The sequence below is a fragment of the Bacillus sp. ISL-7 genome, from assembly GCF_018613065.1.
Genome location: NZ_JAGGQW010000087.1, coordinates 1 through 49,371 on the forward strand (window position 1 = coordinate 1; position 49,371 = coordinate 49,371).

Genomic DNA, 49,371 nt, shown 5'->3' on the forward strand with positions numbered 1-49,371 from the left:
GGGAAGTTGGTAAAACCGCACCGAATATTTTGGATCGTAATTTCGAAGCAGAAAATCCAAATGAGAAGTGGGTTACCGATATTACAGAGTTTAAATTATTTGGTGAGAAACTCTATCTATCTCCTATATTAGATTTATTTAACGGTGAAATCATTACCTTTACGATTGATTCAAGACCAAGATATTCACTTGTTAAAAACATGCTGGACCAGGCAGTTGAACGACTAACTGATAAGGGCAAGTTGCTTATTCACTCGGATCAAGGGTGGCATTACAGAATGCCCCAGTACCAACATGCACTAAAACAACTTAACATCACGCAGAGTATGTCGCGTAAAGGAAACTGTTACGATAACGCAGTAATGGAGAACTTTTTTGGTATCTTAAAATCAGAATTTTTATATACACAAGAGTTTGAAGATGTTGAACAATTTAAACAAGAATTAGCAATTTATATCGATTATTACAATAAAAAACGAATTAAGACAAAATTAAAAGGTTTGAGTCCGGTGCAATACCGTACTCAAACCCTAGTAGCTGCTTAATTAAATTACCTGTCTAACTTTTCGGGGTCACTTCATGTCCGGTCAGTTTAATTTTAGGGATTTATTTTTTGTGAAATATTTCACAAAATGTTCAATAATAGGGCGGATAGGATAATGATTTACGAAGGATATTCCAATATTGTTAACCGCCATTACTGATCCACTCGGGGCCGAACTTGTCAAAAGTCTGGAAAAGCCAGGCGGGAATGCGACAGGCACATCTGATACGCACCCAGATGCGATAAAGAATACGATTGCTGCAATTAAAACATTTTTCCCCGATGCCAAGAAGGTAGGCATCATACATAACAATGGTGAACCCAACTCTGTTGTAAATGTTAAACACGCGAAAACCGCATTAGAGGCAGCAGGGCTGGAGGCGGTTGAAACAACCATAACTGCTAGTTCCGAAGTAAAACAAGCAGCCGAGTCAATGGTAGGGCGTGCGGACGTATTATACATTCCAAAGGACAACACCGTTGTTTCCGCCCTAGAATCGGTTATAACTGTAGCCAACGCCCAAAATATCCCAACCTTTGTCGGTGAAGGCGATTCTGTAAAACGTGGAACCTTCTCATCTTATGGATTTGACTATCACGATCTAGGATACTCTACCGGAAAAATGGCTGTGGAAATTCTTAAAGGAAAGAAACCTAACGAAATTCCAGTTGGCTTCCCGGAAAACCTTGAGCTGTTTATCAACAAAAAAGGAGCTAAGGAGGAAGGAATCAAATTAACAGAGGAGATGCTGAAGAACGCGAAGATAGTAGGAGAATGAAATCTATATTTCTTTATAACTGAGAGGTTCCTTGGAAAGGAAATATATTTCTCAAAAAGCACTTGCTCGTGTTAGTTAAAGGTTACCGTTTTGAGGTTCACGAATACAAATTGACTCACGAAATGGCATGCGAATTGACGCATGCCATTTTTTTGTTATATAGCTTTAACTTATTACAGACATTAAACCCCAAATAATTCAGCGAATTTAGCTTGATCAAATCCTAGGATGAACTCTTCATTATCTTGGTCTTTGATAACAGTTACTGGTGTAGCAGAAGCACCTAGTTCAATAAGTTCTTGCAGATATTGCTCGTTTTTACGAATATCTTTTTCTTCAAACTCAATCCCATTTTCTTTTAACCATAGCTTTTCCGCATGACAAGGTGGGCACGTCTCTTGGGAATAAATAATCACTTTTTTCATTTTACGACCTCCACTTCATAATAGTCATTCTACACTGAATTCTCTTTTCGTGTGTAATTTATAATCTTTAGTTCAATATTCAACGGAATATATATTTAATAAAACTCGAACGTTATTTAACGTTTTTTTATTAACGTTCGTGTTTTACCTTAAAAAATTACTTGATTCATAGAAATTAATAAGTTAATATAGTCAAATAACAAACAATGTGAATGAGGTGAAAAAATCTTAATCTCAAGAAAAGAAGTGTGGCAGGATATTTAGTGAAAAATCACAGCTTTGAATTATTACTATTACTCTTTTTATTTACGCTGGATCATCAGAGGCACTCATATTTTAGAGCAGTGGCTTATTTGTATTATTTACTACATTTAACAAAAAATAATACTATTGTAATATGTCTAAATATTCTTTATAATACTATTTGTTGGATAATAATTCAGTTGAGTAAGTGGAGAGTGAACATGCACATCTAAATAGACAATGAATGTTGCAATATTATCTTAAACAAGTGGGGGAATATATCTTGAAAAAACTATTGAATAAGTGGAATCATATGAGTCTGGTAAAACAAATAATTGTAGGTTTGATTATTGGTATTATCCTGGCGGTTACGATCCCAGAAGTAGCAAAACCCGTTGTAATTTTAGGTTCTTTATTTGTAGGTGCATTAAAAGCAATAGCACCAGTGCTGGTACTTTTCTTGGTTATGGCAGCCATAGCTCAACATAAGAGTGGTCATAAAACAAATATGAAAACTGTTATTGTTCTTTATCTTTTAGGGACGTTTTTAGCAGGATTTACTGCGGTTATTGTAAGCTTTATTTTTCCTGTAAGCTTAACACTTGCAAAGGGTGCTGAGGAGTTGGCGGCTCCTGGTGGTGTGGTAGAGGTACTCAAAGCATTACTGATGAACGTTGTGGATAACCCAGTGAAGGCTATTTTTAATGCGAACTATATCGGTATTCTAGCTTGGGCTATAGTCCTTGGTGTGGCTTTAAAGAATGCCCCGGATACGACAAAAACAATGATTTCTAATTTTTCAGATGCCGTATCCAAAGTAGTTACATGGGTCATTAAGCTTGCACCATTTGGAATCATGGGTCTAGTTATTGAGTCTATTACTACAAATGGAATTGAATCTTTACTAAGTTATGGAAAATTACTTTTAGTTTTGATTGGCTGCATGATCTTTGTGGCACTAGTTGTTAATCCAATCATTGTGTTTGTTGCCATTCGTCAGAACCCATACCCGCTTGTTTTTAAGTGCATAAGGGAAAGTGGTATTACAGCATTCTTTACACGCAGCTCGGCTGCGAACATTCCAGTCAATATGAGATTATGTGAAAAACTAGGATTAGATAAGGATACCTATTCTGTATCAATTCCACTAGGCGCCACCGTCAATATGGCTGGTGCAGCAGTTACGATTTCTGTTTTGACACTTGCAGCGGTTCATACATTAGGAATTCAAGTGGATATACCTACAGCAATCATCCTCAGCGTACTCTCAGCTGTATGTGCTTGCGGTGCTTCAGGGGTTGCTGGTGGTTCCTTATTGCTTATTCCTCTGGCATGCAGCTTATTTGGAATTCCAGCTGATGTGGCTATGCAAGTAGTTGGGGTGGGCTTTATCATCGGAGTTTTACAAGACTCTTTTGAAACGGCACTGAACTCATCCACAGACGTACTATTCACAGCGACTGCTGAATTTAATAAGATGCGTAAAGAAGGAAAAAACATAGATATCCAAAAGGCATCATAATAAAGTAAAAACCCTCTTTCAGCGGATAGAGGGTTTTTGCTTTATTATATGACATATTTCTTATCCAAGGAAAATGGTCAACCTATTACATACTCTAATAGCTCGTGTTAGACACCTTTTTTGAAATGCTTATTATACATATTTTTGTATATTTATAAATCAGAAGACCCATGCAGATGGAAAAAACTATCTTCTAATGCCTAAAATATGAAAACGCTTACTAAAAAAACAGCATAAATATTCAAAAAATTTACTAAAAAAGATTGTCAAACTACGTTTTTTAAAATATAATCTATTTATTGATGTAACAAAATATAACATGAAATTGCGAGGTAATATAACATGACAAAAACATTCATTTCAAACGCACCTGCAGTTGCAACAACTTTTGAACAAATTAAAGAAACGATTAACGAAAAAAGTGTTGAACTATTACACTTGCAATTTGTCGATATAGAAGGGATCTTAAAGCACGTTACGGTAACAGTTGAACAACTAGAAGATGTCGTAGAGGGTAAAATGATGTTTGATGGTTCTTCGATTAAAGGTTTTTCACCAATTAATAAATCGGACCTTTATCTGCAACCAGATTTAACTACTTTTGCGGTTCTTCCTTGGACAGTTGAAGAGGGGTATGCGGAAGCACGTTTCTTATGTTCTGTTAAGAACCCAGACGGTACACTGTTTGAAGGAGATACAAGAAATGTGCTGAAGAAAACTGTGGATCGTGCTGCCGATCATGGTTACACCATTTCAGTTGGTCCTGAGTTAGAGTTTTTCCTTTTTAAAACGGATGAAAATGGGTATGCAACGCAAGAACTTAGTGATAAAGCAGGCTATTTCGAGCCATCTCCACATGATCTTGGCGAGCGCGTTCGTTTAGAAATTTACCGTGCCTTAAAAGCAATGGGCTTTACGATTGAAGCATCTCACCACGAAGTTGCAGAAGGACAACATGAAATTAACTTTAAGTATGCTGATGTATTAACGGCAGCTGACCTATCAACTACGTATAAATGGGTCGTCAAGACGGTTGCGAAGAAATTCGGTTTGCACGCTACATTTATGCCGAAACCAGTATTTGGAATCAACGGTTCTGGAATGCATGTCAACATGTCTTTCTTTGAAGGAAGCGAAAATGCCTTCTTCGATCCTTCAGATGAGTTACAATTGTCGGAAAAAGCCTACCAATTTATTGCTGGTGTGCTAGAAAACGTGAAGAGCTTTACGGCTGTAACAAACCCGCTAGTAAACTCTTACAAGCGTTTAGTGCCAGGCTATGAAGCACCTTGTTATATCGCTTGGTCTGCTTCTAACCGTTCAGCACTAATTCGTATTCCAGCCAAGAAAGGTTTGGCGACACGTGTGGAATTACGCTGTCCAGATCCATCCGCAAACCCTTACTTAACGTTTGCTGTTATTGCTGCAGCAGGTTTAGATGGAATTGAACAAGGATTAGAAGCGCCAGCTCCAATTAATGAGGATATCTTCCATATGACGGAAGAGGAAAGAGCCTTCCGGGGTATTGATAACCTGCCTGGTAGCTTAGCAGAGTCAATCAAAGCATTAGAATCAGGTGAGATTGCTGCTAAAACACTAGGAGAGCATGTATACAGCGAGTATGTCTCATTGAAGAAATCAGAATGGGATAGCTACCGTACAGCAGTTCACTCATGGGAAATCGATAACTATCATACAAAATTCTAATTTAAGAAGCGGGACAACAGGACTGATAAAAGCCCTAGTTGCCCGCTTTTTTTATTTTATAAAAATAATGAAAAGAACAGCCTCTAATAAGAGACTGTCATCCAGTATTGGTTTCTTGCACAAAATTTATTATTCCAAGCTAGATTAATCCTGAATGCTATTTCACTTACAGTGATGCCATGCCTTCTTAAATAGGCATAATCCGAAGATAAGGAATGCAAGGAAGCCAATTAAAGCGATAAGGAAGTTTAGAACGGTAACAAATAATCCGGTTAGGCCGATTACTCCAAGCAAGATAGTCACCCAGCCCAATTCTACAAACAATAACCAAATAACACCTGTTAAAAATCCAAGAAAAATCCCAAAAATGCCACAGGAACAATGGTTATGACCCATCTGATTTCACCTCCTGTCTATTTATGGTTGTTCGATATTAATGTATGCAGTTGCTTGACAACTTGTTTATGCAAACACGAAAAGCGGGCTCAAAGAAGGCGCTAATAAAAAGTTTCTGACACTTTTGCACTAATTGTGTTTATATAGTAGTAGAGGAAAACGTTATTGGGATTGGGCCGAAAGAATACTATCCCTTCATACATAACGAACAATAAAATGGATTGTTAGGAGAAAGGAAGATTTCTATGCATTTAAACACAAAACTATGTGACCTACTGGATATTGCCTATCCAATTATCCAAGCTGGAATGGCTGGAGGTCCTACAACCGTGGATCTTGTTGCTAGTGTATCTAACGCTGGTGGGTTAGGGACTTTGGGTGCGGCCTATATGAAACCGGAGGAAATAAGAAAAGCTATCAGGGAAATTAAGGATCGGACAACAAAGCCATTTGCCGTGAACTTGTTTTGTACAAATTTGAAAGATCAATATGAAGGAGTCGAAGAGTCACAGAAGGTACTTAATGACATTAGAGGGAAATTAGGGATCGAATTCACTGAACAACAAGTCGTAACGAACAACTTTTTTGAGGAACAGTTTGAAGTATTAATCGATGAAAACGTACCTGTCATTTCAACTGCATTCGGTGTCCTTCCCAAAGATAAAATGACAGTCGCAAAGCAACATAACATCATCATTACTACCATGGTAACAACCGTTCGTGAAGCGAAACTTGCTGAGGATAGTGGGGTAGATATCATTATTGCCCAAGGGAGTGACGCTGGTGGTCATCGAGGAACTTTTGAAATTGAAAAAAACACCCATGGTGCAGCAATCGGAACCTTTTCACTTGTTCCTCAGATCGTGGATGCTGTTACGGTGCCGGTTGTTGCTGCAGGGGGAATTATGGATAGTCGCGGCCTAGTTGCCTCCTTAGCTTTAGGTGCGCAGGGGGTGCAAATGGAGACCGCTTTCTTAACGACCCTTGAGTCGGGAGCACATCCTGTATATAAACAATCACTAATCAACAGTACAGAAGAAAGTACGGTTATCACGAAAGTATTTTCCGGCCGTCCAGCGAGGGGAATCAACAATGCTTTTATTCAAACGTACCATGACGCCAATATCTCTCCAGCTGATTTCCCAACCCAAAATACCCTGACAAATGATATTCGTAGAGAAGCAGCTTTGCAAAATAATCCCGAATATATGTCATTATGGGCAGGTCAGGCAACAAGACTATTACAAAACGAAGTATTCGCTAGTAAAATTATCCATGATTTAGTTACAGGTGCCACACGTTTACTATCTTTCAAATAGTTTGGGACAAACCATGCTTCTAAAACTCGTTGAAAAAAGAGTATGGATATTTAGAATTCCTACCATTGTAGCGTTGAATATAGTAAAATAAGTGAGGATTAAAAAATTAACTACAGAAATTGAAATAGTGTGGAGGATCTAAGGTGACATACCAACAAAACAAAAGATTTAAACTTTTTTCATTGAATTCAAATCAAAAGCTAGCAGCAGAGATGGCAGAGCTATTGGGCTGTGAGTTAGGCAAAAGTTCAGTATCTCATTTTAGTGATGGAGAGATTCAAATCCATATAGAAGAAAGTGTTCGAGGCAGTGAAGTATATATCGTTCAATCTACTTCCTACCCTGTTAATGATAATATTTTGGAACTCCTCATTATGATTGATGCCTTAAAAAGAGCATCAGTTGGAGTAATCAATGTTGTCATTCCATACTATGGGTATGGACGGCAGGACAGAAAGGCACGTTCGCGCGAGCCAATTACGGCAAAACTAGTCGCTAACCTTTTAGAAACTACTGGAGCAACTAGAATTCTTACAATGGACCTCCACACATCACAAATTCAAGGTTTCTTTGATATCCCTGTTGAACATCTATATGGTGTTCCAATCCTTGGACAGTATTTTCAGGAAAAGGGATTGGAAGATATTGTTATTGTGGCGCCTCATAACGGCAGTATCGGCAGAGCGAGGAAAGTGGCCAACCTATTACATGCTCCAATTGCTCTGATCGATAAAAGAAGATTTGAAGAAAATAGTGTCGAAACCACTAATGTAGTTGGTAATGTAGAAGGAAAAAATGTGATTATTATTGACGATTTAATTGATACAGGAGAAACTATTGCGTTAGCAGCTAAGGCACTAGCAGAAAATGGGGCTAAAGCGATCTATGCAGGATGTACTCATCCTGTTTTTACAGACAAGGCGATTGAAAAAATTGAAGCATCACCAATTAAGGAATTAGTGGTGACGAATACAATTCAGTTACCTGAAGATAAAGTCATTAGCAAAATCAAAACGATATCTGTTGCTCCATTGCTTGTAGAGGCAATCGATCGGATTCATAATGAAAAAGCAGTAAGTCCGTTATTTGAATAAGTTTATTGTTTGAAGCCAACTATATATTTTGTTGGCTTTTTTATTTGTTAGAGAATCTAGAAAAAGTTTATGACCAGATAATAAACCCTGGTATTGGGCAGGAGTTATAAATCTAAATAATTTACAATGATTTTTAAAATGATATTATTGTAAGAGTGAATATTATTTTAATAGCTTGTTTTAATACCAGATACTAATATCTTTGGGTATTTCTTACAGGCAGAGTTCCATAGGGAACCCACTAATACTATCAAGATTGGAGTTTGATTAAAGTGGAATTGAAATCATTTATCGCACCAGAACACTTTAATTTAGCAAGTGAAATCTCAAAGCATGCCTCAGATAAAATTGCCTTGAGATGGGAAAATGAACTTGGGGAAACAAAAACGATCTCTTATGCTCAGTTAATCACGAAAGCAAATAAACTTGCCAATGGGTTAACTAAATTAGGATTAGAGAAAGGTGATCGGGTTGTCGTAATGACCACTCGTCTCATTGAATCTTATGTCATCTACTTAGCATGTTTAAAGGCAGGGCTTGTCATTAGTCCTACTTCAGAATTGCTTCGGGCAAAGGATTTAGTTTATCGCTTAAATCATTCTGAAGCTAAAGCCGTCATTTCATATTTTGATTTGGTAAAAGAATTTGAAAATATTAACGAGGAAACACCGTTTTTACGATTTAAAATCGCGTTCGGTCAAGAAGTACCCAATTGGCTCTCGTTAGAAGCGTTAATCGAAGAGGAATCAGAAACCTTTATCGATGTAGAAACACTGAGTGAGGATTATGCTTTTTTAGCTTATACATCTGGGACAACCGGGCAGCCAAAAGGGGTTGTCCATAGCCATGGCTGGGGATATGCTCATTTAAGAATTGCCGCTTCAAAATGGCTGAATATTAGTGAAGAGGATCTTGTTTGGGCTACAGCTTCCCCAGGGTGGCAAAAATGGGTCTGGAGTCCATTTTTATCGATATTGGGTTCAGGGGCAACAGGTTTTATCTATCATGGCAGGTTCAAGCCTCATAAATATTTACGGCTTCTTCAAAATAACAAAGTAAATGTTTTATGCTGCACACCTACTGAATATCGGATGATGGCTAAATTAGATGACCTTTCAAACTTCGATCTATCGCCTTTACATACTGCTGTTTCCGCAGGAGAGGCACTTAATCGTGAAGTCATCGATGTGTTTAAAAATCAATTTAACATCCTGATTCGGGATGGGTACGGTCAGACGGAAAGTACGTTACTGATTGCCAATTTAAATGTAGACGAGAAAAAATTAGGCTCAATGGGGCAGCCGCTGTTATCAGAATTTATTGAAGTGGTTGATGAAAATGGCCAACCTGCTCCTGTAAAGGAAGTTGGGACGATTGCGATTAGAAGCGATTTCCCAGCATTATTTAAACAGTATTATAAAAATCCCGAGACAACGGCGGCTTCCTATAATAATCAATACTTTTTAACGGGTGACCGGGCATTTAAAGACGAGGATAACTATTATTGGTTCCAAGGAAGAAAAGATGATGTAATCATCAGCTCTGGCTATACGATTGGTCCTTTTGAAGTGGAAGATGCTTTAATGAAACATAAATCGGTGAAAGAGTGCGCGGTAGTCGCTTTACCGGACCCGATCAGAGGAAACATTGTCAAAGCATTTGTTGTTGTAAAAGAAGGGATTTCCGGTACAGTGGAGCTAACCAAGGAACTGCAGGGATTTGTAAAAAAATTAACGGCGCCATATAAATATCCACGAGTGATTGAATATATCGAGGCACTCCCTAAAACAGATTCAGGAAAAATTCGCCGGATCGAACTTCGAATGCAGCGATAATAGAAAAAAGGCTAATTTGCGATTCTGACAGCACTTGGCGAAAGTCACATTAAAACACTATACTCTCTTCCAATTCGTGGTATAATAATCTAAGTTCATTTTACAAATATTGTCGTTGAATTTCCAAAAATCCATTAAAGAAGTGTCGTGTAATGAATAAATTAGAACTGAATATTAGGCATAGAACGGTATCTATATTAGATAAGTATTTTACTGGCGAATCGATAGATTACAAGAAAATATTTGCAATCATCTTGCCCCTTTTTGTAGACCAGGCCTTTTTAATCTTAATGAGTTTATTAAATACAGCGATGATCAGTTCTGCAGGAGTAGCTGCAGTCAGCGCGGTGAGTATGGTAGATTCATTGAATATTTTCTTGGCCAATGTATTTATTGCTGTGGCAACAGGTGGTACCGTTATTGTGGCCCAATATAAAGGCAGCGGTAACTCAGCGATGGTGTCTAAAACAGCGACCCAAGCGATATCTGCCTGTACCATATTTTCAGTCCTAATCAGCGCTCTTGTAATTATTTTTCATACACCGATCCTAAACATGTTATTTGGTAAAGCGGATGCAGACGTGTTTCAAAACGCAAGAATTTATCTCATCGGCAGCTGTCTTTCATATCCGTTAATCGCGATCTTTCAAGCGGTGACGGGGGCCTTAAGAGGTGTCGGAGAGACAAAACCTTGCTTAAATTTATCATTAACCATGAATTTAATGAATACGATTCTAAATGTTATGCTTATTACGATTTTTAAAATGGGTGTGGAAGGACTCGTGATTTCAACTATTCTAGCACGAGTTTTGGGAATGGTTGCTTCATTAATTTATGTCTTAAAATATAATGAGACGATCCGTTTTCGGATAAAAAGCGCTTTCCGAATAGATATGTCTATTCTCAAGAAAGTGATGTTTATTGGTCTTCCGTTTGCTGCAGAACAGATATTTTTCAATGGTGGAAAACTGTTAACGCAAACGTTTATTGTTCAATTAGGCACCCTTTCAATGACGGTATATGCTATCGGTAATGCCATTGCTTTGTTATATCAAATCGGACCAAATGCACTCGGCATTGCAATTGTTACGATTGTTGGGCAGTGTGTTGGACGAAGGAATATAGAGGACGCTAGGAAATTCATTTATTCTTTGATTGGACTTTCCTCCATCTTCTTTGTTGTTGCAGATCTTATATTATTGCCATTGTTTCCGTTATTGATAAAATTGTTCAACCCACCTGATGAAATTGTTCCAATCATATTTACACTTATCCTGATATCTGCCATTGCCCAGCCAATCTTGTGGTCACCAAGTTTTATTATGCCATCAGCCCTACGAGCAGCTGGCGATTCGAACTTTACTTCGATTGCTTCTTTGCTGTCGATGTGGTTATTACGGGTAGTCCTCGGTTATATTTTAGGTATTACCTTAGGTTTTGGGATTATCGGTGTATGGGTAGCGATGATTGTAGAATGGGGTGCACGTGGAATCATCTTTGGATGGCGATTCAAAGGGAAAAAGTGGTACGCGCATAAACTTGTATAATAAATTCAGATAGAACCTCCTCAACATGCATTTGAGGAGGTTTTTTCATATAATCATCATAGATAATGTTTGAAGGAGGATCATCTTGGATCAACAAGGAGTCATTTCAATAGGAGAAGCATTTGTAGATTTTATTTCAATTGACCGAACCAATACCGAATATAAACAACTATTAGGCGGCGCTACTGTTAACGTGGCCGTCGGTACAAGGCGACTCGGTATCCAAGCATATTATTTATGTAAACTTGGAACCGATGAAATTAGTCAATTTGTAGAACAAGAATTTAGGAAAGAAAATATCAATACGTCATTTTCTGTCCACTCACCGAGTAAAAAGATTTGCGGTGTCTATGTTCATATTAATGCAAGCGGTGAGCGGTATTTCCACATTTACGTCAACGACACTCCAGATGAAGTATTAACTGAAGACGAATTAAGAAGTGGAGTTTTTGAACAGGCGAAGATCTTTTATTTTGGATCAGGAACTCTCTTTCATGAAAAAGCAAAAAAGACAACAGAAGCTGCGCTAAAATATGCCAAAGATTTCAGCAATATGATTGCTTTTGACGCTAATCTTCGTCTAAAGCGCTGGGTAAATGAGCAGCATTGTCGTCAAACAGTTTCTTCTTTCCTTAAATATGCACATCTAGTGAAGCTGGCGGAAGATGAGTTGAACTTTTTAACAGAAACAAATTCAATAGAGGATGGATTAGAAAAAATATCTAAATGGAAGATTCCCTATCTGTTTATAACGATGGGGAGCAAAGGCGCCTGTGCTGTGATAAATGGGAACAAAGTTTTCGTTCCTGCTCCAGCGGTAAATGCCATTGATACAACCGGTGCAGGTGATGCATTTATGTCAGCGCTATTGTATTGTTTTCACGAAAAAGGTATGCCGGTTAAACTATCTCAAATAAAAGAGTACCTTCAATTTGCAAATAGAATAGGAGCTGCAGCGACAACAGAAGTCGGCTCCCTATCTGCTAACTTTAACAATAAAATCTGAAGTGTACGATCAAGTTGAAGGTAACAAAACGCCATTAGTTGCTGAGTCCGATATTGATATGGACTCAGGTTTTTATTATATATTAAATGTTATTGTTGATTTTTTTATGGAGATAAAATGGTAATAATTGGTTCGTTGGCTACGAAAATCTGATAAAAAGTGGAGAAAATGAATCCAACGAGGCCTATTGGCTGCAAAAATCTGATAAAAAGTGGAAAAGATGAATCCAATGAGGCTTATTGGCTACAAAATCTAATAAAAAGTGGAGAAAATGAATCCAACGAGGCCTATTGGCTGCAAAAATCTGATAAAAAGTGGAAAAGATGAATCCAATGAGGCTTATTGGCTACAAAAATCTAATAAAAAGTGAAGAAAATGAATCCAATGAGGCCTATTGGATACAATAATTTGATAAAAACTCCAAAAATGATTCCAAGAACATTTATTGTCAACTTCTAATCTGAAAAAATACCATAAGGAGAGGAGCTAGCCTAGTGGGGGAATTATTTTTATGAAAAAATATGAATTTGGGAGGTAGTTTATATAGGACTTGGTGGGATTTAAACCCACAAAACACATTGCAACCTTTGTGTAAGGGCTGCAAGTTGCTCTATTCATTGAGCTACAAGTCCTATCTATAATATGTACCAAAAAGAAGTTATTATTCCTTAGTTATAACAAAATTTTTTAGTAAACTATGCTAGTGTTGCGCAGTTAGCAATTTTCAAAATAATGATTAACTATTAACTCCATCTAATGTATAATATTTTCAACAATGATAGAGAGGAATTACCATGAACTCATATATAAAAGAACAAATTGAAGTGTTTCAAGAAAAAAATCAGAATCGTGGATGCCTTTTAGTTAGCTGCCCAGATCAACCTGGCATAGTTGCGGCGATATCAAAGTTTTTGTTTTCCTATAATGCAAATATTATTGAATCCAGTCAGTATTCCACCAATCCAGAGGGTGGCACCTTTTTCATTCGGATTGAATTTGAATGCCCGGGACTAAAGAATAAAGCAAAGGACATGGAGACTCAGTTTGCTGAAATCGTTAAGGAGTTTTCGATGGAATGGAGTTTTACGCATGTTTATCATGTGAAAAAAGCGGCAATCTTTGTATCAAAAGAACTTCATTGTTTGCTCGAGCTTTTGTGGGAATGGCAAAGTGGAGACCTAATGGCTGACATAGCCCTTGTTATCAGTAATCATGAAACAGCAAGAGAGGTTGTCGAAGGACTAAACATCCCGTTTTATTACGTTCCAGCCAATAAAGATATTCGTGGACAAGCCGAAGCAACGCAACTTAAGCTACTAAAAGAGTATGACATTGATTTTGTGGTATTGGCCCGATATATGCAAATCTTGTCACCGAAATTTGTCGAAGAAAATCCCAACAAAATTATTAATATTCACCACTCCTTTTTACCAGCCTTTGTGGGTGCAAGACCCTATGAACGAGCTTTTGACCGCGGTGTAAAATTAATCGGTGCTACTTCTCATTATGTGACCAATGACCTGGATGAGGGACCTATTATCGAACAGGATATCAGTCGGGTCGATCATCATGACAATGTGGACAGTCTTAAGAAAATTGGCCGTAGAATTGAAAGAAGCGTATTGGCTCGAGCGGTAAAATGGCATATTGAAGACCGTATTATCGTTCATCAAAATAAAACCATTGTTTTCTAGTAAATCCCTTTAATAGGGATTTTTTTCTGTCCAATCATTAGATTGGGCTATTTATGTGAGATTTTTAAAAATGGTTAAATCCATTTTTTTCAATCAAAAACTAGGACTATTGGAAAGCATCGTGAATATATATTTATAAACCTAGGGGGATGTGGAATATGGATAATCAAATTAAGATTAACGATAATGGTCCACTAGCTGTAAGTGGGGATTTTCAAATCATGGATGCAGAAGGAAATGAATATCCGAAGAAGGCAAAAGTTTATCTTTGCCGTTGTGGACTTTCCAACAAAAAGCCGTTTTGTGATGGATCACATAAGAAAGGCGGATTTGAAAGCAGTCCAAGAGTGACTGGCGGAAATTAATGTTGTCAGGCACTACTCTTTCCCGGGCTTTGTAGCACTATTGGATTTTGTAGGGTGCAGCCAGGATGGGCGAACACATCTTGGCTGTTTTTATTTTATCAAAAAGCAGCGTAAAACCCCTAGCTTTAGATATGGAGAATATAAGCTGTATTTATATTCCAAAACTGTTTATTGCGGACATGGTGAATAGCTGATAATATATTATCAGGTATGTGTCACCATGAAGTATGTACGCCAAAGGAATTCAACTTAATAACTAAGTGTATTATGAGAGGCGGTAAATAAAATGACAACAGGTAATAATGAGAAAATAACGGTAAAAGCAACAGTTCATGCACCCGTAGAAAAAGTGTGGGAATATTGGACAGAGCCGAATCATATAACGAAATGGAACAATGCTTCAGATGACTGGCACACGCCAATTGCTGAAAATGATTTAACGGTTGGCGGTAAATTTCTCACAAGAATGGAAGCAAAAGATGGCAGTTTTGGCTTTGATTTTGGTGGGATTTATGATGAAGTGAAATTAAATGAGGCTATTTCTTATACCATGGGGGATGGAAGAAAAGTTGATATTACTTTTAAAGGTCATGGAAATGAAACCCAGGTAATCGAAACTTTTGATGCAGAAACCACCAATTCAATTGAGATGCAACAAGCAGGATGGCAGGCCATTTTAGATAATTTTAAAAAATATAGCGAGCAATAATCAAATCGAAAAGATTGTTTTCAAGTGAATCGGATAGGGGTTCTAAAAGATCACAGCATTCATACGTCGAATAAAGGGAGAGAATCAGTTTAAGGCTGATTTTCTCCTTTTTTATTTTAGGCTTGTTGTTCTTATGGACATACGATATCCTTATGGAGTTTTATCTAAGGAAAAGCTATTTTTTTGCGAATAAATCTAAAACTTGGTTAAAACGAATGGTAAACCGTGTCCATGACCTTCTTCTAGTTGAGTTCAGACGCTTAAAAGCTTCATTAGTAATCTTATGAAGGACAAATCTCTGGTTCCTGTGGCGCCTTTTGTCCATCATACGGCTTATGAAAGACAAATCTCTTGCTCCTGAGGAGAGTTTTGTCCTTCATACCACTAATAAAGGACATTTCCCTTGCTCTTTCTCTGTTCTCTATGGTACCAGCTTTTTCAACAATGTCGGGCACCACTTTCAATAAGTCGATAACTCCTAAATTCTAGTTTCTTTGTGGTTTCCAGTTGGATTAATTCTCCATGTTCCAATTGAATCCTCTTTGAAAATAATGGTCCATCATATACAAAGGTATGATATTCACCGGATTCTCCCATCGGACAAATAGTAGTCTGTTGAACATCCTGTAGGAACGATTCATCTATGATTCTACCAAGCCACGTGTCATCTAATACATCTTCCCGTACGCGGATCACGATTGCTTCATAACCAGAATGGACAAACCTATCCAATGATTGTAAAGAAGCTTCCTTTTTCATCCATAGTGGATACAGGGCATCGACATCTGCAGCGATAGCGACTTTTTCTCCCCATTCCCTGTGTTCATCTAAATATAGATCCCCGTAAGCTATTCCCGTTACATTATATTGATTTTTTAAGGAAAGCACTTCTTCGACAAATTGACTTGTATAGTTTTCGTATGTACATTCGATAAAATGAACAGTTAGGTTTAAAGCTTCACCTTGTAGTTTTATCATTTCTGTTCGCTCTCCATGGCCAAATGTTCGCCCAAGTTCTTTGGGAACAGTTGTAACTAAGCAAACAACCTCAAATCCCTGCGAAATTAGAGTATCCAAGGCCATGCAACAATCCTTTCCGCCACTCCAAGATAAAGCGATTTGTTTTTTCAAAATTCCCCATCTCCCCATTAATCACATTTTCATTGTTTGTAATAATGATATTTTATCATAAAGATAAACATACTGTTTTCGGTAATGGACATCCAAGGTAAAAGATTGTGTGATACTTGTTTGCATTATACAATTTTAAATAATTTATTCAAAAAAGTATAAAAATTGTCAATCATCTGATATAACTGAACTATCAAGAAATTTTACTGGTTTATTATTCATAAATGAATAATTTTTAATTGATTGGAATTCGAGAAGGGAGGGTTATTTGTGAATGATGAAATAAAAGTTTGGAATGAAAATGAAGCCATTCTTCATTCATTGCAAGACGATATTTTAGTGACTGATACAGATGGCATTATTTTGAAGGTGAGTGAAGCAACCGAAGGTATTTATAATATGAAGACAAATGAAATGATCGGCCGATCCGTTTATGAACTTGAAAAAGAAGGGGTTTTTACACCGATTTTGACGCCGTTGGTCATTAAAGAAAAAAAGAAAATTACCCTTGTCCAAACAACCAATAATGGCGATAAGTTACTTGTTACGGGGATTCCTGTATTCGATGCTAACAAAACGCTCGTCCGAATTGTCAGTTATTCACATGATGTAACAGAGTTACTTAACATGAAAAAATACTTAATTGACATCGAAGACGAAATGGAACGAGTAAAAAGTGAGCTTGAATTGCTGAGAAATCTTCAGTTTGATTCAGATGGGATGATAGCAACCAGTATAGAAATGAAAAAAGTCCTCCAACTCGCATTACAGGTAGCTGAAATCGATGTTAATGTGTTACTGCTGGGGGAAACAGGAGTGGGAAAATCACATATTGCTAAATTTATTCACAAGAAGAGTTCGAGAAAGAACGGACCTTTTATCGAGGTGAACTGTGGGGCCATACCCGAATCCCTTTTTGAGGCAGAGTTTTTTGGTTATGAATCGGGTGCATTCACAGGTGCAAATTCAAAAGGGAAGGTAGGGTTAGCGGAACTTGCTGAAGGTGGGACATTATTTTTAGATGAAATTGGTGAGTTGTCATTAGCAGATCAAGTGAAAATCCTCAAATTTATTCAGGAAAAGCAATTTTATCGTGTCGGTGGAACGAGGCTTCGAACCGTGGATTTCCGTATCCTAGCCGCGACAAATAAAAACTTAGAGAATGCAGTTGAAGAAAAAACCTTTAGACATGACCTCTATTTTCGCTTAAATGTGGTACCCATCACCATTCCGCCATTAAGGAAGCGGTCAACTGATATTATTCCGTTGATTGAACACTTTTTAGCGTTTTTTTCAAAAAAGTACGGCCGGGAGCGCAACCTTGATGAGGGTGTTATCCATCTGTTGTTAACACAAGAGTGGAAGGGAAATGTGCGGGAATTAATCAATTTAATTGAAAGACTGGTAGTCACCTCACCTAAACAGCTGATTGAAATTGAAAATTTACCTAATCAATTTCGAAAGCCTTTTCCTGATGTGACGTCAGTTGAAGAAACCAATCGCTCCTTGAATGAAATTCTTGAAAGCGTTGAAAAGCAAGTGCTAATAAAAGCTAGAAAACAATACAAAACAACGATTAACATGGCTAAAGCATTAGGAATCAGTCAACCATCTGTATTTAGAAAACTCAGAAAATACCAAATAGAATAAAGAGTGGCACGAAACTTGCACTATATTTTAGTATTGAGTGGACCAACCAAGGGAGATTTCTTAGCAAGGCTATTCCTTATAAGGAGGGCGATACGAAGGGAAAGCGGTACCTTATTGCTTATATTTATACAGAAATAATAAACGTAAATATTCTCAAATAACATTGTAGGTGTATTTTTATTTCAATTTTTGTATATTCATTTGATAATAGAATATTAGGAAAATATATTGACATAAAATTAACAAGTATTTATATTTAAGGAATATTATTCATTTTTAAATAACTTTAGTGGAAAAGGGGTGGATTATGAACGTAACAGTAGGACCAGCTCAATATATTAGAAATAAGGGGTTATTAGAAGAAGCAGGACCATACATAAAAAACTTCGGAAACTCTGCAGCCCTTATTGGAGGTCATACAAGTAAAGAAATTGTAGAAGGTTCATTACGAAAGAGTTTGTCTAAGAATGGGATTTTATTGAAGCATTCCTTTTGGTATGGGGGAGAATCTTCCGAATCGAATATCGATAGATTAGTAGCCGACTTAAGAGATGAAAAGATCGATGTCCTCATCGTGGCAGGTGGAGGGAAAGCAATTGATACAGTGAAAGCCGTTGCTTACCGGCTTAACAAACCTTTAGTTGCCATCCCAACAATCGCCGCAACCTGTGCCGCTGCCACACCGATTACCATTCTTTACAGCGATAAAGGTGAATTTATCGGGATTGAACGGAAATCAAAAGCTCCTGATTTAGTCTTGGTAGATTCGGAAATTATCATGAAGGCGCCCGTTCGTTTTTTAATAGCCGGTATTGGCGATACATTGGCTAAATATTTCGAAACGAAATCCTCTGTGAAAAAAGCAACACCAACCACCTTAAATCAGACGGCCATTGCGATAGCAGGTCAGGTGTACCAAACGTTGCTTCAAATAGGGAAAGAGTCTGTCAATGCTGTAAGAGAACAAACAGTGACTAAAGAATTCGAAAATGTGATAGATACCGTTATTTTAGTCAGTGGCAGTGTAAGTGGGTACGGCGGGGATGATTGCCGGACAGCTGGAGCGCATGCCATCTATTCCGGATTAACGATTTTCCCTGAAGTGCACCACACCTATCATGGTGAAATTGTTGCCTTTGGTATTCTTGCACAATTGTGTATGGAGAATACCAGCGATGATGAGTTGAAAACGTTAATAAGTTATTACCAGGAAGTAGGACTTCCTTTTACCTTAAAGCAAATGGGGATCACTAACTTAACAGATAGTCAGTGGAGAAGGCTTGGTGAAATTACAGTTACCATTGAAGATATGGCAAATATGCCATTTGAAGTAACACCAGAAATGGTGATTGAAGCTGTCCGCCGAGCAGATGAAATAGGAAATGGGATGTTAACTACTGGTGTTGCTGCACAGTAATGGTTCTTTATTCGTAGGCTGTCCATTTAAAAAAGAGCAACATGGTTGAAAAAACTTGATTCTATGAAGCTAGCTAAACGAAAGAGAGATAATTTTTTTAATCAATCAAGGGGGAATTTAGGATGAAAAAATGGTTATTAGTTGTTTGCTCGTTGATGTTGTTATTCGCGTTAGCGGCATGTGGAAAAAAGGACGCGGCAAGTACTGCAGAAAATGGGAAGTCGTCTGAACCTTTGAGAGTGACATTGCCGACATGGACAGGATATGGCCCATTATTTTTAGCAAAGGAAAAGGGCTTTTTCAAAAAGAATGGTATTGATGTGGATCTTTCCATAGTTGAAGGATTAGGTGAACGTAAACAAGCGTTAGCAAGCGGGAAAATTGACGGGATGGCAACAGCACTGGATGTGCAAGTTTCATTAGCAGCCTCTGAAATCCCAGTTCAAGTTGTTTGGTTATTGGATGATTCATACGGCGGAGATGGCATCCTTGTAAAAAAAGGAATTAATAGTGTGAAAGATTTAAAAGGGAAACAAGTAGCATTTGAAGTTGGTTCAACAAGCCATATGCTAGCACTACAAGCCTTAAAACAAGGCGGATTAACTGAAAAAGATGTGCAAGTTGTCCAAATGTCTGCAGGCGACGCTGGTGCAGCTTTTGCAGCTGGTAAAGTGGATGCAGCCGTAACCTGGGAGCCTTGGTTATCAAAAGGAGCACAAGCAAACGGAAAGGTATTGTTAACAACCAAAGATCTATCAGGAATTATTGTTGATACCGTCAGCTTTAAAGAAGATGTCATCAAAAATCGTCCGAAAGATGTGGAAGCTTTTGTAAAAGCTATGGGCGAAGCAATGACTTACTGGAAAGAACATGAGAAAGAAGCCAACGAAATTATGGCGAAAGGCTTAAAAATTGACCTAAAAGAATTTGAAGGAACGGTAACTGGTTTGAAATTCTTTTCAAAAGAGGATAACGTAAAATTATTTGGCACGGAAAGTGCAAAAGGCTCCATTTATCAATCAACAGAAAATGCGATTTCGTTTTACAAGGATCAAAAACTACTTAAAACAGAGCCAAAAGCAGAAGATGTCATCAATCCAACTTTCCAAAAGTAAGAAATTTACTTGCTAAATTATTTTTGGATTCACTTTGATCAGCCTGACTCATGAGTTGTTTTTTACCCCTCATCAGTTAGGCTTTTTTTCAAAATAAAACGCATAAGAAAATAGGTGAGAAAAAATGATAGCAAAATTGTTTACTCCTAATAAAGAAATTCCAAAAATGTTTTATACTTCGGCTGGCTTCTTAACATTTATTATTTTTCTATTGATTTGGTCTGTACTTAGTTACGGCCAGTTTGTTAATCCTTTATTTTTACCAACTCCCTCTGCTGTATTAGCAACAGCCGTCGATATGTTTATAAATGGTGAGATTCTTTCTGATATTGGTATCAGTTTTACAAGGGTTCTTTTCGGATTTCTAGCTGCTGCCATTATTGGTATACCTCTAGGGATCTTAATGGGATCGCTGCGGATTATGGAAGGAGCATTTGAACCGATCATCGGATTCATTCGCTATATGCCAGCATCGGCATTCATTCCCTTACTTATTCTTTGGATTGGACTTGGAGAGACCGAAAAAATGAGTGTCATTTTCTTAGGAACGTTTTTCCAGCTGACACTAATGATAATGGACGTAACCAAAAATGTTCAAAATGATTTAGTCGATGTTTCCTACACATTAGGCGCAAAGAAGGTACAGGTGTTCACAAAGGTAATTCTGCCTGCTTCATTACCAGGTATTGTTGATACACTTCGGATTACATTCGGATGGGCGTGGACATATTTAGTGGTCGCAGAAATTGTCGGTGCATCTAGTGGTTTAGGATATATGATCATGCAGGCATCACGTTTTCTTCAGCCAGATAAAATCATCGTGGGCATTCTAATTATTGGTTTACTGGGGCTGATTACAGATATTCTCTTTAAAGCTATATACAAGGCTTCGTTTTCTTGGATGAGAAAGGATGGTTTTTAGATGGTTACACCTAGTTTAAAAGTTAAAGAGGTCGAAAAAATAGCGGAACCCAAACGGAGAGAATCGATTGTTTCGATAACAGGAACACCAAAGTTAGAAATCAAAGAGGTAGGAAAAGTCTTTAAAACCAAAAGCGGGGAAACGACCGCATTAGAAAAAACCACATTTTCGATAGAAGAAGGGGAATTTGTCACGATTTTAGGACCTTCAGGTTGTGGTAAATCAACTGTTTTGCGGATTGTCGCAGGTTTAGAAGATGCAACGTCAGGAAAAGTTCTTCTTGATGGGCAGGAAATCAATGGACCTGGACCTGATCGAGGAATGGTGTTTCAATCGTACACTTTATTTCCATGGTTATCTGTCAAAGAGAATATTACCTTTGGACTAAAGCTAAAGGGTGTTTCTCAAAAAGAAAGAGACGATATTGCAAGACACTACTTGCAATTAATCGGCTTAGAAGGGTTTGAATCGCATTTCCCGATTCAATTATCAGGTGGGATGAAACAACGTGTTGCGATTGCACGGGCGCTGGCAAACGACCCGAAAATATTATTAATGGATGAGCCATTTGGAGCATTGGATGCCCAAACTAGAAATATTATGCAAGAAGTGCTCTTGAAAGCATGGGAAGAGTCCAAAAAGACGATTTTATTTATTACGCATGATGTCGATGAATCGATCTTTTTAGCAGATTCCGTTTATGTGATGACTGCAAGACCAGGTCGTTTAAAGAAAAAGATCCCTATAACACTAGAGAGACCTAGAGATTTTAGTGTAAAAGCTACACTCGAGTTTGCCGAATACAAAGAAGAATTATTGTCGCTGATTCGAGATGAAAGTTTAAAAGCGATTAAATAACTCACGTCACTAAACTGATAATAATAGAAGAAACCCGTAATTTCGAGAGAAAAGGATTACGAATATGGAGGTCAAAGTATGGAGAACAAATGGGATCACTTTGTGAAAAATATGCCAAATCGACTTGCACCTAGCATGGCGAAGGACCATCCAAATCTACCAGTTGTTAAAGAGGAAGGCTGCTATTACTTTGGAGTGGATGGAAAGAAGTATCTTGATTTTACATCCGGGATAGCCGTAACAAATGTTGGGCATCGTCATCCAAAGGTGGTGCAAGCCATTAAAGATGCAGCAGATGGATTGATGCATGGTCCTTCAGGCGTGATTATGTATGAGTCGATTTTACGTTTAGCCGATGAACTTGCTGAAATTTTACCTGGGGACCTTGATTGCTTTTTCTTTGCCAATAGTGGAACGGAAGCAATCGAAGGCGCTCTTAAACTAGCAAAATATGTGACGAAACGACCTTATGTCATTTCCTTTACAGGTTGTTTCCATGGTCGTTCGTTAGGCGCATTAAGTGTGACTACATCTAAAAGCAAATATCGAAAATTCATGCAGCCATCCGGTCTTACCTATCAGGTTCCTTATGCAAATGTAAAAGAATGCCCAGAAGGTCTAGACCCTGAAGCATATGTTATCGAAAAATTAGAAAAAGATTTCGCCTCTTTATTTAGTCATCAAGTAACACCTGAAGAAGTAGCTTGTGTGATCTTAGAGCCTGTTCTTGGTGAAGGCGGTTATATTGTTCCACCGAAGGGCTGGTTAAAAAAGGTTCGAGAAATTTGTGATCGACATAATATTTTACTCATTTTTGATGAAGTTCAAACGGGATTTGGCCGCACAGGTCAATGGTTCGCAGCGCAAACCTTTGATGTAACCCCAGATATTATGGCAATCGCCAAAGGAATAGCAAATGGTCTTCCCCTTAGCGCGACGGTCTCTTCCAGTGAATTAATGAAACAATGGCCACTCGGAAGTCATGGGACAACGTTTGGCGGAAATCCAATTGCATGTTCCGTTGCACTAGCTACCTTGGAGGTAATGAAAGAGGAAAACCTACTTGAAAACACTCGAAACATGGGAGGCTATGCCGTTGGGCAGCTTGAACGAATTAAAGAACGTCACCCTGTTATTGGCAGCATCCGTGCGGTTGGCTTAATGATTGGGATTGAAATCATTGACCCAGTGACAGGTGGACCGAATGGTGAAGGATTGTTAAAAATTCTTGACCTCGCCCTTGAAAAAGGTGTTTTATTCTATTTATGCGGAAATCATGGGGAAGTCATTCGAATGATTCCTCCGTTAATCGTTACAAAGGAACAAATTGATGAAGGGCTTCAAATGCTTGATGAAGCATTATTGGAGTATGAAGCGACATTGATGCAGCCAGTAAAATAATAATCAGCAAACAGAATGATAAGCGTTGAGATTTTTCTCTCATCGCTTTTTATTGTGTCTTGTGTAGGCAAAATAGTTTACTATAAATATATTATGTAAACTAATTTGTTTTTAAGAAAGAAAATTATACAATTATATTAGCTGAAAAATGGTATACTGTTAATTATTTAGTAGCAACCTTACCGGGCATCGTTTGTTAAAATAAATATATCTGAGTCCTTTGTGGTTACTTGTTTGGAGTTGAAAGTTTTGAGTCGTTTATTTGCAAATTGGTATGATTTTTTTATGAATCCGTTGGAGAAAAAGAATTTTAAGAGGATTCGGAAAGAGCTTCTTTCTAAGGCAACAGGAAGTGTCCTAGAATTAGGATCTGGTACAGGAATTAATTTTCCTTTATATGAATCCTCAGAAAAAGTGACTGCTATTGAACCGAGTCAACATATGATTGAGCGGTCCTTATCGAAACATAAGCAATCACTAGTCCCAATTAAAATTGTTCAGGCAAGTGCAGAAAAGTTGCCTTTTGCTGCGGATACTTTTGATACTGTAGTGGCAACACTTGTATTTTGTACGATACCAAATCCGGAAAAAGCCATTTTAGAGTTGAAACGAGTATGTAAGCCTGAAGGGAAAATTCTTTTATTTGAGCATGTTAAGATGCAAAATCGTTTTTTAGCTTCACTCCAGGACTGGCTAACTCCAACTTGGAAAAAAATCTGTGATGGATGCTGTTTAAATAGGAATACCTTAGACTTACTAAGGGCTCATGATATCTCAATAATAAAAGTGCAAAAATATTATCGTGATTTATTTGTTTTTGCTGAAGCCAAAAATAATAAGAAAGCATAGTTTTTTCAAGAGTCTCCATATTGGAAGGCTGACTCAACAATGTTGTCTAAAAACAACATTGTTGAGTCAGCCAGTCTCGTTTTCTTATCTTATATTGATTTAACGCTCCTGGGTCAACCCCCAAATTTAATCCTTGATTTCAACATTCCCATTGTCATCAATTTCGATAGTTGTATAGCTTTTGAAGACGTCCATGTTGGTGATTTCATGTTGAACGACGCTGGCAAAGCTCTCCATGTAAGGCTTGTACACCTCAGGGTCTTTGACGAGATGATAAAAATTCACTCTTTTTCCATCTTTCATATCCGTCATCCTTAGTAAAAATCGGTCGCCAAATTGCCCTTTAAACCAACCTCTTGCTTCCTCATGACTATTGAATTTAGGCATTTGGTTAGGATCAATTGTAAGATCTTGATTCATTAACTCGTTCACCTCTTTCCAATATATTGCCTCTTCTAATATTCCCCATTGGCATAAAAATTATTGAGTATTAAAAATTGAAATAAAAATTCAACTGTACTTCATTTATATGGTAAATTTAAAGAGTGAGAATCAATATTACCGCAATAAAATAGGCGTAGTTTCTATGAACTAATAGATGAACCAAATGTATGGAGGAAAGGTTAATGGCAGTTGTAAAATCAGTCACAATCGATGGCGAGAGTATTCATGTATTTAGAAATGCGGTTTACATCTTTGAATCGAGCTCAGGCTTTACCTTAGAATTGGATCTGATTGTAAGTGAGGTTGTTGTAAAAAAATATAAAACCGTTGAAAACCTAATTGTTGAGATAGAATTTGAAGATGGGAGAATCATAAATTCCATTATGCATGTAAAAATTCTGGCTGGAGGCTTGCCACAACTTAATTTATTCTGTGCACTAGAAGATATCAAAGAATATCAAGATTTCGATCGGGTAAACGAAAATGATTCTTGGTTTCCGAATATAGAAGATGGCATTACTATAGAAGAAATAAGAAAAGTCGAAATGCCAAATGAGGATGTTGGTTTAAAACTTAATTTGCCAATCGACCAGGTCGAGTGGTTAAAAAAACAAAAAAAGAAAAGCTTAAATGAAATTTTTCAAGAAATGATCTATGAATTTTGGGAAAAACAAGAATCGAAATGAATTTGGTGTAGTCGGCACACTTCCGTCTGAAAGAGGACAGACGGAAGTGTGCTGAAAGCCGTTATAAAATTACTTCATTTTGACAAGGGAAACATCAAAACCTAAACATAGAAAAATAGCAAAGATTGCTGAAAAGATAAGGGCGAGGATAGGTCTTTTAAAATGGATTCGAATGATTAAGAACATTACAATTACGAATAATAGGGACCATAATAAATTCCAATGATGGTGGTAGGTAATAGATCCCCCCTTCACCGCTACATATTCCAAAATAATATAGGCGCATGTAAAAAAGGCAATGTAAAGAGATTGAGAGAGGACGCCTTTTCTAAAAGGATATTTGGAAAGGTAAACCCATGTCGAGAGGGGCATTCCAATCAAAGTTAATAACAAAATCGGAATCATAGCAAACTGTACCCCATTTGGTTCCATTTGCCAAAGTTGATATTTATAACAAAGGAGTTCATATAATGCCTCTCCAAGGGAAGCAAAAAGCATCGTAGGATAATAGGCCTTCCAATTTCGATCTGCGAACTTAAAGGCAACAATTATCCAAATAACCGAATAAATGATGGCAATCATGAGGTACACTCCTAGAAGTTAATAAATACTATATTCCCCAAAAATAGATAGACCATCCATAGGTGAGTAATAATAAAATTTTTAAATTCAGTTATAAATTCTACAAATCATATAAAGAATTAAGTTCTTTCATCGGTGAAACATCCTTTTCCAAAAAGAAAAAATGGGTTACATTTGTAAGTATGATTCTAAAGGTTTGCATTGGGTGGTGATACCGCGTGACGGAAACAAAAAAGCTGCAAGAGATAGATTTATATAAGCCCATTCAGACCTATTTTTTACGTGAAGGGTATGAGGTTTACGGGGAAGTGAAGGACTGCGATATTGTTGCAGTAAAAGATGAAGAGTTAGTTGTCATTGAATTAAAACTCACCTTAAGTGTGGATTTACTATTACAGGCGGCCAAACGTCAGCGGATTACGGATAAAGTTTATGTGGCGATACCGAAACCGAAGCATCGTTTAAATTCTAAACGGTGGACAGAAAAATGCCATTTAATTCGCAGGCTGGAGCTGGGATTGATTGTTGTTTCGAGCCCAGGAAAACGGGGAAGGGCAGAAATTATATTCGAGCCCACTCCATTTATTCGCCGCAAAAACAAACGCAAGCGAGATTCTATTATGAAGGAAATTAACGGCCGTAGTGCGGACTATAATGTGGGCGGCAGTAATCGAACCAAGATTATGACAGCTTATAAAGAAAATTGCATCCAAATTGCGTGTTACCTAGAAAATTTGGGTCCATTGTCCCCGAAAATGTTAAATCAATTGGGATCTGGAAAAAATACTTCCTCGGTCCTTACTAAAAACTATTATGGTTGGTTTGAAAGGATCAAACGAGGTATCTATGTAATAACTGAGAAGGGGAAAGAAGAAATCAAGGAATATCCAGAGTTGATAAATTATTATTTAACTAGTTTAGGCGACGACCAGGTTACTTAACTGCTACTACCTAAAAGGCTGCCCCAAAAATTACTTGGGACAGTCTTTTTTACTCTTTATGTTCAAAATATACTTGGGTCGTTCGCGGTCGTGTTTCTTTGAACCATTGATAACAAAAGATAGTAATCAGAATCAAGTCAATGGCATCTCCACCATAATACATAAGCAAAGCGCCCGTTTTGGCTTGGGCAACGGGAACTCCCCTTGGCGGATGAGCATAAATATATTTTGAAAGAATGCCGTGGCATGCCAAGGCGATGATTAATACGCTCGAACGGAATAGATTACTCGTCCGGTGTGGGTGGGGATCCGTATAAATAAAGGCTGCTGTGAAAAAATAGCCTGCAAGGAATACATGCAGGTGGACTACACTGTGAAGTAGTGCGTTATGTTGCATCGTTTGATATAGGCTAGTTGTATAGAGGACCCAAAGGCCGCTGACATTTAGGAGTGAGGCTACAATAGGATTACTGATGCATCTGATTGGGTTGCTTTTTATAATACGGGATAAGAGCCGTGCTTGCTTTACGTTTAATGTTCGCAGAATTAGTGTCATTGGGGCGGCCAGGACCATAAGAAGCGGTGCCAGCATCCCGAGCAGGAGATGGCCGAGCATATGTGACGTGAAATCTTGATGGGAACGAGCGGCCATAGGTCCTGAAATAGCAGCTAAGGAACAGGACAATCCTCCGATCCACAAGACCATTCGGAAAAACCGCCATGATTTTTTCCGTTTCTTAGTTAGAATGACTGCGCAGAGATAGATCACTAATGCCATAATAAACGGCAGAGTTAAAATCAGTTGAGGAACCAATTCATGGATTTCCATTTTAGAACCATGTTGGATGTGATTATGTATGTGCATTTTCTTTGGAGACTCCCGATGGTTTATATCTCTTATTCATGCGAACGAGGAGGACGATGCCTAGAATAATCATCAGAACAGAGGTTGTGTACCACACCATGTCGTAGGGTAGGATATTTACTTGATAGCGTATTTGGTGAAGTCTCATCAGTTTATGTTGGATGGTTCCATCATATAATTGGAATCCTCCAGCCCCAAGCAATACACTGCCCAACCACCTCGGTAGCAGCCATCCACTACGGCGGCGAAGGTCGGCAACCATAAATAATGATCCAACTGTAGCAAACCAGCTAAACGCATGAAAAAATCCATCGGAGACTAGTCCAATCGCAGTCGTAGATCTATCGTAGAAATGATGCCAATGCAGTAATTGATGAAAAATAGTTTCGTCTATAAAAGCGACCAGTCCAATGCCAAACAGAATGCCAGACCAGAGATTTCGACTTATGTATGAAGGGAAATTCTTGTGATTAGTAATCTTATTTTTCTGTTCCATTTTCTTCTCCTTTATCCAACTAATTCTTCTGCATTTCAATTTACCCTAAATGTATTAACAATAAACAGGTTTCCAGAAGAGTGCTGGTCCTTAATGTTATCTTATTGAGTTGATAGCTAAAATGGGTGGATAAAAATTCTTATTTTTAATTTCTCCTCAATTTGTCAAGACTGTTAAGCATAGGGCGATAAAGATAGGAAGGAGACTTTTTTATGAATAAACCTTTTGAATACCAGGAAATCTTCTATAACGAAGTCATCTATTTTTTAGAAACGAAATGGAAGCGTCGACTAAGTGATCATGAGAGGCATGTACTGATTGAAGGATATCGATTTGGCAGAATGGTTGAAGCTGAAAATGAAATCAAAATCCTTTCGGCTAAGTAATTAAAGATTTTAAAGTGAAATAGACTTCTGGCAGCATCTGACGGTAATTGTTGCTGCCATTAATCACATTTTTTGCAGATAATGAATTAAAAGATAACTTTGTATCTACAAGGTTTTTTCTTGTTTTAATTATTGTATAATAAAGGAAGCGCTTCATATTTTTTGGCGGAGAGGAGAAAGGGGGTAAAGGTAAATAAAGATTCTTATTTGTTCATTTTGAATAGAATCACAGATTACTAAGTGGTTGTAAAAGTTTAAGCTACATAAGGGGGAATTTGAATGATGTCAAACTATGTAAAAATAGGTAATCTTCAAGTAGCAGATGTACTTTATCAGTTTATTAACGAGGACGCTTTGCCTGGAACTGGCTTGGACCGCGAAAAGTTCTGGGCTGATTTCGAGACACTCATTGCTGATTTGACACCGAAAAATAATCAGCTATTAGCTCGAAGGGATGACATTCAACATCAAATCAATGCCTGGCACCGAATAAATAAATCCTTCCACTTTGAAAATTATAAATCATTTTTAAAGGAAATTGACTATTTAGAGTCTGAGGCAGCAGACTTTCAAATTACTACTGAAAATGTCGATGAGGAAGTAGCCCTAAAAGCAGGACCGCAGCTTGTCGTTCCTGTTGATAATGCCCGCTATGCCTTAAACGCAGCTAACGCCCGGTGGGGAAGTCTTTACGATGCATTATATGGGACGGATGCAATAAGTGAAGACGGCGGGGCTCAGCGAATAGCTGGCTACAATCCAGTTAGAGGGGAAAAAGTAATTGCTTTTGCAAGAGAGTTTCTTGATCAAGCCATACCACTTAAACAATTTTCCCATAAGGAAGCTGTTAAATATTCGGTTGTGAATGGGAGATTAGCAGTTTTACTCCGCAACGGCTCAACCAAATGGCTTTCAGATGAATCCAAACTATTAGGGTATCAGGGGAATCCAGAAGAACCTTCCTCCATTTTGTTTGAAAATAATGGTCTCTATTTTGAAATCCAAGTCGACCGCAGCCATCCCATTGGTAAAACAGACCTAGCTGGCGTTAAAGATATTTTCATAGAGTCGGCATTAACCACGATTATGGACTGTGAAGATTCCGTTGCCGCCGTTGATGCTGAGGATAAGGTGCTTGTTTATTCAAATTGGCTCGGATTGATGAAGGGGGACTTGACAGCTGCTCTAACTAAGAATGGAAAGACGATCACGCGATCTCTCCAGCCTGATCGACAATATACATCCCCATCAGGTGAAGAATTCGCCTTAAAAGGGCGAGCGCTTATGTTTGTCCGTATTGTCGGCCATTTAATGAAGAGTCATGCCATTCTTGATAAGGATGGGAACGAGGTACCAGAAGGGTTAATGGATACGGTACTAACCAGTTTAATTGCCAAGCATTCTCTTTTGACGAATGGAAAATATCAAAACTCGTCTAAGGGGTCGATCTATATCGTAAAGCCGAAAATGCATGGATCCGAAGAAGCGGCGTTTGCCAACGAAACGTTTAATCGTGTGGAGGACATGCTTGGACTTGAACGGAATACGCTAAAGATTGGTGTGATGGACGAAGAGCGCCGGACGTCTTTGAATCTGAAGAATTGTATTCGTGAAGTCAAAGAACGAATCGTATTTATTAATACTGGATTCTTGGACCGAACTGGTGATGAAATTCATACGTCTATGGAAATCGGAGCGGTTATTCGCAAAAACGAAATGAAGTTTTCGACTTGGCTTCAAAGCTATGAAAAGTCAAATGTGTATGTCGGACTTGCCGCTGGTCTGAAAGGTCGTGCCCAGATTGGTAAAGGGATGTGGGCGATGCCGGACCTGATGGCTGAAATGCTCAAACAAAAAATCGGCCACCTGCAAGCGGGCGGGACGACTGCATGGGTTCCTTCTCCAACCGCTGCAACCCTGCATGCCCTTCATTATCATCAGTTAGATGTTTCTAAGGTGCAGGATGAGTTGTCGAGGGATATTCAGGATTTAAGAGATCAGATTTTAACGATCCCTGCTGCCGAAAATACCAACTGGTCCGCTGAGGAAATTCAGCAAGAGCTTGATAACAATGCCCAGGGCATTCTTGGCTATGTCGTTCGTTGGGTAGAAATGGGCGTTGGCTGTTCGAAAGTACCAGATATTAATCATGTGGGCTTGATGGAGGACCGTGCCACGCTAAGGATTTCTAGCCAGCATATCGCAAACTGGCTGCACCATGGAATTTGTACGAAGGAACAGGTTCTAGAAACATTAAAGCGGATGGCGAAAGTAGTGGACCGTCAAAATGAAGGTGACCCGGCTTATCGTCCAATGGATATAGATTATGATCAATCTGTTGCATTTCAAGCAGCGTGCGACTTAGTATTTAAAGGCTATGATCAGCCAAACGGCTACACTGAGCCGATTTTGCATCGTCGCCGTATTGAAGCCAAAGCCAAATGGAGAGTCGAGCACCACAATTAATAGTGCCAAAATCACAAGCAACTACATGGTTACAGATGTAGTTGCTTTTTTTGATGAATGAAACTGTCAACATAAGGAAAAATACCTTTGATACATTACCTTTTAAGGAGTGAAAGGAATGAGTAATATGGAACACAAGGAAACTTTACTAATGTTGGAAAGAAGCGATTAGGATGGAAGAAAGCCACAAAGCAGGAGCCTCTAAATCTACATTCCTAACTATTATAAAGCAATCGATGGCAGTGAATAAGAAGCCATTTCCCTGGCTAAAGGCATTTTGTGCAGGTATTGCTGCAGCACTCCCTGTTATTATTGGATTATTGTTTGGTAATTTAGAATATGGATTGTTAGCTGGGATGGGGGGCTTTACCTATCTTTATGTATTTAATATCCCCTATGCTCAGCGGGCAAAAAAGCTAGTTTTTGTCATTCTTGGCATGTGTTTGGTCTCAGTATTAGGGACACTATCTGCTCCATATCCGCTTGCTATCGCCATTTTAATGGGGATCATTGGAGCAGCAGCTATTTTTATTTTTGGTGCATTACGAATAACGGGACCCTCCGCCATCTTTTTTGTGTTGGTTTTTTCGATGACTACTGGGATGCCAATCCAACCAGAGCTTGCCCCGTTACGCGCCGCTCTTGTCTTTCTTGGTGGAACCCTATCGTGGATGATTGCCATGTTTGGCTGGTTCTTCAATCCACATGGCCCAGAAACAGGGGTCGTCCAAAGAGTTTATTTGGAATTGGCTGCGTTTCTCGATTCCGTTGGTACAAATAAATTTTCTGTTTCGAGACACCGAGTTATGTCCGTTTTGAAAGAAGCTGATGAAACATTGGCAGCAGGGTATATCCCTTGGCGAGCAACGGATCTCTTTAATCGTTTATACGTATTAAACGATCATGCCAATCAAATATTTTTGTATGTCCTTGAAAATTTTTCAGAAAGTCATTCCAACTTCCCGCCAGAAATGGGTCAAACTATCCGGGAAATGGCTCATTCACTGGACCATAAGAAAAAGGGAGAAAATTTTTCAAAAAAAATTCTTCAGCCTTCAGTGATGGATGAAAAGGTGGCTCAATTATTTACAATCGTTTATGATGCGGATGCCATCATGAATGAACCAACATCTAAAATAAATCAAACGATTCGAATTTCCAAACCTTCCTTTAAGACTATTTTTTGGGGTGCCTTTGATAAACACTCGATTGTTTTTATTACGGCGATACGATTCGGCGTTATTACGACCATTGCTGCGATTATTGCCTTTCAGTTTGCATTTGTACGGTCCTATTGGGTCCCTTTATCCTGTGTAGCTGTTTTGTCAGGCTCTACCATTGTTGCGACCTATCATCGTGCCATACAAAGAGGATTGGGTACCATCCTTGGTATTTTAATTGCTAGTTTCATTCTTGCTATGCACCCAGATGGTTACATTATTGCTTTTTTCGTTTTACTATTGACGTTTATTACGGAACTTTTTATTGTAAAGAATTATGGATTGGCAGCCCTATTTTTTACACCGAATGCATTATTAATGGCAGAAAGCACGAGTCAGGGAAGTTTTAGCTTTTCCTATTTTGCCTCGGCCAGATTAATTGATGTGTTGATCGGAATTAGTATTGGTCTCATCGGTGTATGGTTAGTAGGGAGATGGTCAGCCTCTAGTGGATTGCCACATTTAATTACAAAAACCATCCGAAGTCAGGCTCAATTTTTGATCATCCTCTTTTCAGATCAAGGAGAAGGTTTTATTGCTTCGGAGAGTAGAGAATTAAGAAAAATGCGTACGAATATTATTAATTTAATTACGCTATATACTACAGCTGCAGGCGAGATTCCGGTTAATCAAAAAGCAGTGGAATACTACTGGCGGGTAATTTTTTCGATCGAGCATTTAGGATATTTACTAGAAAATTGTTCAAAAACCGAAGAACGTCCAATTCTATCAGATGAAACACTTTCGCAATTGCTTTATATTTGTGAAACGATGGCCAATGCCACCGCTCGAAAACGTTCGCCTTCTTTAAAAACTGTACCTAACATCCAAACATTTCCTAGCATTCAAAGTGAAATTATCAGCCTGCAAAAGTCGCTTCAAATGGAAGGTTGAGTTTCTGTAAAAGTAAAAGAAGGGCCAAGAGCGATGTGTGCAATAGGTGACTATAACAAAAATTTATTTCATATTTCTGTGTATTTTTATATTTTAAAAAAGTGTTATGATATTCATGTAATGTAAAAATATTCATACGATCTGTCGACTGAATCGATACTAATTAAAGGTGGTGGAAAGATGAAGAATTTAAAAATTGCATCTATACCTGGGGATGGAATTGGAAATGAAGTTGTACCTGCGGCAATTAAAGTGTTGGATACATTAGCAAATATCCATGGCGGCATTAAGTTTGAATTCACCCATTTTCCGTACGGTTGTGAATATTATTTGAAAAATGGAGCAATGATGGCCGCGGATGGACTTGAAAGATTAAAAGAGTTTGATGCTATTTTTCTTGGGGCCGTGGGTAACGCCAAACTCGTTCCAGATCATGTTTCACTTTGGGGACTTCTCATTAAAATAAGACGAGAATTCGAACAGGTCATTAATATTAGACCTGCGAAAGTACTTAAAGGTGTGAGATCGCCGTTGATTAACCCCAAGGACTTTGATTTAATGGTCGTCAGGGAAAATAGTGAAGGAGAATACAGTTCAGTTGGCGGAAGAATCTATCAAGGCGAAGATGAAATCACCATTCAAAATAGTATTTTTTCGAGAAAAGCAACGGAACGTGCGATGCGTTTTGCTTTTGAACTAGCATTAAAACGTAATAAGCATGTAACGAGCGCGACAAAGTCTAATGGAATTGTCTATTCGATGCCTTTCTGGGATGAAGTTTTTAAAGACGTATCAAAGGATTATCCAAATGTTGATACAGATTCGCAGCACATTGATGCCTTGGCTGCCTTTTTTGTTACCCATCCCGATAAATTTGATGTGATTGTGGCAAGTAATCTTTTTGGCGATATATTAACCGATTTAGGGGCGGCAATTATGGGAAGTATCGGGGTTGCGCCAGCCGCCAACATTAATGTAAATGGAAAATATCCTTCGATGTTTGAACCGGTTCATGGGTCTGCACCTGATATTATTGGGAAAGGCATCGCAAATCCGCTAGGTCAAATTTGGACGGCCAAAATGATGTTAGACCATTTTGGAGAAGAGGAACTTGGGATTTTATTACTAGATACTATTGAAAACGTCACCAATGAGGGCATCTTAACACCAGACCTTGGAGGAAGTCATTCAACAGAAGAAGTAACAGAAGAGATTATTAGGAAGTTAATAATAAACTAATATGTTATCGTTTCAATTTCTAATTTTAATTACGCATCGGTTCCATCACCAATAAATAATAATATATTGTATGAAAAGAAACGCAAAAACCGAGGTGGAACCGATGTATTTGTTCAAATCAATTTCGGATGATATTCATTCAGCGCAATTAGTCTTCAAACAAAATTCTAAAACAAAACGCCTTGTTCTAGCTGCACTATTTGCTAGCATTGCAGCTGTACTCCAGGCAGCAGGTGGTTCTTTACCTGTAATGGGCTATTTTATCAGCCCTTTTGCGACCGCTCCCATTCTATTCTGTTCGATCCTCTCCCTTCCACTTGGCGCAATGTCCTATTTCCTTACCAATCTATTGCTTTTAATCCTTCAACCTAGTGAATTAATTATCTTCCCCTTTACAACTGGCTTATTAGGGCTGGGGACAGGAATTGCTTTCTATTTTCTCAAGAAAAGAATAAGCATCATTGCTTTTGGGGCTACTTTTTTAACGATTGGAATAATCAACCTTTTATATGTTTTCAAATTCCCAGTCTTGGGTCCAACCGTTTCTGGTTCTTTTTCCATTCTAACAACAGGCAGTATTTTTTTGTTTTCTTGCTTTTATAACTGGATTTGGGTTGTTATTGGGTTAACATTTTTAAAAAGGTTTAAGAAGTTTATAACCTAGTAACACTCTCATATAACACCTGTGTTAGGAGCAGCCCCTATATTTGTTCCTGGTGGTTTAAAGATTCCAAAGTTGGCAATGTACATTTCATTCCTATCCACTTATTCAGATGGGAGTAGTCCATATTCCAGGTTCGGGGTCAATTTTGCATGGCAACTTCGATTACAACGATTTCCTCTAGGGGCTGCAGCTCCTCTTTGAGGATGTTTTCAAATTCACCGAGGGTGCTGGCTCTTATTCCTTTAATACCGAAGCTAGCAGCTAAATTAACAAAATCCGGGTTCTGGAAGGTGACTCCGTAGTTTTCTCCAAACATTTTGTTCATTTGCTGAACCTCAAGTTTTAGCATTGAGTCATTTACAACAATAATGAGGAATGAGAGTCCTAGACGTTTGGCCGTCTCTAATTCTGCAAAATTCATGAGCGCGCCTCCATCACCAGTAATACAAATAACCTCGTCATCTGGACAAGCTAGTTTTGCTCCAATGGCACCTGGTATGGCAATTCCCATTGAAGCTAGACCGTTTGAAATGATTAACTGGTTTGGCATTTTGGGCTGGTAGGTACGGGCGATTGAAACCTTATGGGAACCGACATCAGAAATCACAATTGTGTTCTCTGAAGTAAGACTTTCAATACTATGGAGAACATTCTCAATTGTATAGGGCAGGGTGCTGGAGTCTGGCTGATCTTGGTCGATTTGATAAGCAGTCTTTATTTGTTCTTTAAGTTCCCCAGAAGGTACCCAGGATTTGATTGGGAGCTCTGATTGATTAAGCATTTGGAGTGTCATCTTAATGTTCCCGACCAGCTCAACCCCGACAGGGTAATATTCATTTATTTCGGCAGGTAAAGTATCGATATGTAGAACCGGAAGTTTCTTTTGATTCCAGTCTTTCGGCAGTTTTTCAACAAAGTCGAAGCCGATAACAATCAGTAAATCTGCTTCCTCCATGCCTGGTAAAACTTCATCGTTTTCATTAAATCCAAACGTAAAGAAATTCAGCGGGTGTTCCTTCGGAAGCACACCTTTTGCCATAAAACTGTGGGTAGCAGGAGATTGAATGGTATTGATAAAGGTCAGCAACTCAGGGTATGCCTCCTGCCTGATTACTCCGTTTCCAATGATAATAAAGGGTTTTAGGTGTTTTTTAATAAGCTGGGTTGCTGCTACAAGTGCCTCATTTACTGGGACACTTTCAGGCAAAGATGTTACTGGAAAAGGCTTTCCAGGAATCATTTGAGTGGAAAAGTTCTCCGGTATCGTAATAGCGACCGAACCCGGTTTCTCCATTTTTGCCACTCTGAATGCTTTTCGAATAATTGCAGGGACAGTCTGGGATTCCTTGATTTGAGTGCTCCACTTTGTTGTTGGCTCAAACAATTTAGCTATATCTATATATTGATGTGATTCATTATGGTGACGTTCCACACCAGCTTGTCCAATTAATGCTACCACGGGTGAATGATCGAGCTGAGCGCTGGCAATACCAGTCAATAAATTTGTTGCTCCTGGACCCAGCGTCGATAAAGAAACGCCGACTTTTTTTGATAATCTACCATATACATCGGCCATAAAAGCAGCCCCTTGCTCGTGCCTGACATTTACGTATTGAATTTGTGTTGATTTTGATAATGAATCAGCAAGATCAAGTGTCTCCGTGCCGAAGATCCCAAACACATATTCCACACCTTCGTTTTCTAAACAATGGACGATTACATCTGTTACTTTCATCTGATCCTCCAAAAAACCGTGATTTTTATCCTATGTTTTCTATGGTTACCGCTGATAGGATTTTTTAACCTCCCGCTAAAAGTAGAATTGCCTAAAGAAAGAAGCAGCAGACGTAAGGTTATGGTAGTGTTACAATTAGAAGAAAATATTGGATGTAAATAGGTGATAAATAATGAATGAAAAACAACAATATGTCTGGTATGCAAGTTATGGCTCTAATATTAATGCTGACAGATTCTTATGTTATATAAAAGGCGGTCAACCTGAGGGATCAGCCCAAATTGAGATAGGATGTAAAGATCCTTCCCTACCAGTAGACGAGTCAACCTTCACCATAGACCTGCCCCTTTACTTCGCCAAAGAAGCGGCTAGATGGGAATCTCAAGGAGTAGCTTTTATCGGATTGAACCAAGACAAAGGAAACCAAACCTATAGTAAGAAATATCTAATTACGGGCGAACAGTTTCTAGATGTCGTCAAACAAGAAAATAATGGACTATATTTTGAAATTGATTTACATGAGGTCAAACAGAAGGGTTCAAAAGTATTCCACCGCGATTCCTGGTATGGAAATATACTGTATTTGGGAGATGAAAATGGTTTTCCCATTTACACCTTTACAGCCCCATGGGATATTAATGAAGTCGAGTGGAAGAAGCCTTCCACTGCCTATTTAAAAACTATTATTAAGGGATTATCAAAAAATTATTCAAATGAAGATATCTTCGCTTATTTTCAAAGCAAACCAGGCATTAAAGATCAATTCACTGATCATGAATTGACTCTTCTGTTAAACGGCCGTGAAGGGTGATTTTTTCTTACCTTTTCACGGCTTATTTTTATCAAGTAAGGAATAATAAGAACATTCATTTTAAATGTCGAACGATTATGAGAGGAAAATTTATCCTTGGTAAATTTTGAATTCGCTTACAATTCATAATTTAGACCTTAATTATTCTATTTTAATGTTATGATAATGGTAATGGTACTATCGAGTTGAAACCTCGAATTACTTGGAAGCTGTTTATGAAAATCTGTCGAAAAAAGGAAGTTTTCCTATGAACATAAAACCTAAAAAACATAATATCTTTCAACGAATTGGACGAGCTTTTAAGTTGAATTTTATCAAACTGTTACGTTCTCCCGGTGGAGCGAAAAAAGTTTCCTTGGGATTTGCGATTGGCTTTGGTTTAGAAATGGTCGTTCTATCGTCTGCATCCCTTATTTATATTGTGTTTTTACCGATGGTCCGGATAGCTAAAGGTTCATTGCCTGCAGCAATCATCGGAAATGTCATTGGAAAACTATCCTTTCTTCCTGTTCTTCTTTTACCTTTTGCCAAGAAAATTGGTAAACTCATCTATCCATTTAACGGGCAAATCGGTCATAAGACACCATTTTCGTTTGAACAATTATTGCAAGGGGATTTCCGAGGCGTTGTCAGTCTTCTTCATGGCGGAGTCCATGTGTTAATTGGAATGACTATTTTTGGAATCGTCCTTGGTGTCATCTCGTACTTCCTTGTTCATTATTTTTACGAAAAAGAAAAAACGAAAAGACTTACGAGAATTCGTGATAAACAAGCATCTCGAAAAAATCCTCTTGTTATCATCGATGCTGCTAATAATTAAGGTTTTAGTTTCTTTAAGATGATTGATTCTAAAAGCTTCCACGGCAAGAAATTTTTAATGGTAAGCATATTCTTTACACCAGCCCCGATTGGATACCGGAGGTCAGGTGATTTCGGCTGCGAGGCAATTTGTGCAGCCAGTTTGGCTACCTCGATTGGATTGCCATGGCCAGCTTTTCCACCTTCAATTTCATATAATAGGCTCTCCATATAGGATGCGTACGGGGATTCGGCATTGACCTCCATCCCAGCCACGCTTGCCCAAATATTGGTTTGAAAGGATCCAGGCTCAATTAAGGATACATCAATCCCAAATGGTTTAAGTTCCAGTCGTAAGCTTTCGCTGTAACCCTCAAGTGCGTGCTTGGATGCGACATATGCAGATAATCCTGGGAAACCGAATCTCCCGCTGATACTGCTCATGTTAATAATCCTGCCTTGTTTCTTTGCCCGCATTAAGGGAAGGACTGACTGTGTTACGGCGATCAATCCGAAAAAGTTGGTTTCAAATTGAAGCCGATAATCCTCGATTGAGAGCTCTTCACTAAAACCTCCAAGTGCAAATCCCGCATTGTTGACTAACACATCTATAGAGGGATATTTCTCCAATTTGCCTTGAAAAAGAAGAATGGATTCCGTGGAGGTAACATCAAGCGGGAGGACATGAATGAAATTTTCTACCTGGTTTTCTTTTGCAAGTTCTAGTAGGGGCTGTGCTTTGTTTACATCTCTCATCGTTGCAATCACTGTAAATCCTTTTAATGCAAGTTCAATCACGGTTAACAAACCGAAGCCGCTTGAAGATCCTGTAACGATGGCTGTTTTTTGTGTCATGATGGTCTCCTTTTCTTCCTTTTCTTCTATTTAAACTTCAAATAGAGAAGTTTGTATAGCAAAATGGAAAAAGGCTGCCCCAAAATACTAGGGACAGCCTGTTTTTGAAATCACTTGTTATTGATTTTGATGATTTTGAAGGGTTTGTTCAGCATAAGCGACAAGACGTTTCGTCATTTCGCCTCCGACTGAACCATTTGCTCTTGCGGTCGTATCAGCACCAAGTTGAACTCCAAACTCGTTGGCAATTTCTTCTTTCATTTGATCTAAAGCATTGTCTGCTCCAGGAACCAATAGTTTGTTTCTAGCCATGATACATCACTCCCGACGAAGTTTTTTTGAGCAATGAAAAATTGCTCGTATATAATTTAACCGATTTTGTTCCATTTAATTATAAGTTTGGTCCTTGTGAATAATGAAAGCTAAAATTTATTAATGCCATCAGTAGTAAATTCTTCCGCCTTTTGCTAAAATACGCTATCATGGGGAACATTACATTTATGGTTTTAAACATTATTTAATAAAGCGAGTGATGTAATTATGATAGAATTCCCCAAAAATCTTTATTGTGAAAAGTGCGGTAAAGAAACAGAGCACATGATACGCGAAGATGCTTTAGAAATAGAATACATTTGTACAGAATGTAACAATGAACAAGAAATCATTAAGTCCTTTTTTTAAAAAGTGCGGAAAAGGTGTATTATGCAGAAAATCGTGGTGATTGGAGCAGGAATTCTCGGGGCGTCAACTGCGTATCACCTTGCCCAATTAGGGGCAGAGGTGATTTTAGTGGATCGTATGGATCCCGGGCAGGCCACTGATGCCGCAGCGGGGATTGTTTGTCCTTGGCTTTCACAGCGGCGAAACAAAGCATGGTATCAGTTAGCAAAGGGAGGAGCTCGTTACTATCCAGAATTAATTGCTCAATTGGAAGCAGATGGAGAGAAAGAAACTGGCTATCAACGGGTAGGGGCAATTAGTCTTCATAGAGAAATGAGTAAACTCGAACAAATGGCTGAACGAGCACTGAAACGAAGGGACGATGCACCCGAAATTGGGGAGATAACCATTCTTTCACCTGCTGAAACAAAGCGGCTTTTCCCGCCGTTATCTGAGGAGTATGGGTCTGTTCATGTTAGTGGGGGAGCACGGGTAAATGGAAGAGCATTACGTGAGTCATTAATCCGCGCTTCAATCAAGCATGGAGTTACTTTCATTAACGGGAATGCCTCCCTAGCAATGCAGGGAAACAAAGTGGTTGGCATTATACTTGATGATTCAACATTTTTAGCGGATCAGGTCATTGTTACGGCAGGTGCATGGTCTAAGGAGCTTTTACAGCCATTAGGAGTTCATTTTTTAGTCAAACCACAAAAGGCACAAATCATCCACCTTGAGTTGCCTGAAACAGATACGAGCCAATGGCCGGTTGTTATTCCACCCCAAAACCATTACATTCTTACCTTTGATAATGGCCGGGTCGTCATCGGCTCGACTCATGAAAATGAGGCTGGATTTGACAATCGTGTAACGGCAGGAGGAATCCATGAAATATTAGGCAAAGCCCTAGAAGTAGCACCTGGATTAGCTGCTGGTACGTATCTTGAAACGAGAGTCGGTTTTCGACCGTTCACCCCGGGCTTTTTACCTGTGATTGGGGCTTTACCTGATTATGAAGGAATCTATTTAGCTAATGGATTAGGGGCTTCAGGATTAACGAGTGGACCGTATCTCGGTGTGGAACTAGCAAAACTTGTTTTAGGAAAACAAACAGAGATTGACCTGAGTTGCTATGAAGTAGCCATGGCACTTGATGAGTAATAAAAAGAGCACCCACTTGGGTGCTGATACTCCAGTTAATCTAATCTAAGTTACTTCGAGAAATAAAGCGCTCTCAAAAAACTACGAAAGTATTCCTCTCCGGAAAAGCTCTCCAATTGCATGGGAACGATTTTGAACGCCAAGCTTTTTAATTGCCGTTTTCACATATTGTTTTACCGTTAATTCGCTGATTTCCATCGAATCGGCCATTTCCTTTGTGCTTTCTCCCCAGCCAATTCTCCTCATAACTTCTAGTTCCCGCTTACTTAATACTTGCGGGTCTTCCACACTATCGAATTTTTCGAGAAACTTTCCGACTTCTTTGCCATAAAGGGTTAATAAAGAAAGAAGTTTATCATCTATCACAGATTCTTTCGCGAACTCCGTTGTGCAAATATATCCAATAATGACAGACCTGAAACATATAGGTACAACAACGATCGAATTTACACCAGAAGAAGTTATGTATTTACTACTTGTTTGCTTTAGATACTCAATACCAGAACAATACTTTGCTTTCTTCTCATTAATGGATGAGTATATGATTGGCAGGGAACGGATATCATCCCGAATATCCCCTATATGGACCATATCAGCAGATGACAATGAGATGATTCCTTCACCAAGAAACCCTAACGGAGAAAATCTAAATAAATAGGCATTCATGACAGGATAAAGGTCCATGTATACTTCGAGAATTTTATATAATCTTTCTTCGTGGCATGTGGCTTCCTCTAAATCGTGAATTCGATGCTGTAAGGTATACTGAGATGTCATATTATCATCTCCTTTATAGGGATATAGCACGTCTAAAATTGGGAATATTCAAATTATACAAAAAATTATATCCTTAAGATACACTTTTAGGAAAATCTTTTCTTTAAAAGTTGAAAAATTCCCAATTAGGAAAGGAAGATGTTTTTTGGCCAATTTAGACCCGCAAGCAAAAGCTTATTTAGAAATGTTCAGCCAGATGCCATTAATCCAGTCATTAGATGCACAGACAGTAAGAGAAATGTTTGCATTAGCCCCTCCCGTAGAGGTAGAGCTGGCACCGCTTGCGAAGATAGAGGACAGAATGATTCCTGTCTCCGATGACGCCGAGATTAAGGTGAGAATTTATACACCGGAAGGTCAAGGACCATTTCCTCTATTTGTCTATTACCATGGCGGTGGATGGGTAATTGGGGATCTTGAGACAGCAGACCCAAGTTGCCGAATGATTGCTAATCGAACTGGCAGAGTAGTCGTTTCTGTCGATTATAGGCTTGCACCTGAATATAAATTTCCAATCCCTGTAGAGGATTCCTATGCGGCATTAAAATGGGTTAGTGAACATGCTGTGGCAATAAATGGAAACGCTTCCAATTTAGTTGTTGGCGGTGACAGTGCAGGTGGAAATCTTTCAGCCGTCGTATCGTTAATCGCCAGAGAACAAAATGGTCCAGACATCGCTGCCCAGGTTCTTATTTATCCTGTAACTGCCCTCGGGTACGACACCAAGTCATATCAAGAGTTCCAAACTGGATTTGGTCTTGATAGAGACTTAATGATTTGGTTTGGGAATTATTATATTAACAATGTTGAGGATACAAAAAATAAATATATTGCTCCATTATTGGCAGAGGATTTAAGCAATCTCCCGCCAGCCTACGTTATTACCGCAGAAAATGATGTCCTAAGGGATGAAGGTTTAGCATATGCTGAGCGTCTTAAAGAAGCAGGGGTCAAGGTTGAAACGATTATCGAATCAGGTTTAGTACATGGTTATTTTACGAATATGGCGGTGTTTCCAGAGCGAATTAAAGAATCAATTTCTAGATTTGCCAAGTTTTTAAGTGAAATTGACCAAAAAGTCGGCAGGGTTTAACGATAATATTAGATGCGGGAGGTAGGAATATTGAAATCTACTAAACAGTCAAATCAAGTTGCCAACTACGACGTTGTTGTTATTGGGGCAGGGTTTTCGGGATTGTATACACTTCATCGCTTACGTGAGGCTGGTTTCTCTACCCGTGTTTTCGAGGCGGGTGATGGTGTTGGCGGTACATGGTATTGGAACCGGTATCCCGGAGCACGCTGTGACTCGGAAAGCATTTATTATAACTACACTTTTTCAGAAGAACTCTATAAGGAATGGACCTGGACTTCTCGATATCCTGAGCAGCCGGAAATACTAAGTTACCTAAATTTTGTAGCAACCAAGTTTGATCTCCGTCATGATATCCAGTTTCAGACTCGTATTTTGGCTGCCCATTATAACGAAGAGAGTAATAGATGGATGATCCATTTAAACGATGGAAGTAGTGTTTCAGCGAAATACTTCATCACAGGAGTAGGCTGCCTTTCTGCTGCCAATGTACCAAACTTTAACGGGATCGATAATTTCAAGGGCAAGTGGTATCATACTGGACATTGGCCGCACGAAAAGGTAGATTTCAAGGGTAAGCGAGTCGGCATTATTGGAACTGGTTCAACTGGCGTCCAAGCCATCCCAGTCATCGCCCAAGAGGCCGAACACCTTACCGTTTTCCAACGAACTCCACAGTATTGTGCCCCAGCGAGAAATCATGCGTACGACCCGAAGTATATCCGGCAGGCTAAAGAAAATTTCAGCGAGATAAAACGACAAATGCGTGAATCCCAGGGGGGCCAGCCAATGGTAACACCTACTAAGTCAGCGCTGGAGGTTACACCTGAAGAGCGAGAGCGTGTATACGAGGAGGCATGGGAGAAGGGTGGATTAGGCATTTTTACTGCCTATTATGACCTGCTTATTAATGATGCAGCCAACGAAACGGCTGCCGAATTTATCCGCTCCAAGATCCGTAAGATTGTCGATGACCCTGAGGTGGCCGAAAAGCTTTTACCAAGTTATTTTTATGGTACCAAACGGCCAATCATTGACACGAATTATTACGAAACGTATAACCGTGAAAACGTAACCTTGGTAGACGTGAAGAAAGCACCGATTGAGGAGATTACTCTAAAAGGGATCCGGACCACGGAAGCGGAATATGAACTGGACGCGATTATTTTTGCCACAGGATATGACGGAATGACTGGGCCTTTATTGAAGATTGATATTCGGGGTAAAAACGGGGTGTCACTGAAAGAGAAATGGGCTGGGGGAGCACAGACGAGGACCTACCTAGGGATTACAAACGTTGGTTTTCCGAACATGTTTATGATTACTGGTCCTGAAAGTCCTTCGGTGCTGAGTAATATGCCTGTCTCCATTGAACAGCATGTGGAATGGATTGCGGATTGTATTGAGTATATGAATAAGAATGGTGTAGAAACAATTGAGGCGACTATTGAGGCGGAAGAAGCTTGGAGTACCCATTGCAGAGAAGTAGCCGAATCCACGCTTTATACTAAAACTGACTCATGGTACACAGGGGCGAATATCCCAGGCAAGCCGCGTGGCTTCCTGATTTATGTAGGCGGAGTCGGCGCCTATCGCCAAAAGTGTACCGAAATCGCTGCTAAAGGGTACGAGGGATTTTCATTAAAGAGTTCAACTAAGACAGCATCACATTAGTGGATATATGAATCCAAATTACTACAAAAAAAAGAGTCTTCGGACTCTTTTTTTAATTTTCAAAAAATGGCTTTTAAAAATAGTAAAAAGTTATTTTTTGAAAATTTGAAGACATCTGAAATTATTGATTGATTAATGTGGTTTGAAAATGTATAATAAACAAAATACTAAATTATTCCTACCTGAATAGTATGAATTAGAAGTTTTAAAATTGGTTGCGTGTCTACCAGTTTAATAGATAGGGTACATAAGGAGAGATTATACATGGTTTGGACGTCTATTGCTTTTATTATTGCTTTTTTCTTTGCGATGAATATTGGAGCAAGTGGGACGGCGGCATCAATGGGATCGGCCTATGGTGCAGATGCCATTAAGAGTAAGCGCTTGGCCATGATTTTGGTTGGGTTAGCAGCTTTTCTAGGTGCTGTACTTGGTGGTGGGGAGGTTGTGAAAACCATTGGCGAGGGAATTATTCCTTCCAATCTCCTAACGATTAAATTAGTCGTCCTTATCCTTGCAGGAGCTACGTTGACATTGTTTATTGCAAATCTGTTAGGGATCCCTTTATCGACAAGTGAGGTTACCGTTGGATCGATTGTAGGTGCTGGGATCGCTTTTAAAAGTTTATATATAAATAATCTTTTGGTGATTGTTTTCTTCTGGGTGTTAGTTCCAATCGTTTCATTTCTCATTACCTTTGGACTTGGAAAGTTGATATCCGCTGCTGAAAAGCGTTGGGTCGGTTTAACTAAGAATGGAAAATGGAAAAAATGGCTGGCGATATTTTTAGTCATAGGGGGCTGTTTAGAGGCCTTTTCAGCTGGGATGAATAATGTAGCAAATGCCGTTGGCCCGCTAGTAGGGGCTGGAATGATTTCAACGAGTAAAGGAATCTGGATCGGCGCTTTATTCGTTTCAATCGGAGCTATTTTACTAGGGAGCAAGGTGCTTGAAACGAATGGGAAGAAAATCACCAGACTTTCCTTGCTAGAAGGGAGTGCGGTTTCCTTTACAGGAGGAACCCTCGTTATTGTCGCATCACTGTTTGGGTTGCCAATTCCTCTCACCCAAGTAACGACTTGTGGAATATTAGGTGTGGGTGCCTCACAAAAGGGGTTTGGTATTTGGCAAAAATCAGTCATTCAAAGGATTCTAAAAGTCTGGCTAATCTCACCTTTAGCTTCGCTTGTTATTTCTTATATCCTGATTAATCTCTTAGTTAAGATTAATATTTATAATATTATTATCATTGTAAGTACATTGATCGCAACCGTGGGTGTGATCAGCCTTTCAGCGACCATTCGCAAGGAAAACAGTACCATCCATGATGATGGGGGCGGAATATAAGTAATAGATTTTGCTGGTTAAAAACTCTGTTGGGAATCTATTTCAACAGAGTTTTTTAATTTCATTAATAAAATACAAGTTGTAAAATAGATTTGTGAAAGCCTGTTTACATACTATTTAGTTGCAAAATCAAAATACAAAATTCGCAAAAAGCACTTTTTCAATATGGAAGGAATGAAATGCGTGATGGAGATAAAAAAGGTATCGATCATTGGTTTAGGTGCATTAGGAATACTTTTTGGACATCATTTATCAAGGAAAATGCCAAAAGCAGATTTACGAATTATTGCTGACCGGGACCGAATAACCAAATATAAAAATGAACACGTCTATTGTAACGGAGAACGCTGTGATTTCACTTATCTGACACCTGATGAAAGATGCGAGCCAGCTGATTTGCTCATTTTCACGGTGAAATATAATGGTTTAAAGGATGCGATTCAAGCAGTAAAGAATCACATTGGTGACCAGACGATCATTTTATCGGCTTTAAATGGGATTTCCAGTGAGGCTGTAATAGGCCAGGCATATGGGCATGAGAAAATTTTATATTGTGTTGCCCAAGGAATGGATGCCGTTAAAGTGGGGAATCAACTCACATACGACCATATGGGAATGCTTTGCTTTGGTGAACAAGAACCAGGGTTCATTTCCGAAAATGTTAACAGTGTCGCGGCTTTTTTTGAAAAAATGGCAGTTCCCTATGAGGTCGATACCAATATGGTTAAGAGACAATGGGGGAAGTTTATGTTAAATGTGGGAGTCAATCAAACCGTAGCTGTCTTTCAGAGCAACTATGGTGAGATTCAACGAGAAGGAGAAGCAAGAGAGATGATGATTGCGGCGATGAGAGAGGTAATCACGTTATCTGAAAGAGCAGGCATCCACTTAACCGAAGCAGATTTAGCCTATTGGTTACGTGTATTAGCAACCTTAAGTCCAGATGGTAAACCATCCATGGCTCAAGATGTCGAGGCCAGACGTCCAAGTGAGGTGGAGCTGTTCTCCGGAACTGTCCTAAAAATGGCAGATAAATATGGGATCTCAACTCCAATAAATAAAGAACTTTATAATCGAATTAACTTAATTGAAAGTATATAAAGTGCCTGACTCCCACTGCAATAAAGTTGTACAATAGTGGGGGTCAGGCACTGTTTTGTTACAAAATGGTGAACTCTAGAGTTCTTTTATGTGATTTTTATTTGCAGGATTATGGCAGGTTTTACACTAGGTATCATAAAATAAAAGAAAACGTGTATAAACTACAACTTGAGAAGAGGGTTGATGTTTATGTGGCCTTTTGACGGCAAGAAAAAGACGACTGAGAAGGCAGAAAGGTCATGCTATGTTTCCGTTAAAGAGACTACAGAGGGAAACGAGCTAATTGATATTGTCACTAAACTCAAAGAAGTCCTTAGTAGCACCTCGAGGGAAGTCATAATTTTGTGTGTGGGTTCAGACCGTTCCACAGGAGACTCACTAGGCCCAATTGTCGGGACGATGTTAACAGAAGCAGACATTCCTTTTCCGGTTTATGGAACCTTAGAAAAACCAGTTCATGCCTTAAATATAAAGAAAATTCTCAAGGACATTTATCAAAAATATAATCAACCATTTATCTTGGGTATTGATGCTTGTTTGGGGGATGAACGACAAATTGGGTTTATTTTTTTAAAAGAAGGTTCTTTAGTACCAGGCATGGCGGTTAATAAATCTTTACCTAGTGTAGGTGAATACCATATGAAAGCTGTGGTTAATTACCTAGATTCATTAGCACCTGCGCAATCCTTAAATAATACGAGATTATTCACTGTCGTGAAGTTGGCCGAAGTTATGGCAAAGATTATTACGCAAGCAGTCTTAGGGGAACCCTCAACTTGCAAAAGACCTATTGAAACTATCCAAAGATGAAAAATTTAAAATTATTTCCCACTCCCTTGGTAAATTCAACCATAGTATTTGATGTTTACAATTAGAGTAAGTTATAATTGGTACAATGTATACCTAGAAAGAAGGAGAAACCGTGGGGAATAATTGGGCAGAGGAAGATCTATTGTCTTTACGCGAAAGGGTCTTTATTCACATTAAAGATCTCATTTTAGAAGGTGAATTTAAAACGGGTGATCGGTTGGTGGAACGGGAACTGGCAGAGCGATTGAATATCAGCCGAACACCCATCCGTGAAGCGTTGTTTAGATTAGAATCGCAGGGGTTTGTAAAAACCGTTCCAAGAAAAGGTGTTATAGTTGCAGATATTTCAGATAAGGAAATTATTGAAGTATTTACGATTCTTTCCTCACTTGAGGTTTTGGCAGCAAAATTAGCTGCTCAAAAATTAGACGATGAAACCAAAAGTAAGTTTGTCGAGTACTGTAAAAAAGTAGAAGTCTGCTTAAAGGATAAGAATGATAATGATTTCTCTAATTTACATGGTGAATTGAATCATCTATTATACAGTTCAGCAAAAAATTCGAAACTATATGAAATACTAAGTGGGTTGTCAGATTATATTCGGGCATTTGCCAAGACAGGTTATAAAAATCCAGGCCGACCGGTGCAGTCGATGGAAGAACATTTACGAATTATGGAAGCCATTATCAATCAAGAAATAGAAATGGCTGAGTATTTGACGAAGATTCATATTGAAAATTCTCGAAAAGCATATATTGAGGCTGTTAATCAAGGGAAAAAGAATAAATAAATAAAAAAACTCCATCCACTGGTGGAGTCAGATTGTCGAGAAAGGGTATTTTTCTCGGCAATTTTTTATTCTCAGCATTTAATTATTCATTGTACCTGCTAATGGGCCTGTTGATTTCCGCTCTAGGCACTTCGCTTTCCGCGGGCGGTCCGGGGAGCCTCCTCGGCGCTAGCGCCTGCGGGGTCTCCCCAGCCCCGTCCTCGAGGGCACTGAAAAAGTCCCTTGTTTTATAGCAGTTGTAGGTTGATTTTATTAACTCTTCAACTGCTTTTTATTTTATAATTGTGGTAATAAAACATTTTAGGTGGTATACAAATGATTTCCTTTCAAGATTCATTCAATCTTAGC

The 49,371-nt window shown here is 38.7% G+C and carries 46 protein-coding genes and 1 tRNA gene; 35 read left to right on the forward strand and 12 right to left on the reverse strand.

The genetic code is table 11. From position 1 onward, the window contains the following. Together J7E66_RS28875 and J7E66_RS28880 are read left to right on the forward strand one after the other, a co-directional pair. The coding region (locus J7E66_RS28875; RefSeq protein WP_215006731.1) for an IS3 family transposase at positions 1-545 on the forward strand (545 nt) is incomplete at its 5' end. Between the two features lie 130 nt (positions 546-675). Continuing rightward, a complete protein-coding gene (locus J7E66_RS28880; RefSeq protein ID WP_308162624.1) occupies positions 676-1,323 on the forward strand; it encodes an ABC transporter substrate-binding protein in 648 nt (215 codons plus the stop codon). A 182-nt stretch (positions 1,324-1,505) separates the two neighbouring features. On the opposite strand, the gene J7E66_RS28885 is transcribed toward J7E66_RS28880, so the two are convergent. Beyond that, positions 1,506-1,748, reverse strand: coding sequence for a glutaredoxin family protein (locus J7E66_RS28885; protein WP_215006734.1), 243 nt, complete (start codon positions 1,746-1,748; stop codon positions 1,506-1,508). A gap of 487 nt (positions 1,749-2,235) precedes the next feature. On the opposite strand from J7E66_RS28885, the gene sstT reads away from it, so the two are divergent. Continuing rightward, positions 2,236-3,513, forward strand: a complete 1,278-nt coding sequence (sstT, locus tag J7E66_RS28890; protein WP_374103898.1) for a serine/threonine transporter SstT — start codon at positions 2,236-2,238, stop codon at positions 3,511-3,513. Between the two features lie 342 nt (positions 3,514-3,855). Beyond that, positions 3,856-5,220, forward strand: a complete 1,365-nt coding sequence (glnA, locus tag J7E66_RS28895) for a type I glutamate--ammonia ligase (RefSeq protein WP_215006740.1) — start codon at positions 3,856-3,858, stop codon at positions 5,218-5,220. A gap of 162 nt (positions 5,221-5,382) precedes the next feature. Here the strand turns inward: glnA and J7E66_RS28900 are convergent, their stop codons facing one another. Further along, positions 5,383-5,616 (reverse strand): ABC transporter, encoded by a 234-nt coding sequence (locus tag J7E66_RS28900; protein ID WP_215006743.1) that lies wholly within the window; start codon positions 5,614-5,616, stop codon positions 5,383-5,385. A 245-nt stretch (positions 5,617-5,861) separates the two neighbouring features. Here J7E66_RS28900 and J7E66_RS28905 point away from each other — a divergent pair, with 245 nt between their 5' ends. From J7E66_RS28905 to J7E66_RS28925, 5 genes are all read left to right on the forward strand, one after another. Further along, complete coding sequence (locus J7E66_RS28905; RefSeq protein WP_215006746.1) at positions 5,862-6,935, forward strand: NAD(P)H-dependent flavin oxidoreductase; 1,074 nt, start codon at positions 5,862-5,864, stop codon at positions 6,933-6,935. 143 nt (positions 6,936-7,078) lie between these two features. Beyond that, entirely contained in the window at positions 7,079-8,029 is a 951-nt protein-coding gene (locus J7E66_RS28910) for a ribose-phosphate diphosphokinase (protein WP_215006749.1), read from the forward strand. Between the two features lie 272 nt (positions 8,030-8,301). Continuing rightward, a complete protein-coding gene (locus tag J7E66_RS28915) occupies positions 8,302-9,864 on the forward strand; it encodes an acetate--CoA ligase (RefSeq protein ID WP_215006752.1) in 1,563 nt (520 codons plus the stop codon). A 152-nt stretch (positions 9,865-10,016) separates the two neighbouring features. Further along, complete coding sequence (locus tag J7E66_RS28920) at positions 10,017-11,411, forward strand: MATE family efflux transporter (RefSeq protein WP_215006756.1); 1,395 nt, start codon at positions 10,017-10,019, stop codon at positions 11,409-11,411. 85 nt (positions 11,412-11,496) lie between these two features. Continuing rightward, a complete protein-coding gene (locus J7E66_RS28925) occupies positions 11,497-12,417 on the forward strand; it encodes a carbohydrate kinase family protein (RefSeq protein ID WP_215006759.1) in 921 nt (306 codons plus the stop codon). Between the two features lie 545 nt (positions 12,418-12,962). On the opposite strand, the gene J7E66_RS28930 is transcribed toward J7E66_RS28925, so the two are convergent. After that, positions 12,963-13,049 (reverse strand) — tRNA-OTHER (locus tag J7E66_RS28930). A gap of 162 nt (positions 13,050-13,211) precedes the next feature. On the opposite strand from J7E66_RS28930, the gene purU reads away from it, so the two are divergent. From purU to J7E66_RS28945, 3 genes are all read left to right on the forward strand, one after another. Beyond that, on the forward strand, positions 13,212-14,111 hold the full coding sequence (purU, locus tag J7E66_RS28935) for a formyltetrahydrofolate deformylase (protein ID WP_215006762.1): 900 nt from the start codon (positions 13,212-13,214) through the stop codon (positions 14,109-14,111). Between the two features lie 158 nt (positions 14,112-14,269). Beyond that, positions 14,270-14,476 carry a CDGSH iron-sulfur domain-containing protein gene (locus J7E66_RS28940; RefSeq protein WP_215006765.1) on the forward strand — a complete coding sequence of 69 codons (207 nt, stop codon included), beginning with the start codon at positions 14,270-14,272 and terminating at the stop codon, positions 14,474-14,476. 286 nt (positions 14,477-14,762) lie between these two features. After that, positions 14,763-15,185, forward strand: a complete 423-nt coding sequence (locus tag J7E66_RS28945; protein WP_215006768.1) for an SRPBCC family protein — start codon at positions 14,763-14,765, stop codon at positions 15,183-15,185. Between the two features lie 438 nt (positions 15,186-15,623). Here J7E66_RS28945 and J7E66_RS28950 read toward each other — a convergent pair whose 3' ends face one another. Beyond that, positions 15,624-16,316, reverse strand: a complete 693-nt coding sequence (locus tag J7E66_RS28950) for a Dph6-related ATP pyrophosphatase (RefSeq protein ID WP_215006772.1) — start codon at positions 16,314-16,316, stop codon at positions 15,624-15,626. Positions 16,317-16,586: 270 nt separating this feature from the next. Between J7E66_RS28950 and J7E66_RS28955 the strand changes: the two genes are divergently transcribed. From J7E66_RS28955 to J7E66_RS28985, 7 genes are all read left to right on the forward strand, one after another. Continuing rightward, on the forward strand, positions 16,587-17,966 hold the full coding sequence (locus tag J7E66_RS28955) for a sigma-54 interaction domain-containing protein (protein WP_308162623.1): 1,380 nt from the start codon (positions 16,587-16,589) through the stop codon (positions 17,964-17,966). Between the two features lie 307 nt (positions 17,967-18,273). Next, positions 18,274-19,383 (forward strand): iron-containing alcohol dehydrogenase family protein, encoded by a 1,110-nt coding sequence (locus J7E66_RS28960; protein WP_215006775.1) that lies wholly within the window; start codon positions 18,274-18,276, stop codon positions 19,381-19,383. Between the two features lie 122 nt (positions 19,384-19,505). Beyond that, positions 19,506-20,498: an ABC transporter substrate-binding protein gene (locus J7E66_RS28965; RefSeq protein ID WP_168244304.1), complete on the forward strand. Its 993-nt coding sequence runs from the start codon at positions 19,506-19,508 to the stop codon at positions 20,496-20,498. 124 nt (positions 20,499-20,622) lie between these two features. After that, on the forward strand, positions 20,623-21,420 hold the full coding sequence (locus tag J7E66_RS28970; RefSeq protein WP_098934136.1) for an ABC transporter permease: 798 nt from the start codon (positions 20,623-20,625) through the stop codon (positions 21,418-21,420). Continuing rightward, positions 21,421-22,278, forward strand: a complete 858-nt coding sequence (locus tag J7E66_RS28975) for an ABC transporter ATP-binding protein (RefSeq protein WP_215006799.1) — start codon at positions 21,421-21,423, stop codon at positions 22,276-22,278. Positions 22,279-22,356: 78 nt separating this feature from the next. After that, entirely contained in the window at positions 22,357-23,679 is a 1,323-nt protein-coding gene (locus J7E66_RS28980) for an aspartate aminotransferase family protein (protein ID WP_215006802.1), read from the forward strand. A 249-nt stretch (positions 23,680-23,928) separates the two neighbouring features. Next, positions 23,929-24,528, forward strand: coding sequence for a class I SAM-dependent methyltransferase (locus tag J7E66_RS28985; protein WP_215006804.1), 600 nt, complete (start codon positions 23,929-23,931; stop codon positions 24,526-24,528). A gap of 126 nt (positions 24,529-24,654) precedes the next feature. On the opposite strand, the gene J7E66_RS28990 is transcribed toward J7E66_RS28985, so the two are convergent. Then, a complete protein-coding gene (locus J7E66_RS28990) occupies positions 24,655-24,948 on the reverse strand; it encodes a hypothetical protein (RefSeq protein WP_168244300.1) in 294 nt (97 codons plus the stop codon). A 206-nt stretch (positions 24,949-25,154) separates the two neighbouring features. Between J7E66_RS28990 and J7E66_RS28995 the strand changes: the two genes are divergently transcribed. Further along, positions 25,155-25,658, forward strand: coding sequence for a hypothetical protein (locus tag J7E66_RS28995; RefSeq protein ID WP_215006806.1), 504 nt, complete (start codon positions 25,155-25,157; stop codon positions 25,656-25,658). A gap of 69 nt (positions 25,659-25,727) precedes the next feature. On the opposite strand, the gene J7E66_RS29000 is transcribed toward J7E66_RS28995, so the two are convergent. Continuing rightward, entirely contained in the window at positions 25,728-26,240 is a 513-nt protein-coding gene (locus tag J7E66_RS29000) for a CBO0543 family protein (protein ID WP_215006808.1), read from the reverse strand. Positions 26,241-26,458: 218 nt separating this feature from the next. On the opposite strand from J7E66_RS29000, the gene J7E66_RS29005 reads away from it, so the two are divergent. Further along, complete coding sequence (locus J7E66_RS29005; protein ID WP_215006810.1) at positions 26,459-27,181, forward strand: DUF2161 domain-containing phosphodiesterase; 723 nt, start codon at positions 26,459-26,461, stop codon at positions 27,179-27,181. A 49-nt stretch (positions 27,182-27,230) separates the two neighbouring features. On the opposite strand, the gene J7E66_RS29010 is transcribed toward J7E66_RS29005, so the two are convergent. After that, positions 27,231-28,046 (reverse strand): cytochrome c oxidase assembly protein, encoded by an 816-nt coding sequence (locus J7E66_RS29010; protein WP_215006812.1) that lies wholly within the window; start codon positions 28,044-28,046, stop codon positions 27,231-27,233. Next, a complete protein-coding gene (locus tag J7E66_RS29015; RefSeq protein WP_215006814.1) occupies positions 28,033-28,542 on the reverse strand; it encodes a DUF2243 domain-containing protein in 510 nt (169 codons plus the stop codon). Before J7E66_RS29015 ends, J7E66_RS29010 begins: the two co-directional genes overlap by 14 nt. A 212-nt stretch (positions 28,543-28,754) precedes the next feature. Here J7E66_RS29015 and J7E66_RS29020 point away from each other — a divergent pair, with 212 nt between their 5' ends. The 5 genes from J7E66_RS29020 to J7E66_RS29040 all read left to right on the forward strand — a co-directional run bounded on the left by J7E66_RS29020 (position 28,755) and on the right by J7E66_RS29040 (position 35,411). Further along, positions 28,755-28,928, forward strand: a complete 174-nt coding sequence (locus J7E66_RS29020) for a hypothetical protein (protein WP_168244294.1) — start codon at positions 28,755-28,757, stop codon at positions 28,926-28,928. Between the two features lie 282 nt (positions 28,929-29,210). After that, complete coding sequence (locus J7E66_RS29025) at positions 29,211-31,394, forward strand: malate synthase G (protein WP_215006860.1); 2,184 nt, start codon at positions 29,211-29,213, stop codon at positions 31,392-31,394. 173 nt (positions 31,395-31,567) lie between these two features. Continuing rightward, the gene (locus J7E66_RS29030; protein ID WP_215006817.1) at positions 31,568-33,508 is read left to right on the forward strand and encodes an FUSC family protein; all 1,941 of its coding nucleotides are present in this window, start codon (positions 31,568-31,570) and stop codon (positions 33,506-33,508) included. A gap of 180 nt (positions 33,509-33,688) precedes the next feature. Beyond that, positions 33,689-34,747 (forward strand): tartrate dehydrogenase, encoded by a 1,059-nt coding sequence (locus J7E66_RS29035; protein ID WP_215006820.1) that lies wholly within the window; start codon positions 33,689-33,691, stop codon positions 34,745-34,747. A gap of 103 nt (positions 34,748-34,850) precedes the next feature. Beyond that, positions 34,851-35,411, forward strand: coding sequence for a hypothetical protein (locus J7E66_RS29040; protein WP_215006823.1), 561 nt, complete (start codon positions 34,851-34,853; stop codon positions 35,409-35,411). Positions 35,412-35,550: 139 nt separating this feature from the next. Here the strand turns inward: J7E66_RS29040 and J7E66_RS29045 are convergent, their stop codons facing one another. Beyond that, entirely contained in the window at positions 35,551-37,146 is a 1,596-nt protein-coding gene (locus J7E66_RS29045) for an acetolactate synthase large subunit (protein WP_215006826.1), read from the reverse strand. A gap of 172 nt (positions 37,147-37,318) precedes the next feature. On the opposite strand from J7E66_RS29045, the gene J7E66_RS29050 reads away from it, so the two are divergent. Beyond that, positions 37,319-37,957 carry a hypothetical protein gene (locus J7E66_RS29050; RefSeq protein ID WP_215006829.1) on the forward strand — a complete coding sequence of 213 codons (639 nt, stop codon included), beginning with the start codon at positions 37,319-37,321 and terminating at the stop codon, positions 37,955-37,957. 247 nt (positions 37,958-38,204) lie between these two features. Next, positions 38,205-38,777 (forward strand): DUF2062 domain-containing protein, encoded by a 573-nt coding sequence (locus J7E66_RS29055; RefSeq protein ID WP_215006832.1) that lies wholly within the window; start codon positions 38,205-38,207, stop codon positions 38,775-38,777. On the opposite strand, the gene J7E66_RS29060 is transcribed toward J7E66_RS29055, so the two are convergent. Then, entirely contained in the window at positions 38,774-39,610 is an 837-nt protein-coding gene (locus J7E66_RS29060; RefSeq protein ID WP_215006835.1) for an SDR family oxidoreductase, read from the reverse strand. The genes J7E66_RS29055 and J7E66_RS29060 overlap by 4 nt on opposite strands. Positions 39,611-39,727: 117 nt before the next feature. Then, the gene (locus J7E66_RS29065; protein ID WP_088087953.1) at positions 39,728-39,922 is read right to left on the reverse strand and encodes an alpha/beta-type small acid-soluble spore protein; all 195 of its coding nucleotides are present in this window, start codon (positions 39,920-39,922) and stop codon (positions 39,728-39,730) included. A 390-nt stretch (positions 39,923-40,312) separates the two neighbouring features. On the opposite strand from J7E66_RS29065, the gene J7E66_RS29070 reads away from it, so the two are divergent. Further along, complete coding sequence (locus J7E66_RS29070; RefSeq protein WP_215006838.1) at positions 40,313-41,431, forward strand: NAD(P)/FAD-dependent oxidoreductase; 1,119 nt, start codon at positions 40,313-40,315, stop codon at positions 41,429-41,431. Positions 41,432-41,512: 81 nt separating this feature from the next. On the opposite strand, the gene J7E66_RS29075 is transcribed toward J7E66_RS29070, so the two are convergent. After that, on the reverse strand, positions 41,513-42,208 hold the full coding sequence (locus tag J7E66_RS29075) for a response regulator transcription factor (protein WP_215006842.1): 696 nt from the start codon (positions 42,206-42,208) through the stop codon (positions 41,513-41,515). A 145-nt stretch (positions 42,209-42,353) separates the two neighbouring features. On the opposite strand from J7E66_RS29075, the gene J7E66_RS29080 reads away from it, so the two are divergent. From J7E66_RS29080 to J7E66_RS29105, 6 genes are all read left to right on the forward strand, one after another. Beyond that, positions 42,354-43,301 carry an alpha/beta hydrolase gene (locus J7E66_RS29080; protein WP_251033192.1) on the forward strand — a complete coding sequence of 316 codons (948 nt, stop codon included), beginning with the start codon at positions 42,354-42,356 and terminating at the stop codon, positions 43,299-43,301. A 30-nt stretch (positions 43,302-43,331) separates the two neighbouring features. Beyond that, positions 43,332-44,975: a flavin-containing monooxygenase gene (locus J7E66_RS29085; RefSeq protein WP_251033193.1), complete on the forward strand. Its 1,644-nt coding sequence runs from the start codon at positions 43,332-43,334 to the stop codon at positions 44,973-44,975. Positions 44,976-45,239: 264 nt separating this feature from the next. Continuing rightward, positions 45,240-46,322, forward strand: coding sequence for a sulfate permease (locus tag J7E66_RS29090; RefSeq protein ID WP_215006848.1), 1,083 nt, complete (start codon positions 45,240-45,242; stop codon positions 46,320-46,322). Positions 46,323-46,508: 186 nt separating this feature from the next. Beyond that, positions 46,509-47,423, forward strand: coding sequence for a ketopantoate reductase family protein (locus J7E66_RS29095; protein WP_215006866.1), 915 nt, complete (start codon positions 46,509-46,511; stop codon positions 47,421-47,423). Between the two features lie 189 nt (positions 47,424-47,612). After that, positions 47,613-48,233, forward strand: coding sequence for a spore protease YyaC (yyaC, locus tag J7E66_RS29100; RefSeq protein WP_215006851.1), 621 nt, complete (start codon positions 47,613-47,615; stop codon positions 48,231-48,233). 112 nt (positions 48,234-48,345) lie between these two features. Then, positions 48,346-49,023 (forward strand): GntR family transcriptional regulator, encoded by a 678-nt coding sequence (locus tag J7E66_RS29105; protein ID WP_215006853.1) that lies wholly within the window; start codon positions 48,346-48,348, stop codon positions 49,021-49,023. The last annotated feature ends 348 nt before the right edge of the window (positions 49,024-49,371 follow it).

Excerpts from the sequence above, each read along its gene's own strand:
- J7E66_RS29050 (WP_215006829.1), top strand. The coding sequence starts at position 37,319 with ATGAATGAAAAACAACAATATGTCTGGTATGCAAGTTATGGCTCTAAT.
- J7E66_RS28965 (WP_168244304.1), top strand. The coding sequence starts at position 19,506 with ATGAAAAAATGGTTATTAGTTGTTTGCTCGTTGATGTTGTTATTCGCG.
- J7E66_RS29020 (WP_168244294.1), top strand. The coding sequence starts at position 28,755 with ATGAATAAACCTTTTGAATACCAGGAAATCTTCTATAACGAAGTCATC.
- J7E66_RS28970 (WP_098934136.1), top strand. The coding sequence starts at position 20,623 with ATGATAGCAAAATTGTTTACTCCTAATAAAGAAATTCCAAAAATGTTT.
- J7E66_RS28980 (WP_215006802.1), top strand. The coding sequence starts at position 22,357 with ATGGAGAACAAATGGGATCACTTTGTGAAAAATATGCCAAATCGACTT.
- J7E66_RS28900 (WP_215006743.1), bottom strand. The coding sequence starts at position 5,616 with ATGGGTCATAACCATTGTTCCTGTGGCATTTTTGGGATTTTTCTTGGA.
- J7E66_RS29025 (WP_215006860.1), top strand. The coding sequence starts at position 29,211 with ATGTCAAACTATGTAAAAATAGGTAATCTTCAAGTAGCAGATGTACTT.
- sstT (WP_374103898.1), top strand. The coding sequence starts at position 2,236 with ATGTTGCAATATTATCTTAAACAAGTGGGGGAATATATCTTGAAAAAA.
- J7E66_RS29070 (WP_215006838.1), top strand. The coding sequence starts at position 40,313 with ATGCAGAAAATCGTGGTGATTGGAGCAGGAATTCTCGGGGCGTCAACT.
- J7E66_RS28960 (WP_215006775.1), top strand. The coding sequence starts at position 18,274 with ATGAACGTAACAGTAGGACCAGCTCAATATATTAGAAATAAGGGGTTA.
- J7E66_RS28920 (WP_215006756.1), top strand. The coding sequence starts at position 10,017 with ATGAATAAATTAGAACTGAATATTAGGCATAGAACGGTATCTATATTA.
- J7E66_RS29045 (WP_215006826.1), bottom strand. The coding sequence starts at position 37,146 with ATGAAAGTAACAGATGTAATCGTCCATTGTTTAGAAAACGAAGGTGTG.
- J7E66_RS28990 (WP_168244300.1), bottom strand. The coding sequence starts at position 24,948 with ATGAATCAAGATCTTACAATTGATCCTAACCAAATGCCTAAATTCAAT.
- J7E66_RS28905 (WP_215006746.1), top strand. The coding sequence starts at position 5,862 with ATGCATTTAAACACAAAACTATGTGACCTACTGGATATTGCCTATCCA.
- J7E66_RS29030 (WP_215006817.1), top strand. The coding sequence starts at position 31,568 with ATGGAAGAAAGCCACAAAGCAGGAGCCTCTAAATCTACATTCCTAACT.
- J7E66_RS28975 (WP_215006799.1), top strand. The coding sequence starts at position 21,421 with ATGGTTACACCTAGTTTAAAAGTTAAAGAGGTCGAAAAAATAGCGGAA.
- J7E66_RS29075 (WP_215006842.1), bottom strand. The coding sequence starts at position 42,208 with ATGACATCTCAGTATACCTTACAGCATCGAATTCACGATTTAGAGGAA.
- glnA (WP_215006740.1), top strand. The coding sequence starts at position 3,856 with ATGACAAAAACATTCATTTCAAACGCACCTGCAGTTGCAACAACTTTT.
- J7E66_RS29035 (WP_215006820.1), top strand. The coding sequence starts at position 33,689 with ATGAAGAATTTAAAAATTGCATCTATACCTGGGGATGGAATTGGAAAT.
- purU (WP_215006762.1), top strand. The coding sequence starts at position 13,212 with ATGAACTCATATATAAAAGAACAAATTGAAGTGTTTCAAGAAAAAAAT.
- yyaC (WP_215006851.1), top strand. The coding sequence starts at position 47,613 with ATGTGGCCTTTTGACGGCAAGAAAAAGACGACTGAGAAGGCAGAAAGG.
- J7E66_RS29060 (WP_215006835.1), bottom strand. The coding sequence starts at position 39,610 with ATGACACAAAAAACAGCCATCGTTACAGGATCTTCAAGCGGCTTCGGT.
- J7E66_RS28945 (WP_215006768.1), top strand. The coding sequence starts at position 14,763 with ATGACAACAGGTAATAATGAGAAAATAACGGTAAAAGCAACAGTTCAT.
- J7E66_RS28885 (WP_215006734.1), bottom strand. The coding sequence starts at position 1,748 with ATGAAAAAAGTGATTATTTATTCCCAAGAGACGTGCCCACCTTGTCAT.
- J7E66_RS29010 (WP_215006812.1), bottom strand. The coding sequence starts at position 28,046 with ATGCACATACATAATCACATCCAACATGGTTCTAAAATGGAAATCCAT.
- J7E66_RS29065 (WP_088087953.1), bottom strand. The coding sequence starts at position 39,922 with ATGGCTAGAAACAAACTATTGGTTCCTGGAGCAGACAATGCTTTAGAT.
- J7E66_RS29000 (WP_215006808.1), bottom strand. The coding sequence starts at position 26,240 with ATGATTGCCATCATTTATTCGGTTATTTGGATAATTGTTGCCTTTAAG.
- J7E66_RS29015 (WP_215006814.1), bottom strand. The coding sequence starts at position 28,542 with ATGGAACAGAAAAATAAGATTACTAATCACAAGAATTTCCCTTCATAC.
- J7E66_RS29055 (WP_215006832.1), top strand. The coding sequence starts at position 38,205 with ATGAACATAAAACCTAAAAAACATAATATCTTTCAACGAATTGGACGA.
- J7E66_RS28940 (WP_215006765.1), top strand. The coding sequence starts at position 14,270 with ATGGATAATCAAATTAAGATTAACGATAATGGTCCACTAGCTGTAAGT.
- J7E66_RS29095 (WP_215006866.1), top strand. The coding sequence starts at position 46,509 with ATGGAGATAAAAAAGGTATCGATCATTGGTTTAGGTGCATTAGGAATA.
- J7E66_RS29040 (WP_215006823.1), top strand. The coding sequence starts at position 34,851 with ATGTATTTGTTCAAATCAATTTCGGATGATATTCATTCAGCGCAATTA.
- J7E66_RS28995 (WP_215006806.1), top strand. The coding sequence starts at position 25,155 with ATGGCAGTTGTAAAATCAGTCACAATCGATGGCGAGAGTATTCATGTA.
- J7E66_RS29090 (WP_215006848.1), top strand. The coding sequence starts at position 45,240 with ATGGTTTGGACGTCTATTGCTTTTATTATTGCTTTTTTCTTTGCGATG.